Annotated in this window: 56 protein-coding genes and 4 pseudogenes (2 of these 60 cut by a window edge); 30 read left to right on the forward strand and 30 right to left on the reverse strand. The window is 62.3% G+C overall.

Annotation, left to right across the window (positions count from 1 at the left end; all coding sequences use genetic code 11):
- The 3 genes from B0G74_RS28645 to B0G74_RS28655 all read left to right on the forward strand — a co-directional run.
- Positions 1-788, forward strand: the 3' portion of a protein-coding gene (locus B0G74_RS28645) for a DMT family transporter (RefSeq protein ID WP_132378580.1). 55 nt of this gene lie to the left of the window's left edge; the window shows 788 of its 843 coding nt (coding positions 56-843); its start codon lies off the left edge, out of view; its stop codon occupies positions 786-788.
- A gap of 359 nt (positions 789-1,147) precedes the next feature.
- On the forward strand, positions 1,148-1,804 hold the full coding sequence (locus B0G74_RS28650) for a peroxiredoxin (protein ID WP_132378581.1): 657 nt from the start codon (positions 1,148-1,150) through the stop codon (positions 1,802-1,804).
- A 202-nt stretch (positions 1,805-2,006) separates the two neighbouring features.
- Positions 2,007-3,077, forward strand: a complete 1,071-nt coding sequence (locus tag B0G74_RS28655) for an MBL fold metallo-hydrolase (RefSeq protein WP_132379461.1) — start codon at positions 2,007-2,009, stop codon at positions 3,075-3,077.
- Between the two features lie 95 nt (positions 3,078-3,172).
- Here the strand turns inward: B0G74_RS28655 and B0G74_RS28660 are convergent, their stop codons facing one another.
- The 11 genes from B0G74_RS28660 to B0G74_RS28700 all read right to left on the reverse strand — a co-directional run bounded on the left by B0G74_RS28660 (position 3,173) and on the right by B0G74_RS28700 (position 14,093).
- Positions 3,173-4,189, reverse strand: coding sequence for an aldo/keto reductase (locus B0G74_RS28660; protein WP_132378582.1), 1,017 nt, complete (start codon positions 4,187-4,189; stop codon positions 3,173-3,175).
- On the reverse strand, positions 4,167-4,322 hold the full coding sequence (locus tag B0G74_RS45875) for a hypothetical protein (RefSeq protein ID WP_165923936.1): 156 nt from the start codon (positions 4,320-4,322) through the stop codon (positions 4,167-4,169). The genes B0G74_RS28660 and B0G74_RS45875 overlap by 23 nt, the downstream gene beginning before the upstream one ends.
- Positions 4,323-4,346: 24 nt before the next feature.
- On the reverse strand, positions 4,347-5,279 hold the full coding sequence (locus tag B0G74_RS28665) for an FAD-binding protein (protein ID WP_132378584.1): 933 nt from the start codon (positions 5,277-5,279) through the stop codon (positions 4,347-4,349).
- Positions 5,280-5,292: 13 nt separating this feature from the next.
- Entirely contained in the window at positions 5,293-6,042 is a 750-nt protein-coding gene (locus tag B0G74_RS28670; protein WP_132378585.1) for an electron transfer flavoprotein subunit beta/FixA family protein, read from the reverse strand.
- A 53-nt stretch (positions 6,043-6,095) separates the two neighbouring features.
- Positions 6,096-6,671: a hypothetical protein gene (locus B0G74_RS46805; RefSeq protein ID WP_243658374.1), complete on the reverse strand. Its 576-nt coding sequence runs from the start codon at positions 6,669-6,671 to the stop codon at positions 6,096-6,098.
- Positions 6,556-7,056 carry a hypothetical protein gene (locus tag B0G74_RS46810; protein ID WP_243658334.1) on the reverse strand — a complete coding sequence of 167 codons (501 nt, stop codon included), beginning with the start codon at positions 7,054-7,056 and terminating at the stop codon, positions 6,556-6,558. The genes B0G74_RS46805 and B0G74_RS46810 overlap by 116 nt, the downstream gene beginning before the upstream one ends.
- 7 nt (positions 7,057-7,063) lie before the next feature.
- Positions 7,064-8,563 carry a sugar ABC transporter ATP-binding protein gene (locus B0G74_RS28680; RefSeq protein ID WP_132378586.1) on the reverse strand — a complete coding sequence of 500 codons (1,500 nt, stop codon included), beginning with the start codon at positions 8,561-8,563 and terminating at the stop codon, positions 7,064-7,066.
- 19 nt (positions 8,564-8,582) lie between these two features.
- The gene (locus B0G74_RS28685; RefSeq protein WP_207915712.1) at positions 8,583-9,611 is read right to left on the reverse strand and encodes an ABC transporter permease; all 1,029 of its coding nucleotides are present in this window, start codon (positions 9,609-9,611) and stop codon (positions 8,583-8,585) included.
- Positions 9,608-10,687, reverse strand: a complete 1,080-nt coding sequence (locus tag B0G74_RS28690) for a sugar ABC transporter substrate-binding protein (RefSeq protein ID WP_132378588.1) — start codon at positions 10,685-10,687, stop codon at positions 9,608-9,610. Before B0G74_RS28690 ends, B0G74_RS28685 begins: the two co-directional genes overlap by 4 nt.
- Before the next feature lie 128 nt (positions 10,688-10,815).
- Positions 10,816-12,489: a GMC family oxidoreductase N-terminal domain-containing protein gene (locus tag B0G74_RS28695; protein WP_132378589.1), complete on the reverse strand. Its 1,674-nt coding sequence runs from the start codon at positions 12,487-12,489 to the stop codon at positions 10,816-10,818.
- A gap of 95 nt (positions 12,490-12,584) precedes the next feature.
- Positions 12,585-14,093 (reverse strand): aldehyde dehydrogenase family protein, encoded by a 1,509-nt coding sequence (locus B0G74_RS28700; RefSeq protein WP_132378591.1) that lies wholly within the window; start codon positions 14,091-14,093, stop codon positions 12,585-12,587.
- A gap of 213 nt (positions 14,094-14,306) precedes the next feature.
- On the opposite strand from B0G74_RS28700, the gene B0G74_RS28705 reads away from it, so the two are divergent.
- Entirely contained in the window at positions 14,307-14,990 is a 684-nt protein-coding gene (locus tag B0G74_RS28705) for a TetR/AcrR family transcriptional regulator (RefSeq protein ID WP_132378592.1), read from the forward strand.
- A gap of 55 nt (positions 14,991-15,045) precedes the next feature.
- Here B0G74_RS28705 and B0G74_RS28710 read toward each other — a convergent pair.
- Positions 15,046-16,594 (reverse strand): annotated as a pseudogene (locus tag B0G74_RS28710) (CoA-transferase).
- Positions 16,595-16,807: 213 nt separating this feature from the next.
- Between B0G74_RS28710 and B0G74_RS28715 the strand changes: the two are divergent.
- From B0G74_RS28715 to B0G74_RS28740, 6 genes are read left to right on the forward strand one after another with little or no spacing between them, the layout of a single operon-like run.
- Entirely contained in the window at positions 16,808-17,953 is a 1,146-nt protein-coding gene (locus tag B0G74_RS28715) for an acyl-CoA dehydrogenase family protein (RefSeq protein ID WP_132378594.1), read from the forward strand.
- Entirely contained in the window at positions 17,950-18,729 is a 780-nt protein-coding gene (locus B0G74_RS28720) for a 3-ketoacyl-ACP reductase (protein WP_132378595.1), read from the forward strand. The genes B0G74_RS28715 and B0G74_RS28720 overlap by 4 nt, the downstream gene beginning before the upstream one ends.
- Positions 18,730-18,736: 7 nt before the next feature.
- Positions 18,737-19,906: a dihydrodipicolinate synthase family protein gene (locus tag B0G74_RS28725; protein WP_132378596.1), complete on the forward strand. Its 1,170-nt coding sequence runs from the start codon at positions 18,737-18,739 to the stop codon at positions 19,904-19,906.
- 2 nt (positions 19,907-19,908) lie between these two features.
- A complete protein-coding gene (locus tag B0G74_RS28730) occupies positions 19,909-20,328 on the forward strand; it encodes a Dabb family protein (RefSeq protein WP_132378598.1) in 420 nt (139 codons plus the stop codon).
- A complete protein-coding gene (locus tag B0G74_RS28735; protein ID WP_132378599.1) occupies positions 20,243-21,094 on the forward strand; it encodes a sugar phosphate isomerase/epimerase family protein in 852 nt (283 codons plus the stop codon). The genes B0G74_RS28730 and B0G74_RS28735 overlap by 86 nt, the downstream gene beginning before the upstream one ends.
- 40 nt (positions 21,095-21,134) lie before the next feature.
- Positions 21,135-22,103, forward strand: a complete 969-nt coding sequence (locus B0G74_RS28740; RefSeq protein WP_132378600.1) for a Gfo/Idh/MocA family oxidoreductase — start codon at positions 21,135-21,137, stop codon at positions 22,101-22,103.
- A gap of 68 nt (positions 22,104-22,171) precedes the next feature.
- Here B0G74_RS28740 and B0G74_RS28745 read toward each other — a convergent pair whose 3' ends face one another.
- Entirely contained in the window at positions 22,172-22,591 is a 420-nt protein-coding gene (locus B0G74_RS28745) for a porin (RefSeq protein ID WP_132378602.1), read from the reverse strand.
- Here B0G74_RS28745 and B0G74_RS28750 point away from each other — a divergent pair.
- The gene (locus tag B0G74_RS28750; RefSeq protein ID WP_132378603.1) at positions 22,591-23,172 is read left to right on the forward strand and encodes a LysR family substrate-binding domain-containing protein; all 582 of its coding nucleotides are present in this window, start codon (positions 22,591-22,593) and stop codon (positions 23,170-23,172) included. The two genes, B0G74_RS28745 and B0G74_RS28750, sit on opposite strands and share 1 nt — an antisense overlap.
- Before the next feature lie 71 nt (positions 23,173-23,243).
- On the opposite strand, the gene B0G74_RS28755 is transcribed toward B0G74_RS28750, so the two are convergent.
- The 4 genes from B0G74_RS28755 to B0G74_RS28770 all read right to left on the reverse strand — a co-directional run bounded on the left by B0G74_RS28755 (position 23,244) and on the right by B0G74_RS28770 (position 28,232).
- A complete protein-coding gene (locus B0G74_RS28755; RefSeq protein WP_132378605.1) occupies positions 23,244-24,542 on the reverse strand; it encodes an L-fuconate dehydratase in 1,299 nt (432 codons plus the stop codon).
- A gap of 111 nt (positions 24,543-24,653) precedes the next feature.
- Positions 24,654-25,592, reverse strand: a complete 939-nt coding sequence (locus tag B0G74_RS28760; RefSeq protein WP_132378606.1) for an ABC transporter substrate-binding protein — start codon at positions 25,590-25,592, stop codon at positions 24,654-24,656.
- Between the two features lie 85 nt (positions 25,593-25,677).
- On the reverse strand, positions 25,678-26,703 hold the full coding sequence (locus B0G74_RS28765) for an ABC transporter permease (protein ID WP_132378608.1): 1,026 nt from the start codon (positions 26,701-26,703) through the stop codon (positions 25,678-25,680).
- A gap of 17 nt (positions 26,704-26,720) precedes the next feature.
- Positions 26,721-28,232: a sugar ABC transporter ATP-binding protein gene (locus tag B0G74_RS28770; protein ID WP_132378610.1), complete on the reverse strand. Its 1,512-nt coding sequence runs from the start codon at positions 28,230-28,232 to the stop codon at positions 26,721-26,723.
- Between B0G74_RS28770 and B0G74_RS45880 the strand changes: the two genes are divergently transcribed.
- Positions 28,231-28,368: a hypothetical protein gene (locus B0G74_RS45880; RefSeq protein WP_165923937.1), complete on the forward strand. Its 138-nt coding sequence runs from the start codon at positions 28,231-28,233 to the stop codon at positions 28,366-28,368. The genes B0G74_RS28770 and B0G74_RS45880 overlap by 2 nt on opposite strands.
- Positions 28,369-28,554: 186 nt before the next feature.
- On the opposite strand, the gene B0G74_RS28775 is transcribed toward B0G74_RS45880, so the two are convergent.
- Positions 28,555-28,761, reverse strand: coding sequence for a hypothetical protein (locus B0G74_RS28775; protein WP_106278507.1), 207 nt, complete (start codon positions 28,759-28,761; stop codon positions 28,555-28,557).
- A 234-nt stretch (positions 28,762-28,995) separates the two neighbouring features.
- Between B0G74_RS28775 and B0G74_RS45885 the strand changes: the two genes are divergently transcribed.
- The 4 genes from B0G74_RS45885 to B0G74_RS28790 all read left to right on the forward strand — a co-directional run bounded on the left by B0G74_RS45885 (position 28,996) and on the right by B0G74_RS28790 (position 32,087).
- Positions 28,996-29,160: a hypothetical protein gene (locus B0G74_RS45885; RefSeq protein ID WP_165923938.1), complete on the forward strand. Its 165-nt coding sequence runs from the start codon at positions 28,996-28,998 to the stop codon at positions 29,158-29,160.
- A gap of 473 nt (positions 29,161-29,633) precedes the next feature.
- Complete coding sequence (locus B0G74_RS28780) at positions 29,634-30,245, forward strand: WHG domain-containing protein (protein ID WP_243658335.1); 612 nt, start codon at positions 29,634-29,636, stop codon at positions 30,243-30,245.
- A gap of 108 nt (positions 30,246-30,353) precedes the next feature.
- On the forward strand, positions 30,354-31,691 hold the full coding sequence (locus B0G74_RS28785) for a HAMP domain-containing sensor histidine kinase (RefSeq protein WP_132378614.1): 1,338 nt from the start codon (positions 30,354-30,356) through the stop codon (positions 31,689-31,691).
- 210 nt (positions 31,692-31,901) lie between these two features.
- The gene (locus B0G74_RS28790; RefSeq protein WP_132378616.1) at positions 31,902-32,087 is read left to right on the forward strand and encodes a DUF3563 family protein; all 186 of its coding nucleotides are present in this window, start codon (positions 31,902-31,904) and stop codon (positions 32,085-32,087) included.
- Positions 32,088-32,331: 244 nt separating this feature from the next.
- On the opposite strand, the gene B0G74_RS28795 is transcribed toward B0G74_RS28790, so the two are convergent.
- The 4 genes and pseudogenes from B0G74_RS28795 to B0G74_RS28810 all read right to left on the reverse strand — a co-directional run bounded on the left by B0G74_RS28795 (position 32,332) and on the right by B0G74_RS28810 (position 34,309).
- Entirely contained in the window at positions 32,332-32,592 is a 261-nt protein-coding gene (locus B0G74_RS28795) for a hypothetical protein (RefSeq protein WP_132378618.1), read from the reverse strand.
- 217 nt (positions 32,593-32,809) lie between these two features.
- Positions 32,810-33,091, reverse strand: a pseudogene (locus B0G74_RS28800) (hypothetical protein); the annotation flags it as partial.
- A gap of 214 nt (positions 33,092-33,305) precedes the next feature.
- On the reverse strand, positions 33,306-33,929 hold the full coding sequence (locus B0G74_RS28805; protein WP_243658336.1) for a TIGR00730 family Rossman fold protein: 624 nt from the start codon (positions 33,927-33,929) through the stop codon (positions 33,306-33,308).
- Complete coding sequence (locus B0G74_RS28810; protein ID WP_132378620.1) at positions 33,905-34,309, reverse strand: NAD(P)H-dependent oxidoreductase; 405 nt, start codon at positions 34,307-34,309, stop codon at positions 33,905-33,907. The genes B0G74_RS28805 and B0G74_RS28810 overlap by 25 nt, the downstream gene beginning before the upstream one ends.
- A gap of 244 nt (positions 34,310-34,553) precedes the next feature.
- Between B0G74_RS28810 and B0G74_RS28815 the strand changes: the two genes are divergently transcribed.
- The 3 genes from B0G74_RS28815 to B0G74_RS28825 all read left to right on the forward strand — a co-directional run bounded on the left by B0G74_RS28815 (position 34,554) and on the right by B0G74_RS28825 (position 37,056).
- Positions 34,554-35,975 (forward strand): PLP-dependent aminotransferase family protein, encoded by a 1,422-nt coding sequence (locus B0G74_RS28815; protein ID WP_132378622.1) that lies wholly within the window; start codon positions 34,554-34,556, stop codon positions 35,973-35,975.
- A 126-nt stretch (positions 35,976-36,101) separates the two neighbouring features.
- The gene (locus tag B0G74_RS28820) at positions 36,102-36,557 is read left to right on the forward strand and encodes a carboxymuconolactone decarboxylase family protein (protein ID WP_132378624.1); all 456 of its coding nucleotides are present in this window, start codon (positions 36,102-36,104) and stop codon (positions 36,555-36,557) included.
- Between the two features lie 178 nt (positions 36,558-36,735).
- Positions 36,736-37,056, forward strand: a complete 321-nt coding sequence (locus tag B0G74_RS28825; RefSeq protein ID WP_132378626.1) for an SMR family transporter — start codon at positions 36,736-36,738, stop codon at positions 37,054-37,056.
- A gap of 25 nt (positions 37,057-37,081) precedes the next feature.
- Here the strand turns inward: B0G74_RS28825 and B0G74_RS28830 are convergent.
- The 6 genes and pseudogenes from B0G74_RS28830 to B0G74_RS28855 all read right to left on the reverse strand — a co-directional run.
- Positions 37,082-37,378: pseudogene (locus B0G74_RS28830) on the reverse strand (polyamine ABC transporter substrate-binding protein); the annotation flags it as partial.
- A 177-nt stretch (positions 37,379-37,555) separates the two neighbouring features.
- Positions 37,556-38,659 carry a nucleoside hydrolase gene (locus tag B0G74_RS28835; RefSeq protein WP_132378628.1) on the reverse strand — a complete coding sequence of 368 codons (1,104 nt, stop codon included), beginning with the start codon at positions 38,657-38,659 and terminating at the stop codon, positions 37,556-37,558.
- Positions 38,660-38,781: 122 nt separating this feature from the next.
- Positions 38,782-39,715 (reverse strand): annotated as a pseudogene (rbsK, locus tag B0G74_RS28840) (ribokinase).
- An 89-nt stretch (positions 39,716-39,804) separates the two neighbouring features.
- Entirely contained in the window at positions 39,805-40,806 is a 1,002-nt protein-coding gene (locus tag B0G74_RS28845) for an ABC transporter permease (RefSeq protein ID WP_132378630.1), read from the reverse strand.
- Between the two features lie 2 nt (positions 40,807-40,808).
- Complete coding sequence (locus B0G74_RS28850) at positions 40,809-42,422, reverse strand: sugar ABC transporter ATP-binding protein (protein WP_132378632.1); 1,614 nt, start codon at positions 42,420-42,422, stop codon at positions 40,809-40,811.
- Positions 42,423-42,494: 72 nt separating this feature from the next.
- Positions 42,495-43,460: a sugar ABC transporter substrate-binding protein gene (locus B0G74_RS28855; protein WP_132378634.1), complete on the reverse strand. Its 966-nt coding sequence runs from the start codon at positions 43,458-43,460 to the stop codon at positions 42,495-42,497.
- A 194-nt stretch (positions 43,461-43,654) separates the two neighbouring features.
- Here B0G74_RS28855 and B0G74_RS28860 point away from each other — a divergent pair, with 194 nt between their 5' ends.
- Complete coding sequence (locus B0G74_RS28860; RefSeq protein WP_132378636.1) at positions 43,655-44,527, forward strand: LysR family transcriptional regulator; 873 nt, start codon at positions 43,655-43,657, stop codon at positions 44,525-44,527.
- Between the two features lie 20 nt (positions 44,528-44,547).
- Here B0G74_RS28860 and B0G74_RS28865 read toward each other — a convergent pair whose 3' ends face one another.
- Positions 44,548-45,504, reverse strand: coding sequence for a nitrilase-related carbon-nitrogen hydrolase (locus B0G74_RS28865; RefSeq protein WP_165923950.1), 957 nt, complete (start codon positions 45,502-45,504; stop codon positions 44,548-44,550).
- Between the two features lie 92 nt (positions 45,505-45,596).
- Here B0G74_RS28865 and B0G74_RS28870 point away from each other — a divergent pair, with 92 nt between their 5' ends.
- The 3 genes from B0G74_RS28870 to B0G74_RS28880 all read left to right on the forward strand — a co-directional run bounded on the left by B0G74_RS28870 (position 45,597) and on the right by B0G74_RS28880 (position 48,199).
- Positions 45,597-46,496, forward strand: a complete 900-nt coding sequence (locus tag B0G74_RS28870; RefSeq protein WP_132378638.1) for a LysR substrate-binding domain-containing protein — start codon at positions 45,597-45,599, stop codon at positions 46,494-46,496.
- A gap of 245 nt (positions 46,497-46,741) precedes the next feature.
- Positions 46,742-47,782, forward strand: a complete 1,041-nt coding sequence (locus B0G74_RS28875) for a fatty acid desaturase (protein ID WP_132378640.1) — start codon at positions 46,742-46,744, stop codon at positions 47,780-47,782.
- A gap of 72 nt (positions 47,783-47,854) precedes the next feature.
- Positions 47,855-48,199, forward strand: coding sequence for a non-heme iron oxygenase ferredoxin subunit (locus tag B0G74_RS28880; protein ID WP_132378642.1), 345 nt, complete (start codon positions 47,855-47,857; stop codon positions 48,197-48,199).
- A 72-nt stretch (positions 48,200-48,271) separates the two neighbouring features.
- Here B0G74_RS28880 and B0G74_RS28885 read toward each other — a convergent pair whose 3' ends face one another.
- Positions 48,272-49,279 (reverse strand): LacI family DNA-binding transcriptional regulator, encoded by a 1,008-nt coding sequence (locus B0G74_RS28885; RefSeq protein WP_243658337.1) that lies wholly within the window; start codon positions 49,277-49,279, stop codon positions 48,272-48,274.
- Positions 49,280-49,667: 388 nt separating this feature from the next.
- Between B0G74_RS28885 and B0G74_RS28890 the strand changes: the two genes are divergently transcribed.
- The 7 genes from B0G74_RS28890 to B0G74_RS28920 form a co-directional block, all read left to right on the forward strand.
- Positions 49,668-50,492: an isocitrate lyase/phosphoenolpyruvate mutase family protein gene (locus B0G74_RS28890; RefSeq protein ID WP_132378646.1), complete on the forward strand. Its 825-nt coding sequence runs from the start codon at positions 49,668-49,670 to the stop codon at positions 50,490-50,492.
- Positions 50,493-50,689: 197 nt separating this feature from the next.
- On the forward strand, positions 50,690-51,409 hold the full coding sequence (locus B0G74_RS28895) for a hypothetical protein (RefSeq protein ID WP_132378648.1): 720 nt from the start codon (positions 50,690-50,692) through the stop codon (positions 51,407-51,409).
- A gap of 120 nt (positions 51,410-51,529) precedes the next feature.
- Positions 51,530-52,456, forward strand: coding sequence for a LysR family transcriptional regulator (locus tag B0G74_RS28900; protein ID WP_132378650.1), 927 nt, complete (start codon positions 51,530-51,532; stop codon positions 52,454-52,456).
- A gap of 130 nt (positions 52,457-52,586) precedes the next feature.
- A complete protein-coding gene (locus tag B0G74_RS28905; RefSeq protein ID WP_132378652.1) occupies positions 52,587-53,720 on the forward strand; it encodes an alkene reductase in 1,134 nt (377 codons plus the stop codon).
- Positions 53,721-53,942: 222 nt separating this feature from the next.
- Positions 53,943-54,365 carry a hypothetical protein gene (locus B0G74_RS28910; RefSeq protein ID WP_243658338.1) on the forward strand — a complete coding sequence of 141 codons (423 nt, stop codon included), beginning with the start codon at positions 53,943-53,945 and terminating at the stop codon, positions 54,363-54,365.
- Positions 54,366-54,439: 74 nt separating this feature from the next.
- Positions 54,440-54,823: a hypothetical protein gene (locus B0G74_RS28915; protein ID WP_132378656.1), complete on the forward strand. Its 384-nt coding sequence runs from the start codon at positions 54,440-54,442 to the stop codon at positions 54,821-54,823.
- A 152-nt stretch (positions 54,824-54,975) separates the two neighbouring features.
- Positions 54,976-56,015: the 5' portion of a patatin-like phospholipase family protein gene (locus B0G74_RS28920; RefSeq protein ID WP_132378658.1), read on the forward strand. The gene runs 124 nt beyond the window's last position; only the first 1,040 of its 1,164 coding nucleotides appear in the window; its start codon is at positions 54,976-54,978; the stop codon falls past the right edge of the window.

Genomic DNA, 56,015 nt, shown 5'->3' on the forward strand with positions numbered 1-56,015 from the left:
GGAACGCGATGCTGCACGGCAACCGCGACCGGTTCCTGTCCATGACGTGGATGAGCATCGCCATCGCGGCGGCCGCCACGCTCGTGGTCCTGTTCACGCCGTGGCCCGCCGACGCTGCCTGGCCGTACATCGCCGCATCGGGGCTCGTGCATATCGTCTACAACGTCAGCCTCGTGCGGGCTTATCGCCGCGGCGATCTGGCGCAGGCGTATCCGATCGCGCGCGGCTCGTCGCCATTGCTCGTCACGCTCGGCGCGGCGCTGTTCGCGCATGAGGCGATCGGCCCCTTGCACGCGCTCGGGATCGCGATGATATCGGGCGGCATCATCGCGCTCGCGCTGCAGGGCGGGCGCGTGTCGCGCGCGGGTGCGGTGGCCGCGCTGGTGACCGGTGCGTCGATCGCGCTCTATACCGTGATCGACGGCATCGGCGTGCGTTTATCCGGTGGCCAGGTGCTCGCCTACACCGCGTGGATGTTCCTCTTCTATTGGCTGATGCCGGTGCTGTTCGTCGCGATGCGCGGACTCGCGGCGCTGTGGACACCGCTGCGGACGGAACCCGTCGCCGTCGGCTCGTCGCTCGCCGGCGGGCTGGTGTCGATCGCGGCGTATGGGATCGTGATCTGGGCAATGCAGTCGGGCGCGATGGGCGCGGTATCGGCGTTGCGAGAGACCAGCGTGGTATTCGCAGTGCTGATCGGGCGCGTGATTCTGCGGGAAGCGGTCGATGGAAGGCGCTGGCTCGCGTGTGTGATCGTCGCGGGTGGGGCGGTTTGTCTGGGGCTTTGACCAGACAAGATCCCGATCCGCCCAAATCAGAGTGCAATTTCCCTTTCTTCGGAGTGCAAGCAAGCTTGCTGCCACGTCGGCGGATTCTCCCTACAGTCTGCCAACTGCGAAAGTCTTTTTTGTTCTACGCTATAGGTGGGGCCCGCAGCGCGTCCCGATGTCTGTCCCGCATCACGGCTATCAGGGAAAGCCTCCGACTCTGCTGCACCCCGTAGATGGTCCTCCAGCACGGTACGGTGCAACCGGCCGGAGGTGATCTCGAGCCAGTCCTATCGCCACTCAACACTCCGGCAGCCCGGCGGACCTCGCTCCGACCGCGGCACTCGAATCTTGGTGCACCCGACCTATGGAGACTAATGATGTCTATTCGATTAGGAGAAGACGCTCCCGATTTCACCGCGGAAACCACCGAAGGGACGATTCATTTTCACGAATGGATCGGCGACCATTGGGCGGTCCTGTTTTCGCACCCGAAGGATTTCACTCCCGTTTGCACCACGGAACTCGGCTACCTGGCGGGCCTCAAGCCAGAATTCGATAAGCGCAACACGAAGATTATCGGGCTCAGCGTCGACCCCGTCAGCGACCACACGGAGTGGATGAAGGATATCGCGGAGACGCAAGGCCACGAGGTCGGCTATCCGCTGATCGGCGATTCGGACCTGAAGGTCGCGAAGCTCTACGACATGATTCATCCCGAGGCGAGCGGCAGCGGCCCGCGCACCGCGGTCGACAATGCGACCGTACGCTCGGTGTTTCTCATTGGACCGGACAAGAAGGTCAAAGCCATGCTCGTCTATCCGATGAGCGCCGGCCGCAACTTCGACGAAGTGATGCGGCTGCTCGATGCGCTGCAACTCAACGCGAAACACACGGTGGCGACACCGGTGAACTGGAAACCGGGTGAGGACGTCATTATTCCAACATCCGTTTCCAACGATGCCGCAATGCAAAAATATCCGCAGGGTTTTAAAACCGTGAAGCCTTATCTGCGGTACGTTGCGCAACCGAAGTAAAGCGCTCATCGATGGGAGGGGCGAGTGCCGGGCAGTGCGAAGTCCGGCGCTCGATGTGAGTCCGGGTGCATCGATGCGCCCGGCCCTCTGAACGGGGCTGCGTCCAGTTCGACTGCCTGCGGGGCGGTTGGCGGCCGCACGGGCCGCCAACGGGCCGCCAACTTTAAGCGCTCGCAGGAGCGGGCCGCGGAGCGAAATCGTGTTGATCTTCCGGCAGCTATTCGATCAGCAATCGTCGACCTACACCTATCTTCTCGCCGATAGCACGACGCGCGAGGCGGTGCTGGTCGATCCGGTATTCGAACAGGTGCGCCGGGACGCCGCCCTGATCGAAGAACTCGGATTGCATCTGCTCTATACGATCGACACCCACGTCCACGCCGATCACGTGACCGGCGCATGGATGCTGAATCGCCGCATAGGCAGCAGGATTGCGATTTCGGCTGCGAGCGGCGCCGAAGGCGCGGACCGCTATCTGAGCCACGGCGACAAAGTCGAGTTCGGCGCGAGATACCTGACAATACGCGCGACACCGGGACATACGGATGGATGCATCACGCTCGTACTCGACAACGAGACCATGGCGTTCACCGGCGATTGTCTGTTGATCAGAGGCACTGGCCGCACGGATTTCCAGCGCGGTGACGCGCACACCATGTTTCGCGCGGTGCATGGCCAGATTTTCACGCTGCCCACCGCCTGCCTGCTTTACCCGGCCCACGACTATCGCGGTTTGACGGTGACGAGTGTGGGTGAGGAGCGGCGCTTCAATCCACGCCTGGGCGGTGAACTATGTGAAGACGATTTCACCGGATACATGACGAACCTGCACCTGCCGCATCCGAAGCAAATCGACGTAGCGGTGCCCGCGAACCTGAAATGCGGTCTCGCGGCGAGCGTCCCCGCGCAGATGACGGAACCCGATTGGGCGCCGCTGACATGCAGCTTTGCGGGCATCTGGGAAATCAATGCGCAGTGGCTGGAGGAAAATCTGCGTGCTGTCGAGATCGTCGATGTGCGGGAACCCGACGAGTTCAATGGACCGTTGGGGCGCATTCCCGCGGCCAGGCTCATTTCCTTGGGCGAGCTCTCCGGGCGGGCCGCTGAACTCACGAAAGAACGCCCGATCGTGACGGTCTGCCGGGCCGGCGGACGCTCGGCCCAAGCGACGGTCATGCTGCGGCAGGCCGGATTCGAGCGGGTTGCCAATCTTGCCGGCGGTATGCTGCGCTGGCGTGCGGAAGGGCGCGTCGTTGAAAACGGCAGTGTGTGACGTGTTTTCAATGCATGACTTCAATGCCGGCAACGCGGCAGGCCGATGGCCTGCCGGGTCGTCCGTGGCCGCCCGGTGACGGCGAGAAGGGCTGTCTATCGAGGCGTCGGCGCATCCTCGCGAATCAGTTCGCGACGCTTCAATTCAGCCCAGAATTCCGCTGGGATGTCGGCCCGGAAAGTTTGCAGGTTGTCTTCGAGTTGCGCGACGCTGCGCACGCCCGGGATATTCGTCGGAATAGCCGGGTGACCGAGCACGAATTGCAGGGACGCCGCTTTGAGTGGCACCGAGAAGTCGCGGCACACCTGTTCGATCTTGCGCACACGTTCGAGAATCGCTTCCGGCGCGGGTGCATAGTTGTATTTCGCGCCAGGCACGGCGCCCGTGGCGAGAATACCGCTGTTATAACCGCCGCCGAGAATCACCGACACCTGACGCTCCTCGCACAACGGCAGGAAGCCGTCGAGCGCGTCCTGCTCCAGCAACGTGTAGCGGCCGGCCAGCAACAGGCAGTCGAAGTCGTTGCGCCGAATCGCTTCGTGCGCGACCTGCCACTCGTTCACGCCCACGCCGACGGCCTTGACGACACCCTCATCGCGCAGCTTGAGCAGCGCCTTCGCCGCGCCGCTCATGGCGGCGTCGAACATCTGCGGCTGGCGCTCTCCGTGCGTGAACGCGTCGATGTCGTGAATCAAAGCGATATCGATATACTCCAGCGCCATGCGCTGCAGGCTGTCCTCGATCGAACGCATCACGCCGTCGTAGCTGTAGTCGAAACGCATGTCGAACGGCAAGCCGTCGACCCACGGCGTGAAGTCGATTTCAGCGCGCTTGCGCGGCTTGAGCAAGCGGCCCACTTTGGTCGACAGCACGAACTGATCGCGCGGATACCAACGCAGACCCTGCCCGCAGCGCGCTTCGCTCAAACCGTGGCCGTACATGGGCGCGGTGTCGAAGTAACGCACGCCGGCGTCCCACGCGGCTTTGATGAGCGCCGCCGAATCCTCTTCGCTGATCGGCCTGAAGATGTTGCCGATCGGTGCGGCGCCGAAACCCATCAGCGTCGTTTCGAGTCCCGAGCGCGGCCACTTACGCTTTGCTACCGGATCCATCGTTGTCTCCTGCCAAGGTGTTGAGCGGTTCGTTCCGGACCACTTCGACTTCGTCACGCAGATAGTTTAACGCTAGCGCGTGAGGCGTCGCCGCCAGGCCGACGCCGACGGTCGCGATCCGGGTCTTGCGCATCCTGATCTCCGCGTGTGAAACGCTTTAAACCGATGCGGTCAGTTCTGGGACTGTGTCGAACAGATCGCCGACGAGGCCGTAATCGGCGACGCTGAAGATCGGCGCTTCTTCGTCCTTGTTGATCGCGACGATCACTTTGCTGTCCTTCATCCCGGCCAGATGCTGGATCGCGCCCGAGATGCCGACTGCAATGTACAACTGCGGCGCGACGATCTTGCCGGTCTGCCCGACCTGATAGTCGTTCGGTACGAAGCCCGCGTCGACCGCTGCGCGCGATGCGCCCAGCGCTGCGTTCAGCTTGTCCGCCAGCGGTTCGAGCACCTTCGTGTAGTTCTCGCCGTTGCCGAGACCCCGGCCACCCGAGACGATGATCTTCGCCGACGTCAGTTCTGGACGATCCAGCTTCGTCACTTCACGGCTGACGAAGGACGAGATGCCGCTGTCGGCTGCCGCTTCGATTTTCTCGACTGATGCGCTGCCGCCTTCGGCTGCGACCGGGTCGAAACCGGTCGTGCGGACCGTGATGACCTTGATCGGATCAGCCGATTGCACCGTCGCGATTGCATTGCCGGCATAGATCGGACGCTCGAACGTATCAGCAGAATCCACTGCCGTGATGTCGCTGATCTGCGCAACGTCCAGCTTCGCTGCGATACGCGGCGTGATGTTCTTGCCGTAGGCGGTTGCCGGCGCGAGGATGTGCGTGTAGTCCTTCACGATATTCACCACCGTTGCTTCGATGTTTTCCGCGAGACCCGCTTCGAGTTGCGGCGCGTCGGCCAGCAGCACTTTGCTAACGCCGGCAATCTTCGCTGCCGCATCGGCCGCGGCTTGCGCGTTGTGCCCTGCCACCAGCACGTGGATATCGCCACCAATCTTCTGCGCCGCGGCAATCGTGTTCAGCGTCGCGGCCTTGATCGACGCGTTGTCGTGTTCTGCAATTACCAGATTCGTCATTTCGTCCGTCTCCTCACAGCACCTTGGCTTCGGTTTTCAGCTTCTCGACCAGCGTCTTCACGTCCGGCACCTTCACACCGGCGGAGCGCTTCGGCGGCTCGACAACCTTCAGCGTCTTCAGGCGCGGCGTGACGTCGACACCGAGGTCTTCCGGCTTGACGACTTCCAGCGGCTTCTTCTTCGCCTTCATGATATTCGGCAGCGTCACGTAGCGCGGCTCGTTCAGGCGCAAGTCCGTGGTGATGACTGCGGGGAGCTTTAAAGACAGCGTTTCAGCACCGCCGTCGACTTCACGCGAAACGGTCGCCTTGCCGTCAGCGACGACAACCTTCGACGCAAACGTCGCCTGCGGCAAACCAGCCAGCGCAGCCAGCATCTGGCCGGTCTGATTCGAATCGTCGTCGATCGCCTGCCTGCCGAGAATGACCAGCTGCGGCTGTTCCTTGTCGACCAGCGCCTTCAGCAGCTTCGCGACAGCCAACGGCTGCAGTTCCACTGAAGACTCGATCAGAATCGCGCGATCCGCGCCGATCGCGAGCGCCGTACGCAGCGTTTCCTGCGATTGCGCAACCCCACAAGAAACCACCACCACTTCACTAACAACACCTGCGTCCTTCAACCGCACCGCTTCCTCAACCGCAATCTCATCGAACGGATTCATCGACATCTTCACGTTCGCGATATCCACACCCGTGCCGTCCGACTTCACGCGAACCTTCACGTTGTAGTCCACCACTCTCTTAACCGCCACCAGAACTTTCATCTAAACCCACTCCATCACAGTCCAAAGACTTCCACACCGAACGCATGACGCGCTCACTTGATGATCAGCACCTTCGAGCGATCGAACGCCACCGTCACCGCGACGATCAGAATCACGCCGAACACGATCTGCTGCGCAAACACGCTGATCCCGACAAACGTCATGCCGACCCGCGCGACCGACACCAGCAGCGCGCCGATCAGCGTGCGGCCGATGCCACCCGCGCCGCCCGTCAACGCGGTCCCGCCGACGATGACAGCGGCGATCGCCGGCAGCAGGAACTGGTCGGCGAGCGTCGGTGATCCGCTGCCCAGCCGCCCTGCCATGATGACGCCCGCAAGCCCGGCAAACAGCGACGACGTCGCGAACACGAGGCAACGCGTCACCGGCACGCGCACGCCTGATGCGATCGCGGCCGGTTCGCCCGCGCCGATGGCATCGACGCGCCGCCCGAACACCGTCGAACGATGCAGGAACACGCAGAGCAGAAAGACCACCAGCGCGAGCATGATTTCATGCGGAATACCGAACGACGAACCCGTCGTCCAGCCGAGCGACGCGTTGCGCATCTCGTCGCTGATGCCGATCGAGCGCGTACCAGAAAGCGTCAGCGCTGCGGCCGACGCGATCCCGCCGACCGCCAGCGTCGCGATGAACGACGGAATGCGCAGCACGGTTTTGAATCACGCCGCTCAGAAGACCAATCCCGAACGACGCGGCCAGCGCCACCACCGCCGCCAACGCGCCATAACGAGGCAACAGCATCGCCACGATCACGCTGGAAAGCGAAGCCACCGCCTGTAGCGACAGATCGATACTGCCCAGTAACACGACGAAGGTCGTGCCGGCCGCCATGATGAACAGCGTCGAGCTGTCCGCAAGCAGGCCGAGTTGCGTGGACGGCGCGAGGAAAGTGGGTTGCGCGATCTCGATCAGCAGATACAGCGCGATGAGCGCGATGAACGGCGCGTTGTCGCCGAGCCGTGCCTTCAATGATGCATTCATTTGTGCCATGTTGCCCTCACACCATGTGTTCGACGACGTCGATCTGCGACGGCTTGTGGCCGACTTCGCACGCGAGAATCTTCTGTGCGCGGCCGTCGCGCATCACCATCACGCGATGACTCAGCCCGAGAATTTCTTCGAGCGTGTCGCCGGTCAGCACGACCGCTACACCTTCGGCCGTCAGTTCGCGAATCAGTTGATAGACCTCTTCTTTCGCGCCCACGTCGAGACCGCGCGTCGGATGATCCAGCACGAGAATCCGGCTGCCCGCAAAGCGCCATTTCGCCAGCACGACTTTCTGCTGATTGCCGCCCGACAGATTGCGGCACGACGCGGTGGGCCCAGGCGTCTTGATGTGCAAACGCTCGATCCATTCATTGGCGATCGCGCGCTCGCTTCGCTTGTTGACCACGCCGCTGCGGCTCACCGCGGCGAGGCGCGGCAGCGTCAGATTCTCGGCCACGCTCATCTGCGTGACGAGTCCCTCGACCTTGCGTTCGCGCGGCACGTAGCCGATGCCGAGCGAGACCGCATGCGTGGCCTGTGCCCGCAAGCGGGTTCCGCCGACCAGCACTTCGCCCGCGTCGAGCGACTCCAGCCCCGCAATTACGCGGCACAATTCCTCGCGCCCCGACCCGACCACGCCGGCCACCCCGAACACTTCGCCGCAATGCACGTCGAACGACACGCCTTTCAGCGTATGCCCGAGCGACGCGTTACGCACCGACAGCGCGACTTCGCCGCGGCACGGTTTCTGCAAATTCTCGCGGTAGTACTGGCCGTCCATCGTGCGGCCGACCATCAGTTCGTGCAGTTGTCCGACCGACGCATCCGCCGACGCCATGCCGGCCACCACCTTGCCGTCCTTCATCACATAGACGCGGTCGCTCAGCGACAACAGTTCGTCGAGCCGGTGCGAGACGAACACGAACGACGCGCGCGCCTTCAGTTCACGCACGAGGCGAAACAGGATCTCGATCTCCGCCGCTTCGAGCACCGACGTCGGCTCGTCGAGCAGAATGACCGGCATGCCGTCGGTGCGGCTCGCGAGCGACAGCGCCTTGGCGAGTTCGACCATCTGCCGCTGCCCGAAGGTCAGGTCTTCGCATAACGTCAGCGGATCGATATCCAGGTGCACGGTGGCCAGTTCGGCGACTGCAGCGCGCTTGAGCTTTGCCCAGTTGACCCGGCCGAGCGTGAGAAACGGCTCCTCGCGGCCGAGAAACAGATTTTCAGCCACCGTCAGATTCGGCAGGATCGACTGTTCCTGATAGACCATCGCGATGCCTTTCGAGGTGGCATCGCGCGGATTTTTGATAACGAGCGGTTTGCCGTCGCGCAGAATCTCACCGGAATCCTGACGGTAGCCACCCGTCAGCAATTTCATCAGCGTCGACTTGCCCGCACCGTTTTCGCCGATCAACCCGACGATCTCGTTCGGCCGGATTTCGATCGACACGTCGTTGAGCGCCAGCACGCCGGGGAAACGCTTGGTGACGTTCTTGAGTGTGAGCATCGTGGTGTCTCCCTATCCGTTACTTGACGATGCGGCGGCGCGAGCGATTCAACGCCAGCGTCACGGCAACGATGATCAGCACGCCCTGAATGCCCTGCTGCACATACGGCGGCACGCCGAGCAACACCATGCCGTTGGCGAGCACGACCACCACTAGCGTACCGATCAGCGTGTTGAGCGGACCGCCATTGCCGCCCGCGAGCGACGTGCCGCCCACCACGATCGCGGTGATCGCAACGAACAACTGGCCGTTGGCGATCATCGCGTGACCCTGCCCGTATTGCGCAACCGCGAGAATGCCGGTCACCCCGTAGAACGCACCGGCGAGCGCGAACACCGCGATGCGCACGCGCGAGATCCGTACCCCGCTCAGCCGCGCCAGGTCCTCGCCGCCGCCGATCGCGAGCGTATGGCGGCCGAGAATCGTATGGCGGTGCACGAACCACGCGAGCCCGAGCGCCAGCACGCCGATCCAGACCGACAGCGGCAGGCCGAAGTAGCGCGTGATCGAAATCGAACGCAACGCCGTGTCGCTCACGCGGATCGTATTGCCCGACAGCACCGCGGTGCCGATGCCGGTCGCCACGAAGCCGACCGCGAGCGTGGTGATGAACGACGGAATGCGCAGAAACACGTGCAGTACGCCGTTGGCCAGACCCAGCACCACGCCCGCCGCGACGCCGATGGCCAGCACCCACAGGCCGAAGTGATTGTCGTTGTACGAGTTCTCGACCAGCATCGACACGGCGATCGCCGCCACCGCGACAATCCCCTCCGCCGACAGATCGATGCTGCCGAGCTGGATCACGAACGTGCCGCCGAGCGCGATCGTCAGCGGGATCACGGCGGCAATCGCGATCCGCGACAGGTTCATCGGGTCGAAAAAGTCATGATTGAGCGCGCCAATGCACAGGCCCAGCGCCACCAGCACCAGCAACGGCGAGTAACGCCGCAGCAGTGCGCGCACGGCTGCGGGGCCGTGCGCGGACGCGGGAGATTGAGCGGCCTGCACGGCGTGCCGGGAAGAAGTCGCGGTGAGCTTGTTCATCGATACACCACTGGCCCGGCAACGCGGGCATAAAGGTTGTTCCATTCCGCCTTCGGTGAGGCGGCGCGCGCGATCACGTCCTGAACGTTGGTCTTCGTGACGAACGTCGCGGTGCAGAACGACTCACGGCGGTCCTTTGCGAGCGTCGCCAGGTCGACTTTCTTGTCCTTCGCCTGGAGCCCCATCGAGAGACCGATGCCGCCGAGCCAGTACGGGTCCCAATCGACCGATGCGATCAGCTCGCCGGTCTTGATCGCAACGAGTCCCGGCTGCGTGCCGTCCATGCCGGTCACCGGAATCTGGCCGGCCAGACCTTCGGCGCGCAACGCCTCGATCGCACCGAGCGCCATGTCGTCGTTCGCGGCCCACACGCCTTTGATCTTCGAATTGAAGCGCGTCATCCAGGCCTGCATGATCGGAAACGCCTTCTGCGAGTTCCAGTCGGCGACCTGAAAGTCGAGTAACTGGATGCCGGGGAACTTCTTCAAGGCTGCATCGAGACCGGCCTTGCGCTCGATCGCCGGCACGTTGCTGAAGATGCCGCCGAGCGCGACCACGCCGCCCTTGCCACCCATCGACTTGAAAAGCTGCGTGGCCGTTTCCTCGCCATACGCGACGCCGTCGTAAGAAAGATGCGCCACGTAGTTCGGATTGAAGTCCCACGGGTGCAGGTCCTTCGGCTTGTTCCAGATCGTCGTGACATACGCGCCAGCCTTCGAGCAGGCTTCGACGATCACGCGGGCGTCGGCGGAATCGTTCGGGTCGACGTTGAGCATGAGATTGCCGCCGGTCTTCTGCAGCAACGCGCGGATATCCGCGATGCCTTTCTCGGAACTGCCCTCGGTCGTGAGCGGCACATACGGCAAACCGACGCTCTTCGCGAAGCTTTGCGCGCCCTTGTTGAACGCCGTGTAGTACGGGTTGGTCAGCGAACGGAACGAGCAGGCGAGCGTGGTCTGCCCCGCGCCGAACGAGAGGCCCGACATGCCGCCACCCGCGACGGCGAATGCCGCGCCCGCGCCGAGCTTGATGAAGTCGCGGCGTGATACGCCTGCGCGTTGATCCTGTCTGTTCATGATGTCTCCTCCGAGCAAAAGAACCCTCTCTTCAGGGCCGTGTATAAATAACCGGATATTTACCCCAAGGAAGAGATACGCAATCATTCCGCGTACCCTTCCTCAGTCCTGCTTGCGCAACTCCGGCATCAAACCGCGGCCGCAGCGGACTCGCGCGTCGCGCGTCCGGAAGTGCCCGCGAGCGCGCCCGGCATGGGCACGGGTTGCGCTACCAGCCCGCGAATCAGATCGGCGGCCTTTTCCGCGATCATCAACGTGGGCGCATTCGTGTTCGAGCTGACGATGCGCGGCATCACCGACGAGTCCGCGACTCGCAAACCCTCGATGCCACGCACGCGCAATTGCGGATCGACAACCGACAACTCGTCCACGCCCATCTTGCAGGTGCCGACCGGGTGATAGCCCGTGCGTCCGTACTGCTGCGCGTAGGTTTCGTATTCGGCCTGCGTGCGCACCTTGCCACCCGGAAAATGCTCGCTCCGGACGTACTTGCGCAGCGCGTTCTGACTCATGATTTCGCGGCTCTGCCGAATGCCGTCGACGGCGACCTTCAGGTCGTACGGATCGCGAATATAGGCTGGATCGATCAGCGGCGCATCGGCGGGATCGGCGCTGTGCAACGTCACGCTGCCGCGGCTGCGCGGACGCAGGAAGTACGAGTTGAGCGTGCAACCCGAACCGGACGGCACCGGCGGCACACCGGCCTCGACCCCCGCACCGGGCAGGAAATGGAATTGCAGATCGGGAGTCGGCACACTGCTGTCCGAGTACCAGAACGCGCCGCCTTCGGCGATATTCGACGTCACCGGTCCCTTGTTGAACAGTTTGTACTCGAGTCCGGCGAGCAACATCATGTGCTTTTTCGCGTACTTGTCGAGACTATAGGGGCCGTTGAGTTCGTAGACGATGTCGATGTCGAAGTGGTCCTGCAGATTCTGTCCGACGCCGTTCAGCGCATGCACGGGCTTCACGCCGACGCGCTCCAGATCTTCTGCGCGGCCGATCCCGGAGAGCATCAACAGTTTCGGCGAGCCGATCGCACCGGCGGTCACGATCACCTCGCGTTCGGCGCGCGCAACCGTCACGTTCGCGCGCTCGCCGCGCGGCGCGAATTCGACACCGACCGCGCGGCCGTTCTCGATCACGACGCGCGACACGAGACAGTCCGTGCGAACCGTGAGATTGGGCCGCGAGCGCGCATCACGCAGATAGCCGACCGCGGCACTGCAGCGTTTGCCATTGCGCTGCGTGACCTGATACACGCCCACGCCTTCCTGCTGCGCGCCGTTGAAATCGCTGTTGTACGGCATGCCGGCTTCCTGGCCCGCGAGCACGAACGCCTTGGTCAGTTCGTTGACGCTGATGAGATCGGACACGCCGAGCGGGCCGCCCACGCCGTGATATTCGTTGCACAGGCGCTCGTTGTCTTCCATGCGGCGCAGGTACGGCAGCACGCCGTCGCGAAAGCCCCAGCCGGTGCAGCCGTCGCGTTCCCAGCCGTCGTAGTCGGCGGGCTGGCCGCGCGTGTAGACCATCGCATTGATCGAGCCGCCGCCGCCGAGCACGCGACCTTGTGCGAACGGTATCTGGCGGCGCTGCGTTTCCGCTGCCGCCGTCGTGCGATAACCCCAGGTCAGCGGACCGCCCGTCATCTTGAAGAAGCCGACGGGCATGTGGATATACGGATCGGTATCGGCGGGGCCGGCTTCGAGCAACAGCACACGGTTGCCGGCGTCCTCGCTCAGACGCGCCGCCAGCGCACAACCCGCCGCGCCGCCACCTACGATCACATAGTCATACATTGCTGTCTCCGATACGGTTTTCTACGGTCACACGCTGCGCGTGATCCGGATGTTGCGTGCGGCTCTTCACGGCCGCTCGATCAATTCAACGGGTGTTACGCGATCCAGCGCGGCCGCTTGCCGAGTTGGACATGCACCGACTTCAGCTCCGTGTATTCCTCCACGCCATAACGGCCCGTTTCGCGGCCGATGCCCGACTGCTTGACGCCGCCGATCGGCATTTCGGGGCCGCCGGTAATCGTGCAATTCACCCAGATACGGCCCGCCTGAACCTCGCGGAAGCTGCTGATCGCACCTTGCAGGTCGCGCGTCCAGATGCTGGCGGCGAGGCCATATGGCACGCCGTTCGCCAACTGGATCGCCTCTTCGAATGTATCGAACGGCGTGACCGACAACACCGGTCCGAAGATCTCTTCCTGCGCCAGTGCGCTTTGCGGTCGCACGTTGCGGAACAAGGTCGGTTGGATAAAGAAACGCTCACCGTCGCTGGTCGCCTCACCGCCGTGAACCAGTTGTGCGCCGTCACGCCGGCCCGCGTCGATGAAGCCGCGAATCTTCTCGAACTGACGTGCTTCCACGATCGCGCCGACATGGTTCGATGCATCGAGCGGATCGCCCACGCGCACTTTCTCAAAGACGGCCTTTACGCGCGCGACGAGTTCCTCTTCCACCGAACGATGCACGACGAGCCGGCTGCCCGATACGCAGCACTGTCCCGCGTTAAAGCAGATGCCGAAGGCAATGGCGTCGGCGGCATCGTCGAGATCGGCGTCCGAGAAAACGATTTGCGGATTCTTGCCGCCGAGTTCCAGCCCGACCTTCTTCATGTTGCCGCCGGCCGCGGTGAGTACGGAGCGGCCAACCGGCGTCGAGCCGGTGAACGACACCATGTCGACGTCCATATGCTCGGCGAGCGCCTGACCGACCACCGAGCCGAGCCCCGTCACCACGTTCACGACGCCGTCCGGCAAGCCGGCTTCGCTCAGCAGTGCGGCAAGCTTCAGCGTGGTGGTCGAGGTGAGTTCAGCCGGTTTGACGACAGCCGTGCAACCCGCGGCGAGCACGAACGGCAGACGCTCGGAAAGAATGAAGAACGGAAAATTCCATGGCGTGACGATGCCGACGACACCAATCGGTTGGCGCACCGTCAAGCCGAACAGATCAGCGCCCAGCGTGTCGTGCGAATCGCCGTGCACGATGCGTGCGAGACCGGCCGCATATTCCCAGATGCCTGCCGCCGCATTGATCTCGCCGCGCGATTGGCCGATCGGCTTGCCGCTTTCCAGCGTTTCCAGATACGCCAGCGTTTCGACGTTGTCGCGGATCAGACGTGCGGTTTTCAGCAGCACGGTGGCGCGCTGCTCGCCCGACAGGCGCGACCAGCGGCCGTCGTCGAACGCGCGGCGCGCGCTGGCGACCGCTGCGTTCAGATCGTCGACGGATGCGCGCACCGTGGCCGTGACCGGCACGCCGTGGCCCGGGCTCTTGCGCTCGACGAACTCGGCGGTGCTGCCCGCGTAGTCCTTGCCGTCGATAAACATCGGCGTGCGCAGCGGCTCCACCGGAAGACGAAGCGTTGCTGCGAGTTCATTCAGATTGCTCATTCCTGTCTCCAGAGTTTGCGTTCACGCGGGCGCTGAAACGCGCGCCGCGCGCGAGGTAAACCGGTTCGGCAAGACAATGCTTCTGGCATTTTTGGCGCCCATTCTGCACCATCCAGTTACTTCCTCGCAATGCCTTTTTGGTCTATAGTCGCTGACACGACACCAGATCGACCGACACCGTTCCCTCACACTTTTTTCCTGCGACCAGCCAACATGACTCTTGCGAGCACGCCCCCGGGCCGGGCATCGAAAACGGCCCAAGCCGGCGCCGCGCAACCGCCGCGGCAACGCGACCCCGAAGTCACCCGGGCACGCATTCTCGAAGCCGCCAAGAAGGAGTTCGCCAAACTCGGCCTCGCCGGCGCTCGCGTCGAAGCCATTGCCACGCGCGCCAAGGCCAACAAGCGGATGATCTATCACTACTTCGGCAGCAAGGAGGAGTTGTTCCAGGCTGTGCTCGAAGATGCTTACGCCGACATCCGCTCTGCCGAACTGAAGCTGAACCTCGACCACCTCTCGCCCGAAGACGCGATCGTCGCGCTCACCACGCACACGTGGAACTACTACCTGAAGAACCCTGAGTTCATGACGCTCGTGAACAGCGAGAATCTTCACAAGGCACGCCACGTGAAGAAGTCCGAACGGTTCAAGGAACTGCATCATGGTTTCATCTCGATGCTGCAACGCATAATCGATCGGGGCGTCGAAGCGGGCGTGTTTCGCGCGGGCGTCGATGCAAGGCAACTGCACATCACCATGGCGGCAGTCGGCTACTACTACCTGACCAATCGCTTCACGAGCGGTGTGATCTTCGACATCGACTTCATGAGCAAAGAGGCTTTGAAAAACCGTCTCGACTTCAATATCGAAACCGTTCTGCGCCTGCTGCGCCCCTGATCGCCGTGACGGCTGAAGCGCCCGGATACGGCGCTTCACGTCACCGCGAGCGGCGTCAGGCCACTCTGGCATGTGCTTCATTTGAGGGTGCTTCACGCGCTTCATTTTTTCCTCGCGCCAACAGTGCCTCGTCGACGAGCGGACGGAACGCCATACGCGCCAACACATCACGCTCGACATCGACACCTTCCGCCACTTCGATCAAACGCACGCCATTCTCTTCGAGACGGAACACGGCCCGCTCCGTCACGTACAACACTTCCTGCTTCGCGATACGCGCCTGCTCGCCGCTAAACGTAATGTGCTGCACGCGTTCGACGAGCTTCGGCACGCTGCCCGGCGCCACGATCTTCACGCCCGCGCCGGCCTGTTCGACCTGCAACCCCTTCGCTTCGAAACTGCCGCAAAACACGATCTTTCGCGCGCCCTGAGTGATGTCGATGAAACCACCCGGCCCCACCACCGTCGCACCAAGCTTCGACACGTTGATGTTGCCTTCGCCATCCATTTCGCCCATGCCGAGGAACGTGATGTCCACGCCGCCGCCGCTATAAAAATCGAACTGGTCGACGCTCGAGAGGATCGCCTCCGCGTTGCGCGCGGTGCCGAACATCGGCCCGTCGAGCATCGCGCCGTTGTGAATGCCCTGCTCGACCGAACCCCAGAACGTACCGAGCCGACCGTGTTGCGCGAGCACGCCGGGAATGCCGCCCGGAATGCCGAAACCGAAATTCGCCGACTGTCCCTCATGCAATTCCTGCGCGGCGCGCGCTGCGATGATGTAGCGGATGCCCGTGGGAATTTCGTAGAAACCGTCGTCGATCGGGCTCAGTGATTCGCCGCTCAGCGCCGGGTCGTAATCGGCGACCACGCATTGCACCTGCTCCCGCGTCTCGACGAGCGTATCGACGAGAATCCCCGGAATACGTACGAGACGCGCCGGCACATAGCCCTGCGTGGTGCGCTCCTTGACCTGCACGATCACGCGGCCACCGCTGTTATGAGCGGCAAGCGCCGCGGCGTATGTGTCGAGATCGGCAGGCTCGCGGCGCAGCGTGACGTTGCCGCACGCATCGGCTGACGAACCGCGCACGATCGCGAAGTCCACCTTGAACGGCTTGTAGCGCAGGTATTCGCGCCCATCCAGTTCGATCAGTTCGACCAGGTCTTCACTGGCGCGCGCGTTGATCTTGCCGCCATCGATACGCGGATCGACAAAAGTACGCAAGCCGACATGCGTGACCAGCCCCGGCCGCCCCGCGCCGATTTCGCGCAGCAGCGTGGAAATCGCACCGGCGGGAAAGCTATAGGCCTCGAACGCGTTGTCTTGTGCCATCTGCTGCATCGCCGGCGACCAGCCTCCAATGTCCGCCGATCACGCGCCGCACCATGCCGGCGTGTGCAAACCGTGAGAGCCCGCTGCTCTTGCCGTCGCCGATACCCAGCGCGTGAACCACCGTCAGGTCACGCGGATGTCCCGTCCGAAGAAAGCGCTGTTCGAGCGCCGCGAGCACGGCGTCCGGCTCGAGCAGACCGCCGCCGGAACCGGCCAGCGCAATGGTCGCACCGTCGAAAATTTGCCCGGCCGCCTTGGCGGCATCCATCCACTTATCCAAACCATCCTCCACTCAGATCGGCCTCAAACCTCGTTGACAGCAGCGATTCGTTGGTCTTAAATAACGAACCAGTTGGTTACTTGTTGCCAATGTTGGCACAGGGAATCACGTAATTCAAGTAGCGATGCGCGAGGCTCGGGTTTACCTGAACGAGCCCGATCAGACGCAAAAACAGGTACCGATCATTACGATGGAGACAGCATGAAACTCTCAGACACGCATCAGCAGATTCGCGAAACCACGCGCCGTTTCGCGCAGGAAGTGATTCGTCCGATCACGGAAGAACTGGATCGCGACGAGCGCTTTCCCGCCGAGATCTACGCGCAGATGGGCGAACTGGGCCTGTTCGGCATTACCGTTCCGGAGGCGTTCGGCGGCGCGGGGCTCGATGTCACGGCGTATGCGCTGGTGATGGAGGAACTGTCGCGCGGCTACGCGTCCGTGGCGGATCAGTGCGGCCTGCTCGAACTGGTCGGCACGCTGCTTTCGGTGCACGGCACCGACGCGCAGCGCGCGAAATACATGGAGCCGTTGCTGCGCGCGAAGCTGCGTCCCGCGTATTGCATCACTGAAGCCGACGCCGGCACCGACGTGTCGGGCATCCGCACGACAGCGGTCCGCACGCCCGAAGGCTGGGAGCTCAGCGGCGCGAAACTGTGGATTCACAACGCGCCGGTCGCGGACGTCGCGTTCGTGCTCGCGCGCACCGACCCTGCCGCGGGCCGGCGCGGCATGAGTATTTTCATCGTGGACTGCGCGCTCGCCGGTGTGTCGAAAGGCGCGAAGGAACACAAGATGGGCCAGCGCGCGTCGCAAGTCGGCGAACTGCATTTCGATCGCGTGAAGCTGCCGCAAGACGCGTTGCTCGGCCAGGAAGGCCGCGGCTTTCACATCATGATGAGCGTGCTCGACAAGGGCCGCGTGGGCATTGCGGCACTGGCGGTCGGCATCGCGCAGGCGGGCCTTGAAGCGGCGCTCGACTACGCTCAGACGCGCAAGCAGTTCGGCAGCCACATCGCCGAATTCCAGGGCATTCAGTGGATGCTGGCCGACATGGCGACCGACATTCACGCCGCGCGGCTGCTCGTGCACGATGCGGCGGAACGGCTCGAAGCGGGCGAACGCGCGAGCATCGCGTGTTCGATGGCGAAGTGTTTCGCGGGCGACACCGCCGTCAAGCACAGCGCGAACGCCGTGCAGATTTTCGGCGGCAGCGGCTACATTCGCGGCTATGAAGTCGAGCGTCTGTATCGCGACGCGAAGATCACGCAGATCTACGAAGGCACCAACCAGATTCAACGCACCATCGTCGCGCGCGATCTGATCGCCGACGGAGCCACGTTATGAGTGCGCGTCCCATTGCTCTTGTCACAGGCAGCCGGCGTGGCATCGGCCGGGCGATCGCCGTCGAACTCGGGCGCGCGGGTTTCGATGTGGCGTTGACCGATGCGGTGGCATCGCAAGAGCTCGACGGCGCCGTGCGCGAGGTCGAACAAACCGGCGCGCGCGCGATCGCGGTCATCTCCGATCTCGCCGACATCGACTCGCATCGCGCCACATTAAACGAGATCGAAGCAGCGCTCGACGGCCAGATCGATTGCCTCGTGAACAACGCGGGCGTCTCGGTGATGTCGCGCGGCGATCTGCTCGACGTGACGCCGGAAAGTTTCGACCGCTGTATCGCCGTGAATACGCGGGGCACGTTCTTCCTCACGCAGGCCTTCGCGAAACACTGCCTCGCGCGCTCCGGCGGCGCCGTCGCGCCACATCCGTCTGTGATCACGATCACGTCGTCGAACGCGATCGCGGCGTCGCCATTGCGCGGCGAATACTGCGTGTCCAAAGCCGGACTTTCAATGGCGAACACGTTGTTTTCGCTGCGCCTCGCCGAACACGGCATCAGCGTGTACGAGGTGCAGCCCGGCCTGATCGAAACCGAAATGACGGCGCCGTCCCGCGCGCGCTACGACACGCAGATCGAGCAAGGGCTCACCGCGATCAAGCGCTGGGGCACGCCGCAGGAAGTGGCGACCACCGTGCGCACGCTTGCAACGGGCGGCCTTCCCTATAGCGTCGGCCAGGCGATCCGTATCGACGGCGGCTTGCTCGTCACCAAATATTGAGTTGCATATGAACCTGACAATCAAACTTCCGGCCGCGTCCGGCACGATGGAAACGTATCGCGTGGAAGGTGTGCCGCTCGAAGTACGGCCGCCCGAACGCGAATTCAACCGCATCGCGTATTCCGCCGCCCACGTGGTGGCCGATCCGCTGCGCGCGGGCGAACTGAACGCCGCGCCCGCCATCGACTGGGATCGCACGATCGCTTACCGGCGCTATCTGTTGCAGCAAGGGCTCGGCATCGCGGAAGCGATGGACACCGCGCAACGCGGCATGGGCTTGCCGTGGAGCACGGCGCTCGAACTGATCACGCGCAGCATCGAAGGCACGCGCGACATTGCGGGCGCGGCGATCGCGTCGGGTTGCGGCACGGACCATATCGCGCCCGCTTCGGTCATGAACTGCGATCAGGTGATCCGCGCGTATGCAGAGCAGTTGGAGGCCGTGCAGCGCGTCGGCGGCCGGGTGATCCTGATGGCGAGCCGCGCGCTCGCGCGGGTCGCGCGTACGCCGGACGATTATCGGCGCGTGTATCGCGAAGTGCTCGCCATGTGCGATCAACCGGTGATCCTGCACTGGCTCGGCGATATGTTCGACCCCGAACTCGCGGGCTACTGGGGCGCAAATGAATTTGCCGGCGCAGCGCAGGTGTGTCTCGACATCATCGGGACAAGTGCTTCAAAAGTCGACGGCATCAAGATCTCGCTGCTCGATGAGCAGAAGGAAATCGCATTCCGTCAGCGCCTGCCGCACGGCGTGAAAATGTACACCGGCGACGACTTCAACTATCCCGCGCTGATCGCCGGCGACGGCACACATTTTTCGCACGCGTTGCTCGGCATTTTCGACGCGATTGCGCCAGCGGCCTCGCAGGCTTTGTCCGCACTCGCCGCCAACGATCACGCCAGCTTCAACGCGTTGCTCGCGCCGACCGTGCCGCTCTCGCGCCACATCTTTCGAGCGCCGACGCAGTACTACAAGACGGGCGTGGTGTTCCTCGCGTACCTGAACGGCTTCCAGGATCACTTCTTCATGCCGGGCGGCCACCACGGCATGCGTCCGCCCGCCTATCTCGCCGACGTCTTCCGTCTCGCCGATCAGGCCCGCTTGCTGCGCGATCCCGCGGATGCCGTTGCGCGCATTCGCCGCGTCATGGCGCCCCTCGGCTGCGGAGACTGACGATGAGCCGCCCAACCGGTGCTGTGCGGCACATGGTGTTCTGCCGGTTTCGCGCCGACGTCACGCCGGCGCGGCGGCTCGCGTTCTTCGAGCAGATCCGGCGGCTCACCGAAGTGCCCGGCATTGCCTTCACGAACTTTCAGTGCGGACCCAATGTGTCGCCGGAAGGCTACGGCATGAACTTCGCCGACGGCTTCATGATGGACTTCGAGAGCGGCGCGGCCTGCTTTGCGTATCTCGCACACCCGACCCATCAGGCGATCGGCGCGCGTCTGCTCGAAGCACTCGATGGCGGCGCGCAAGGCCTGCTCGTGTTCGATATCGATCTGGAAACTTATGAGAAACCTTCAGGGAAGACTCGACCTGTGCTCCATCAATACCGCCACGCTGGGGCATCGGGAGCCGCTCAGTCGCACGATTGACCGCATCGCCCGAGCCGGTTTCGGCGGGATTGCACCGTGGCGTCGCGAAGTCGACGAAGCCGACGTCGTGCAGATCGCGAGACAGATCAAGGCGCTCGATCTCACGGTAACGGGCTATTGCCGCTCGACTTACTTGCCGGCGACGACATCGGCGGAATTTGCGGCGAACGTCGAAGCCAACCGCGCTGCGTTGCGTGACGCGGCCACCCTCGGCGCGCGTTGCTTCGTGATGGTGGTCGGTGGACTGCCCGAAGGCAGCCGGGATCTGACGGGCGCGCGAAACCAGGTTACAGAGGGCATTGCGATGCTGCTGGAAACCGCTCGTGATTGTGGTGTGCCGCTTGCCCTCGAACCGCTGCATCCGGTGTACGTGGCCGACCGTGCCGTGCTCAACACCATCGCGCAGGCATTGGAAATTTGCGAGCGCGTGGATAATGATCGCAGCGGAATGATCGGCGTCGCCGTGGATGTCTATCACTGCTGGTGGGACCCCGCGCTGACGGCGTCAATCGAGGCAGCGGGCCGCGCCGGGCGACTTCTTGCGTATCACGTGTGTGACTGGCTGCGCGAAACGCGCGACGTGTTGCTCGATCGAGGCATGATGGGCGACGGCGTGATCGCCCTGCCCGCCGTTCGGCAAACCATTGAACGAGCCGGCTACGATGGCCTGATCGAAGTCGAAATTTTTTCCGCGCACGACTGGTGGCGGCGTGATCCGGAAGAAGTTCTGGCAATCTGTGCCGAACGTCTGCAGAGCGTCTGCTGACAGCGCAACGCGGAACCGCATCAACAATAAAGGAAAGACAATGACAGACAGAGTCCGTTGGGGCGTATTAGGCGCCGCAAAGATTGCGAACAACTTCGTGGTGCCGGCACTGCAGCGATCGCGCAATGGCCGGGTGACCACCGTGGCCAGCCGCGATCTCGCCCGCGCGCAGGCTTTCGCGACGAAGCATGATATCGCCCATGTATCGTCCAGCTATGAGGAAGTGATCGCGAGCCCGGACGTGGATGCGATCTATATTCCGCTGCCGACGGCAAGCCACTTCGAATGGTGCAAGAAGGCAATGCTCGGCGGCAAGCACGTGTTGTGCGAGAAGCCGATTGCCATGAGTGCGGCCGAGGTGCAGGAACTGATCGCGTTGCGCGATCAAACGGGCCTTGTATGCGGCGAAGCGTTCATGGTGGCGCATCATCCGCAGTGGACCTTTGTGCGCGACAGCCTTGCACAAGGCTTGATCGGCGAACTCAAGCTGGTTGAAGGCTCATTTACCTACTTCAATGACGACCCCGACGCGCTCAAGAACAACCTCGCACTCGGCGGCGGCGGCGTGCGAGACATTGGCGTATATCCGGTCGTCACTACGCGTCTTGCCACCGGCCTGGAACCGGATCGCGTCCAGAGCGAAGTCGTATTGGACCCGCGTTTCGGCACCGACCGGTTCGCCCGCTGCGTCGCGGATTTTCCGGGGTTCACGCTGAGCTTCTATTGCGGCACACAAATGGCGCGCCGCCAGCACATGATCTTTCATGGCACCAAAGGATGGCTGAGCGTCGATGCGCCGTTCAATCCGGGAAGCTATGGCCCTGCGCAAGTCCGCCATCGTTCAAATGAGACAGGCAATGAACACTTGCAGGAATTCAGCGACGTAGACCAGTATCAGGCGATGGTCGAGGACTTCTCGGACACGGTCATTGGCTGCAAAACCGGACTCGCATTTTCTCTCGAGAGTTCGCTTGCCAATCAGCGCGTCATCGATCAGATACTTCGCTGACGATTAGAACGTCAGGCGGCCAGATCGTCGGATGAACCGCCAATCACGCCGCCACATAAAACGAAACCCTAGAACAACGTGCGAATACCGACGCGCACCGCCGTCGACGATTGGCCGGTACTCACATACTCGCCGTTTGCAAACACCGGCGCCGTGCCACCGCCGAGAAACACCGGCGCCGCGCCGCCTGACGCACGCAGATACGTTGCACTCGTGTAGACGTCGGTGCGTTTGGACAACGCATAGTCGAGCAGCACCGTCACGTTCTGCCACTTCTGCCCTTCGAGTTTGCTGTACCAGTAGCCGCCCATCAGCGTGGTGGCGGGTGTTAGCTGGAATACTTCGTTGGCCTCGTAAGTGGTCATGGAGCCGCTGTCGTCGCGAACGCGGAAATGCACATCGGTGAACAGGAGACGAGTAAGGCTACGGCCGAAGCGGTAACTGCCGCCAATGCCGAAGCTGCTGACGCTATACGAACGCGTCTTCATTGTCGCCGCTTTTTCCGCGTCTGATTCACGCTTACCGCACGCAGCGGCCGAAGGTGAATATCTCGTTGCTCGAACTGTCGTCGTCGTTGCAGATCGAGGCGATCGAACAGCGTGAGCTGGATGTCGGTTTGCTGCGGTTGCCAGACAACGCGCCGCGGACCGAACTCGTCTTCACGCCGTTGATGGAAGAGCCGTTGCTTGTTGCCATGCATGCCGGGCACCGCCTGGCGAAGGCCACGTCGATCAAGATCAAGGATTTGCGCGGCGATCCGTTTATTGCGTATCCGCGCGCCGCGGGTGTGGCCGTGTCGCAGCAGATACTTGCGCTGTGCGCGAAACGCGGCTTCGAACCGCAGGTGGTGCAAGAAGCGCAGCAGGCTTCGACGTTGATCGGCCTGACGGCGACAGGGCTTGGCATCGCGTTGGTGCCGGCTACGTTGCAAACCATCGCGGTGCCCGGCGTCGTGTTCAGAATGCTCGATGAGACCGACACCACGACTACGTTATATATCGCGCACCGTTACGGCGATGCGAATGCGCGAGCCATGCAATTTGCGGAGCTTGCGCTGGGGTTACGGTAAGACGTCAATCAAGAGAATCAGCGCTGCACAATTCAGCGCAACGCTTTCGCAGACTCAAGTCGGGCCACACCTCACCCCTTCCACGCTGCCCCCTCAGGAAAGTCATACTCATCAAGCGACGCCGCATGCATCTCGATGCTGTAACCCGGACGCTGCGGCGGCATATAACGGCCATGGCGGATCACAACCGGATCGACGAAATGCTCATGCAAATGATCTACGTATTCGAGCACCCGGTTTTCCAGTGACGCCGACACGCAGATATAGTCGAACAGCGAAATGTGCTGGACGTACTCGCACAATCCGACACCGCCCGCATGCGGGCACACCGGCACGCCGGATTTCGCCGCCATCAGCAGGACGACGATCACTTCGTTCAGCCCACCCAGGCGGCAGCTATCGACCTGACAGAAGTCGATGGCCCGCGCCTGCAGCAACTGCTTGAACATCACCCGGTTATGACAGTGCTCGCCCGTCGCGACGCCGATCGGCCGAATCCGCTCGCGGATGGCCGCGTGACCGAGAATGTCGTCGGGACTCGTGGGCTCCTCGATCCACCACGGATCGAATTGCGCCAGGCGCCGCATGTTCGCGACCGCTTCGTCGACATCCCACACCTGGTTGGCGTCCATCATCAGCTTCAGATCCTCGCCGATTTCTTCGCGCAGGATGCGAGCACGGCGCATATCCTCTTCGAGATTGCCGCCCACCTTCTGTTTGAAGTGCGTCCAACCCTGCGCGACGCCTTCACGCGCGAGCCGGCGGATCTTGTCGTCGTCGTAACCGAGCCACCCCGCCGATGTCGTGTAGGCGGGATAGCCTTGTGCAAGCATCTCCTTTTCACGCTCGCCGCGCGTCGTCGCGTGACGATGCAGCATGGCAATGGCCTCCTCCGGCGTGATGGCATCCGTCACGTAGCGGAAGTCGAGGCAACGCACGAGCTCTTCGGGGCTCATGTCGACGAGCAGCTTCCACACGGGCTTGCCTTCCGCTTTGGCCCACAGATCCCAGGCCGCGTTGACGACAGCCGCCGTCGCCAGATGAATCGCGCCCTTGTCCGGGCCGATCCAGCGCAACTGGCTGTCCGACGTCAGCGCGCGCCAGAAAGCGCCCATGTTCGCGGCAATATCCTCGAGCCGTTTGCCGACGATCAGCGGAGCAAGCGCCTGTACCGCGGTCACGCAAATCTCATTGCCGCGTCCGATCGTGAAGGTAAGGCCGTGGCCAGTGAGCGCGTCGGGCGAATCGGTTTCGAGCGTGACGTAGGCGGCGGAATAATCCGGCGCGGCGTTCATTGCATCGGAGCCGTCCAATGAGCGCGAGGTGGGAAACCGAATGTCACGGACGGACAGCTTGGTGATCGTGGGCATCTGAACACTCTCCTCTGCGGCAGCCATCGACTTCGGTCCAAAAGCCAACAGGGCCATGGCATCGAACGACGCCGCGACCCATCCCCTCTCAACGCGTTCAGGCGGCGACGATCAATCGTAGAGCACGGCTGCGATCTTCGGATCGGTCATATTGGTCTTGTCGTACCAGTAGAAGCCCGTGTCGACTTTCTTGGGCAGCTTCTCGCCCTTGAGCGCCTTCACCGCGGAGTCGACCACGCACTTGCCGATGCCGACCGGGTTCTGCGTAATGGCGCCGGCCATCAAACCGGAATTGATGTCGTCCTTCTGCTCCTTGCCGGAGTCGAAGCCGATCAGCACCAGCTTTTTGCCGGATTCCTTGACTCCGATCGCGGCACCTGCGGCCGAGCCCTCATTCGCCCCGAAAATGCCCTTGAGATTGGGGGTGGCCTGGATCATCGTCTTGGCAATTTCCGCCGACTTCAAATGGTCGCCGCCGCCATATTGGACTGAGACGATCTTGATGTTCGGGTGCTTCGATTTCATTTCATTCAGGAAGCCATCGCGGCGATCGATGCCGGTGCGGCTCGTCTGATCGTGCACGATCACGCCGACTTCGCCGGCATTGCCGATCGCCTCGGCCATCTTGTCGGCGGCGAGGGCGGCCGCTGCCAAGTTATCCGTCGCACACGTCGTCAGCGGAATATCGCTGTCCACGCCGGAGTCGAAGGCGATCACGGGTATCTTGCCGGCCTGCGCGCGCTTTAACAGCGGAATGGCCGCCTTGCTATCGAGTGCGGCGATGCCGAGCGCCTGCGGCTTCTTGGCGAGCGCGGCCGAGAGCATGTCGATCTGCTTGTCGACCATGGCCTCGGTTTCCGGCCCCTCGAAGGTGATCCTGACGTTGTGCTCCTTGGCCGACTGTTCCGCGCCGGCTTTGACGGCCTGCCAGAACTGATGCTGGAAGCCCTTCGAAATGAGCGGGATGTAGGTGTCCGCATATGTCACGCTCGTCCCGCCAATGAGAGCGCCAACGCCGACCACGACACCGATTAGTTTTCTTTTCAACATGGTGTTTCTCCTCCTAAGATGGGCTATCAACTTCAGCCGTTGGGGAGCTTATGGCGCTCCATTCCTTATCCTGCCCCGCGTCGCGTCAGCTTTTCTTGCGCCGCAAAATATCGCCGTAGACCGCGAGAATGATGATGAGACCGGTCACCACGATCTGCCATTCCTGCGCGACGGACATGATGCGCAGACCGTTGGTCAGCACGCTCATGATGAACGCTCCGATGATCGTGCCGAGAATCGTGCCCGCGCCGCCGCTAAGAGAAGTCCCGCCGATGACCACGGCCGCGATCGCTTCGAGTTCGTAACCTTGGCCTAGCGCCGGCTGAGCCGAATTCAGGCGCGAGGCGATGAGCAGACCGGCCACGCCGCAAATCGCTCCGCTCAGACCGTAAATAGCGATCTTCCACCGATCGACATTCACGCCGGAGAGGCGCACTGCCTCTTCGTTGCTGCCGAGCGCAAACGTGTAGCGCCCAAGCGCCGTGCGATTGAGCGTGATCGAACTCACCACCGCCAGGAAAAACAGAATCAGGACCGCGTTCGGAACCGGCAGGCTCGGCAACAGGTCACCGATCAGCGAATCCTGCGAGATCATGTAGAAGTTTTCGGTGTCGGTGAAATAGATCGGCTTGTCGGCCGAGACGACCAGCGAAAGCCCTTTCAGCAGCATCATCATGCCGAGCGTGGCAATGAACGGCGGTATTTTCATTTTCGCCGTGAGGGTGCCCGAAACGGTCCCGCAGATCGCGCCCGTGCCAATCGCGGCAAGGACGCCGGTCCACATCGGCAAATGCCAATAGGTCAGAAACACGCCGCAAATCACCGCGGTAAAAGTCATCAACGTGCCGACCGACAAATCGATGCCTCCGGTAATGATGACGAACGTGCAGGCGATCGCCAGCACGCCGTTGACCGCCGTCGCCTGCAGAATCCCGAGCATGTTGTCCATCTGCATGAAAGCGGGAGACGCGAAGCTGAAAAACACCAACAGCAGGATCAGGCTCCCGAAGGCGAGCAGCTTTTGCAAAGCGGTCGGCGTGAAGACGCGGGCTCTAAGGCTCGAGGACCTCTTTTTATTGCCCAGCGCCGAAGTGTCCGATTGCAGTGTCATAAGAGACCTCTCGAGGCTCACGCCGCGTTTAGGGGTTCGCGCTGCGTGGCCAGTTGCATGATGCGCTCCTGGGTCGCTCCCGTCGCCGGAAGTTCGCCGGTGATGCGGCCCTCGCACATCACGACGATGCGGTCGCTCATGCGCAGGATTTCCGGCAGTTCCGACGAGATCATTACGATTGCCTTGCCCTGATCCGCGAGCGAGCGCAGAAGCTTGTAGATTTCACTTTTAGCGCCGACGTCGATGCCGCGCGTCGGCTCGTCGAAGAAGAGCACGTCGCAGTCGCGCTCGAGCCATTTCGCAATGACGATTTTCTGCTGATTGCCGCCCGAGAGCAGCCGCACCTCCTGCGTCGCGGAAGGCGTGCGAATGGCGAGCAGATTGATGAAATGCGCGGCGGTCCGGCGTATCTGCGTACGGCGCAGGAAAAAATTCAGCGACAGGAATTTGCGCAAGTTGGACATCACGATGTTCGATTCGACGCTCATTCCGGTCGCGAGGCCGAAGCGCTTGCGGTCTTCAGACAGATAGCCGATACCGCGCGCCACCGCATCGCTCGGATTCCTGATCGTCGCTTTCACGCCTTTCACGACGATCTCGCCCGATTCGATCGGATCGGCGCCGAACACGGCGCGGGCGACTTCGGTACGACCGGCGCCCATCAAGCCCGCAAAACCCAGTATCTCGCCCTTGCGCAGCGCAAAGCTCACGTCTCTGACCAGCGGGCCGGCGTTCAGATTGGTGACTTCGAGTGCGACCTCGCCCTGGTTGGCGATGTGTTGGGAAGGCGCGGCGTCGGTCAAGGTGCGCCCGACCATCATGCCGATGATCGCCTGCACGCTGGTGTCTTTCGCCTCGACCGTTGCCACATATTCACCGTCGCGCAACACGGTGACGCGATCGGCAATCTGCTTCAACTCATCCATCTTGTGCGAGATATAGACGATCCCCACGCCCCGGCTCTTCAGCTCGCGGATGATGCGGAACAGCTCGGCGATTTCGGCGTCGTTGAGCGCCGAGGTCGGTTCGTCCATGATCAGGACGCGCGAGTCGTAGGACAAAGCCTTGGCGATCTCGACCATCTGCTGCTTTGCGACAGTCAGCGTGCTGACCACCGCGCGCGGGTCGAGACTCACATGCATGCGGGCGAGAATGTCGTGCGCCTGCGCGTTGAGCTTGTCTTCGTCGAGGAACAGTCCGAGTCGCCCGCGTGGCTCGCGGCCGATGAACATGTTCTGCGCGACGGTCAGATGGTTCATCAGCTGGAGTTCCTGATGAATGATGCCGACGCCCACGGCCTGCGCCTCGCGCGGGCTCTGGAAATCGACCGGCTGGCCTTCATAGATGATTTCGCCGGTATCCCGCGTGTACACGCCGGCGAGGATTTTCATCAACGTCGATTTGCCGGCGCCGTTCTCGCCCATTAGCGCGTGGACTTCGCCCGTCATGAGCTCGAACTGGACTTCGTGAAGCGCCCTCACGCCGGGAAAGCGCTTGCTGAGCCGTTTGACGGAAATGAGCGGGGTCATGATGCGGATCGAACGACAAATCCGCGAGCGCCGCTGGCCTCATTGCGAGGAGCGGATCGAAAAAACGTGGAACCCCGCTGCGCCGGGCGCCGCCGGGTATCGCAGTGCAAAGACGGACGGTGCAAAGCGCGGTTGAAATCGCAACGAGAAGCCAGACGCATTGCTGGGCCCTCAAATCGATGTGCCACGATTTTACGACGCTGGACCTCGCCGGCTCAAGGTTAGGCATTCCCTAATAGGACGAGACTCCTGAATGCGTCGCTTGCCTGCTTCCCACTATTTGATTTGTCGCCGATTTCAGGCCGATGCGTTGGCCTTCATATCAGAACAGTTGAGCGCCGAGCTCGCGCAGGCTGTTCCACTTCACGGTGCTGACAAAAGTGCGACCCGTGGTGTCGAGCGATTCAATCATCGCTCGCTGGCCGCGCGCTTCGGCGACAACGCGCACGATGCGCGCCTGGTAGCGCAGCAGCGCGCCAATCGGCGGGCACAGCGCTTCCCGGCGGATCCGCGATCGTTTCTTTTCCATACCCAATCTATCTAGATGTCCAGCGAGTTGCAGGGCCGCCGACTATCCACGGCGTCTCTGCGCGTGATGCTACCAGGTTGGCCGGCAATGGTCCAGGCCGTCTAGCGGCGCTCGGCTTGGCCTCGCGTTGCACCGACCGTCGGCCGCGAAGCTTACGTTAGCCTGAAGCCGTGCTAATTCATCGCTAATTCAAGCCCGATACCCTCATCGTCATGGTAACGATGGGGATGACCCATGGCCGACGTGCTTGAATGGCTCATAGATATCTCGGTGGCGAGCGCGAGTGCCGCAGCCACCGGCTCGATCTTCCTGCTGCTGGTCGGCGTGGCCTGCGAGACGCGCCGGCACGTCGTCAAACATCGCGATGCCGGCAGGATGGAAAAGCGCAGCGCCTTGTGAAAATCGGTGCAATTGCAACGACCGCGGCAGTTCGAACGCCTGCGCGCCGACATCAATGAACGCGAACACAGGCATCGGGATCAGCGAGCCAGTCTTAACGACAATCCATTCTCATATATTTTTACAATGCAAAGATGACTTGACCGCATCGCCCCACCATACGATAATCTTACCGATGTAAAGATTTTACGCCCGAAGTGACCAGCACGGTGATTCGATCAACGGATACCGGCTGCACAGGCTGAACGGCATGTAGTCCGTGACGTATGGGTCGATATTTTCAGCACGAAGATTTTGACTTTCCCCTTTCAGTCGGCCAATATATCTTTTCACTGTAAAAATACTGCTCGCGACCAACAACCATGAAAGAAGCAACGTCACGCCGCAAAGCGTCCGCGTCTCCAAAAACTACTGCCCCAGCCGATCACTCGTCACGCGACAAGCCCTATCATCACGGCGCCCTGCCCCACGCGTTGCTGGAAGCGGCGGAGGTCGTACTACGGCGCGACGGCATTCGCGGTCTGACATTGCGCGCTATCGCGCGCGAGGCCGGCGTATCGCATACGGCGCCCCAGCATCATTTCGGCGACACGGCTGGGGTGCTGAGCGAACTTGCCGCCAGCGGACACCGGCGGCTCGCCGCTTCCATGGCGGAGCAGGCGGACGGTATCGAAGCGGGCCAGGCGCGGCGCAAAGCCATCGCCCGCGGCTACGTCAGCTTCGCGGTGGCCAATCCGGATTTGCTGCACCTCATGTCGCGCAACGAAATGCTCGACGCGGCGCGCCCTGCTCTTGCGCAGGCGCGGCAAGTGTCGGCGCGCGCCCTGGCCGGCGTATTCAGCGCGCCCGCCGAACGCACGGAGGAGGATAGATCCTCATTCGGCCGAACCACTGCGGCTCAGGCCATCGCCATGACTGCGGGCTGGGCCTACGTTCACGGGCTTGCTTTGCTTCTGATCGATGGACGCCTGAATGCGCTGGCCGCATCCGCCGACGGCATACGGAGCGCCGAGGATCTGGTGGAAGCCGCGATCGAGCACGTCCAGATCGTTCCCGCCGAGCCCGCGGGCAAAGGCCGAAAATGAACTCGAAGGCTCACGACGCGATGAAGCAACGCTCATGCTGAAGCCAATAACGGGAACGCGTGCTTCCTCTCGCGGCCTCGCCACTCGTTCCTTCTGACGTTCACATCCATGCTCAAATCGCTCCGCAACCAACTCGTTATCGCAATCGGCGCCGTGGTGAGCCTGTTCGCCATTCTGCAGGGCGTGAGCTCCTACCAGTTCTGCGTGGCAGGCATGAGCGCGGTGCTTGATCTGCGCATGGAACAGGTCGCATCGCGTTTGCGAGTCGGCTTCGGCGACGGCATCCCGACGGTTCCGGCTCGCGGGTCGCAAGACGCCCGCGATATTTTCATCGTCATCTGGAAAGAAGGCGAAACACAGCCCGTACGATCCACCGAGCCGTCGCTGCTCCTGCCGCGCGATGCGGCCACTGGTTTCACTTCGCCGGTGGTCAATGGCGAACGGTGGCGGATCTATACGGCTCGCGACGGCGCTCAGACTGTCCAGGTCGCGCAGCGCCTGTCAGTACGCCATGAGATCGAGGAGACCGCCGCGACCAAGACCCTATGGCCGATCGTCGTGTTGATTCCGCTCGTCTGGGCCGCGGTGATCTTTGTCGTGAGTCGTTCGTTGCGGGAGCTGAATCGGCTCGGCAACGAGGTCCGCGTTATCGACGTGAACCATCTGCAAGCGTTGCCGCTCACGGGTGTGCCCACCGAACTGCTGCCATTCATCCGCTCCATCAATCTGATGATCGAGCGGCTTGCCCGCTCCGTCGAGAGTGAGCGCAAATTCATTTCCGATGCGGCGCACGAGTTGCGAACACCGCTCACGGCTCTGCAATTGCAGGCTGATAATCTGCAACGCGACATCATGCCCAGCAATCAGGAACGGTTTCGCGCGCTTCAAGGCGGGATCACGCGCAGCAGCAATCTGATTTCGCAGTTGTTGCGGCTCGCGCGCGCGGACGCGCCGCCCGTCGGCCAATCTCTGACACGGGCGATGGTCAGCGTCGATGTCGCGGCCGCCGTCGTCAACGCCATTGCCGACGTGTTGCCGATCGCCATGCAGCGTGGCATCGATATCGGCGCGGACGAAATGGTCAGCGCCAACGTGCGCGCAATCGAACTCGACGTCGGCACCGTGATCAAGAACCTCGTCAGCAATGCGGTTCGCTATACGCCCGACGGCGGCACGATCGATTTGTCGACCCGCGTGCAGAACGGAATGGTGGATGTCGAAGTGACGGACACCGGTCCCGGCATCGACGAAACCCTGCTGCCCCGCGTGTTCGATCGTTTCTTTCGCGCCAATACGGACATTGAAGGCAGTGGGCTCGGGCTCTCGATTGTGAAGGCGATTGTCACGCGGTATGGCGGGACAGTGACGCTCCGCAATCGCAGCGACGGACAGTCCGGCATCGTTGCGACGGTCAGTTTTCCAATTGAACCGGCCGATGCTGCTTGATGGGCGGCGTACCCAGTTGCCGGAAACAACGTCGCGCGATCTTGCGGCTCTACCTGCTCGGCGCATAGCATCACCCGGCGTTCATCGCCATCGCTCACCGCTCATTTGCAACTCATTCTTCGCGCCTACGATGATCTTCATCGACGGGCAGCGCTTCATTTCAAGGCCATTCATTCATCACGCTCGTCGTACTAACGAACGGAGCAGGTCATGTTTGAAAAATTTGCCAAGAGCTTATGTTCACTCTTCTTCGACTCACGAGACCGTCAACGCGGCGCGTTTCTGGCCGAAGCGGTCGATTTCGCCGACCTCGAAAACCGCATGCGAATGCTCGAGATGAACCATCAACCGTTCGCGTTTTATTCGCGCGACGCGTCCCGAGTACGGGCCGATTGACCCGCCTCGACCGCGGCACGGAAATGAAATAGCTGAGCGTGAAACGCGGGTGGACTGCGATGTCGGTCCGTGCCCGCGCACATTGCCGGAAACCGGGAAGCCCAGTACGGTCGGCATTCGATATCGCCATAGGCCCGGTTAAACACCGAGTCCAGTTGACGGCTCGCAAGCGTTGAACCGGCGATTACCGCCCGACATGTGTCGAGCGTAATCGCCGGTTGCGTTTTACTGTCTGCGTCATTGTTTAGTGACGGAGGTAAATCGAGTTCAAGCCCACGTTCGAGTTCGGACGCAGCAGTTCGGCTGGCATTGCGCCGACGTGCGCGCCGTGGTTACCGATAGCCGGAGTGGTATGCGTCGACATCGGCGGTGAATCGACACCGACGACTTCGTAGGCCACCATCTCGACCTGCATTTCATCGACCTGGGTGACAGGTTGTGCGAACGCCGCAGTCGGCAAAGCGATCATGGCGGCGAGCAGTGTGGTGCAGAAAAACTTGTTCATGGTAGTGCTCCTTCGAAGTTGCAGCTTCATTCCGGGTATGGGATACGGCATGGGCTATTGCAACGTCGCTTGCCAGGTCGATCCCGGCGCCGTCCGCAAATTAACGGCGGCAGATCGATGCGGCGAAGTCACCGCGGCATCGATCTTTTCCACGACGATTGCCAACCACGAGAACATATTGCGCGCCCGGAATTAGCGCTGAATGAGGGAGCCCGGCTTACCCGCCCTGTCCTTCGGCCAGCCCCGCCCGCACCGCTTCGTGCTGCGCCGGACGTTCGAGATCGCGGGCTCGCATGCGCCCGCGCCGCTCCATCCATTGCGCGCATTCCCCGACGATGCCGCGTCTGAACAGCAAGACGCAGGCTACGAACATCACGCCGGTCAGCAAACTGACCGACTCGCCCAACCCCTGAAACCACGCGATCTGCGTCACGTCGGCCAGCCAACCGCCGAACGCAGCCAACCTGGATTCCAGCACGACGACGATTACTTCGGACGCTGAGTTCGCCCTTCCATTCCAACAACCCGCCGCGGTCGACTGAGTCGCCTTATCTATTCATCGACGGATTGAACATGGACGTTGGAGTTCGTACGTGAAACGCGTATGCGCACGAACCATGGGCGGTTCGCGTGGGCGCCGGCTGAAGATTGAAGATGTGTGCCGGCCAGGCGATGGCCGACCGCACAGTGCTCCTGGTCGGCCCTAATTGACGTTACAGCCACTTGGGCACGTCGACACGTGCATAGTTGTGAAGTTTTTCTATCAAGGCGCTTGCGTCTGCATCCACGGAAATCGAATGCCGATGCGCCGCCGGCAGGAATTTCGTGTCGACCATATGGTCGATAAATCCCAGAAATGCTGCGAAGAACCCGGCAGTGTTCAATAGACCCACAGGTTTGTCGATCTCCGAGAGTTGATTCATCGTCCACACCTCCATCAGTTCTTCAATGGTGCCGATGCCTCCTGGCAGGGCGACGAATGCATCAGCAAGCTCGACCATTCGTTCTTTCCGGCTACGCAAGGTCTGCACGATTTCATGGTGAGTCAGACCCGAATGCGAGTGCCCGCGCTGATGCAGGCTTTGGGTAATCACACCATGTACGTTGCCGCCTGCAGCCAGAGCAGCATCGGCGGCAACGCCCATCAGACCTTTTGTCGTTCCGCCATAGACGACGGTTATTCCCGCTTTTCCCGAAGCCCGACCGAGTGCTCGCGCACCGTCAGCGAATTCTTCGCTAGCGCCGTAGTTTGATCCACAAAACACGGCGACGCTTTTGATTGAACGTGTCGGCATATCGCGTGTGAACTCCCTTATAGTGACGGCAAAAGATTGCATTCAGATCCGAGGCAAAGCGAAACAAAGTGCGCTTGCAGCGCTTGATCGATCTTGCGCGTCGCCTCGGCGACGACCTTCGGTCCCGCGCCTGTTCCTTCGACGGAGAAAAAAGTCAGATCATGCAGCCCGGTGGTGCACAGAATGAGCTTTAGATAGGGAGTCAGAAAATCCAGTTGTCGCGCATGCTCCCCAGAAAACTTTCTGCCCGAGGACACAGCAACAAAACCCGGACGGTCGCGTAGTGTGCCTTGTTTTCCATCCTTGGTCATGTTGAAAGTTCGACGGGCTCGGACCAGGTGATCTATCCACGCTGTCAACGCAGAAGGAACGCTCAGGTTGTGCATGGGCGTTCCAATGACCACAATGTCTGAACTCCCCAGCTCCGTCGCTTCGAACTCTGGACGCCCCTATGCCTCCCACCAGGCGGTGCAACTCTGAAGCACGATACAGGCGACCATTCTACAAACCGCATGGCCGATCAAAAAGGTCCATGAATCGACATATCAACTGAGCCATAATTCCGCAGGCTCGCTCACCGTCGTTTTAGATTGCTTCGAGCGGTCACTCCGGTTCATCATGGCGTAATCCCCCTTTCCCCTGCTTCCGTAAAGCTAACCAGTCCATATGCCCGTCGCCAAGAGCAGCAGCATCTCGCCGTTGGATCCGACAGCGGCCGCCCCGTTTTATAGACAGATCTACGATCGGTTTCGCGCCGCGATCGCCAGCGGGGTGTTGAAACCGGGCGATCGAATACCTTCGGCGCGTGCGCTGACCAAGGAACTGGGTTTGGCAAGAGGCACTATTGAGGCTGCTTATTCTCTACTAGCGGCAGAGGGATATATCCAGCCGCGTGGTCAGGCTGGAACCATCGTGACGCCCGACCTCAAACCGCGAACGCCCGTTGCCAGTGCGAAGCCACGGGCCGACAGCAGCATGGCCGCGCCCAGTTTTCGTCCGGATTCGATCTGGCCGTTCCAGATGGGCTTGCCCGCTCTGGATGCGTTTCCTCGAAAAATCTGGGCACGCCTGGGTGCGCGATGCGTACGTGCCATGCAGCCATCGGACATGGTTCACCCGTCTGTATACGGCCTGCCGGAACTGCGTACCGAGATCGCGGCCTATCTTCAGGTTTCGCGTGGCATCAACTGCTCTCCTTCGCAGATATTCGTGACGTCGGGATATCGTCATACGATCGAGTTGATTGCTCATGCGCTGCTGAAGGCAGGAGACCGCGTTTGGCTTGAAAATCCTGGCTATCCGCCTACTCGCGAACTATTGGGGAATATGAATATCACAGCGGTCCCGGTGCCTGTAGACCGGGACGGCATGGTCGTCGCCGACGGACTCAAGCTGGCGCCACGGGCGCGCGCGGCGGTGGTCACGCCTGCACATCAGAGTCCGCTATCCGTGTCTTTATCGTTGCCCCGCCGTCAGGCATTGTTGGACTGGGCCACTCGGAATAACGCATGGATCGTCGAGGATGACTACGACGGCGAGTACCGGTATGTCAGCCGTCCTCTACCCGCTTTAAAAAGCCTGGACCGCGATGGACGAGTTCTCTATGCAGGCACGTTCAGCAAGGTACTTCTTCCGAGTATCCGGCTTGCCTATCTTGTCGTGCCGGAAACGCAGGTCGAGCGGTTCGAGCAAATCATTCAGGCTTTTGCGGGCGGTAGTCCGGAACTAACGCAGGCCATCGTCACTGCCTTTATCAAGGAAGGGCACTTCGCACGCCACATCCAGCGGATGCGGAAACTCTATGCCGAGCGTCGGGAGGCAACGGTTGCGGGCCTCGAAAGCGTGCTGGGGAAACACATGCGGATCGATTCGCAACCAGGGGGAATGCACTTGATCTTGCGATTGCAAGGTCGACGCTCGGATCGCCGGTTCGTTGCACGCATGCGGGAAGACGGCCTGTACGCGGAAGCGTTGACGGACTGGACCATGGGCACTGATGGAGCTTCGGCCTTACTTCTCAGCTTCACGAATATCGACACGCAGCGCACCGCCGAAAATCTCGGTAGACGTATTTTGACGCTGATTTAACGGTGGCGGCAACCGTCAAGACAGGCGCAATCATGGCCTAGTTGATAAGACGGTTTATGGTTCTTCTACCATAGGCCAAGATGGATCACGATAGAGTCTCTCAATCATCAAACAGAGGGATTCGTCATGAGCCATCGTATCGACTACGCTAAAGCCTCGCCGGAAGGTTATAAGGCCTTCGGAGGCGTGTACGTCACGCTTCAGAAGTCCGGCCTTTCACAAGAACTCGTCGATCTCGTGTATCTACGTGTTTCGCAAATCAATGGCTGCGCATTTTGCATCGATATGCACACCCGCGATCTGCTCAAGCTCGGCGTGACGGTCGACAAGCTCGTACTCGTGCCCGTGTGGCGCGATTCGGGTGAAGTCTTCAGTACCCGCGAACGGGTCGCGCTCGCCTGGGCGGAAACGGTAACGCGTGTGGCCGAAACCCACGTTCCCGACGCCGAGTATGAAGCCGCAGCCGCAGAATTCAGCGACAAGGAACTCGCGGATCTGACCTACGCGATCGGATTGATGAACGCCTTCAATCGTTTCGGGATCACGTTCCGTACGCCCCCGGCTGCTGCTTCCAAAGCTTGAGTTCCCCATTAGCGGACGCCTCACGCATGGCAGTGTCTATTCGGTGGCGTTCGCTTCTTCAAGGAGTGGCCGGGGTTGAAGCTTTCCGGCCCACATTTACATCAGTGGATCGAGCCGGATGTGGCTCCCGCTTCGGCGGCAGCCACACCTGGCGATTCAACGAACGGATCTGTCACCCATGTCATGGGCATTACTTAGTATCGCCGGTATTCTTGAGATCGCATTCGCCTTTGGCATGAAGTGGTCTGAAGGTTTCACGCGATTGACACCCGCACTGTTCACGGTCGCCACCGGCCTGTCGAGTGTCTTTCTTCTTTCAATCTCGCTCCGTACGCTGCCAGTGGGGACAGGCTACGCGGTCTGGACCGGCATCGGAGCGGCGGGTACCGCGATACTGGGCATGGTCGTGCTGGGCGACTCCGCTGCGCCGATGAGGGTGCTCTGCATTGTTCTTATTCTCGCAGGCGTTGTCGGACTCAAGTTGGTCTCGGGAAATTGAACGAGCATCCACCGGCCCCTCACACTCAATGAATATTTTTAAGTTGTGACCACAGCCGGTTTTCAAGCCGTAGAATTTCAATCGGCTTCGGCTTCATCAACGTCATCTTCTTGAACACGTCGTCCGGCGGATAGACCGACAGGTCCTGCGCAATGGCAGGCGTGACGAACTTGCGCGCGGGCACATTGGCCGTCGGGTAATAGACTTCATTGGTGATTGCCGCGTTCACCTTCGGGTCTTCGATGTAGTTGATCCACTTGAGCGCCGCCTCAGGGTGCGGTGCGTCCTTGGGAATCGCCATCATGTCGAACGCGCGCCATACCGATGGACCTGCAGCCGTCACATTGAACACAGCTTTGCCGCAGCACCGGAAGTCGAGAGACTAGCCAAGCGCCGAGAAACCCCTCGGTGGAACTCGTTCAGTCGAGCCCAACCGAGGACATGCCGCCTCAATATCGTTACTTCTCCACGGCAGCCACCCAACACTCACCGTCCCACGTCACGGCAACGTAATCGGCACCGGCCTTGTCAGCAAATCAACATAAAGACTAAAAAACCGATTGTTATCAAACAGAGTAACGTACGTGATCTTCTGCGGCGAAGCACCCGCCGCTGGCTGATCCGGATACACCTTCACATGCCCCTGATCTTCACCGCTCGCAGTGTCGATATCCAGATACGCACTTTTCGTCTGCGTAGCGTAAGTAGGATCAAGGAAATACGCAATCGTCAAAGTATCAAACAAATCCGTATTACTCGCGAACGCCCCCGCATTGGCAATCCCATACGCCCTCGTTACCGCGGTCTGCTTGCTCGGGTTATTGACGATCTGGTCATACACGCTTTGAGTCAGCGGCACCGTATTCGTCACGTCGAGCGGAATCACGGCCTGCGGAATCGACGTCTGCAACACGGTGCGCACAGCAAGCGGATCAAACCACCAGTTGAGTTCGCCCACGGCGTTCGCATTGCCCGGCACGGCCATCGCGCCGCCCATATAGACGATCCGCTTGATCAGCGGCACGATCTCCGGCGCCTTCATGATCGCCGTGGCAAGGTTGGTGGGCGGCCCGACCTCGAGAATGGTGACCTGGTTCGGATAACGTTTGATGGTCTGGATCATGAAATCCGCAGCGCTCTGCGACTGCGGTTTCGTCGACACGGCGAACCCATCCGGCGGCGCAACGAGCTGAGCCTGCGACGTCGGTTCGGGCCGGCTCCACGCGCCAAAATAGCCTTGCGGATTGGCGGCCTGCTGCGCGCGAATACTCGCCACATCGTATTGCAATGGATAGTCGGCGCCGCCGTACACACCCACGACGTTCTGCACACCCATGCGCTCCACTGCCTTGAGCGCATCCGATTCTTCCTGAAGCAGCCAGTCGTTGCCGGTAACCACGGTGAGGCCGAGCAGATTGACCTTGCCCTGCCCCATCAACTGCGTGGTCATGGCAAAAAGCTGGCCGTCGTCGCCCATCGTGTTGAAGTCTGAATCGATGATGACCTTCGGCGCATTGGCGAGGGGATCAGTGGTCGATATGCCGCCACCGCACGCAGCCAGTCCCAACGACATCATCAGTATGCCTATGCATTGTGATTTCATGTTTCGTCCATTCGAGAGCGTGATTAACAAGGGAACACCATCGTGAGATGGTGCCGATAAATCAACGTCGAGCCACTGAAAGTGGCAATACGGACCGCCTCATGTCACAACCGGCATCCGTGTCAGGCTGTGCTTTCGACTTCCGCGCGAGTCGGTATCGACGGCTGCGCGCCCGCACGCGTCACGGAAATCGCCGCCGCGCGTTGCGCGAGGCTGATCGCGCCTTCCAGCGGCTGCCGTGAGGCGAGTTGCGCGGCAAAGACGCCGATAAAAGTGTCGCCGGCCGCAGTCGTGTCGACCGCTTGCACTTGCGGTGCGGGGAAATGCATGCCCTCGCCGCCTTCCACCAATAGATAAGCGCCCTGCGCACCGAGCGTGACGATCACATTGCGCGCGCCGCCCTGTTGCAACTCCGTGGCTGCGCGCCGCGCGCCGCTTTGCGATTCGACCGGCAAGCCGGCCAGGATGGCGGCCTCAACCTCGTTCGGCACGAGGTAGTCGACCAGCGGCAGCCATTCCGCCGGCAACGGCCCCGTGGCCGGCGCCGGGTTCAACACAGTGATCTTGCCCAACCGACGAGCGAGCGCGAGCGTCGCGTGAACGGAATCCCACGGCGTCTCCAGTTGGCACACCACGACGTCGCAAGCCTTGATCGCCGCTTCATGGCGAGCCACGCTCTCCGGCGTGAGCTCGCCGTTGCTGCCGGCGACCACGACGATCGTGTTCTGCCCGTCGTCGGAACACCGTCACCATGGCAACGCCGGTCGGCTGGCTCGGATGCACTTCAACTCCGCTGCAGTCGATCCCTTCCGCTTCCAGATCCTTGACCCGCTGAGCGCCGTTCGCGTCTTTCCCGACACATCCGACCATGGCCACCCGCGCGCCGATGCGCGCGGCCGCGACAGCCTGGTTCCCGCCCTTGCCGCCGGCAACCTGCGAGAACTCATGTCCGCCAATCGTCTCGCCGGGGCGCGGCAAATGCGGCGCGCGAGCAACAAGATCTGTATTGATGCTGCCCACAACCAGCACCCGGCCCTGCTTCGTTTCTTTTGACACCTTCTTTCGCTCCTGTGTCGGCCGGAGTTAGCGCTTTAGCGCTTACTCGGGTCCCATGCAAAGCTCTAACCATTCACCGAATGGTCCAATTATGCGGCGCGACGCCGGCTTCGATAAGTATCCAGCACGACAGCCACGACAATCACGGCTCCCGTAATGATGCGCTTGGTCGGCTCGGTCGCGCCGATCTGCGCGAGCCCAGCGGCCAGCACCGAAATGATCAACACGCCGAAGAAGGTGCTCGTCACCGAACCGCGCCCGCCCATCAAACTCGTTCCGCCGATCACCACCGCCGCGATCACCTGCAATTCGATGCCCTGCCCGGCATTCGGGTCCGCGGCCTCGAGCCGCGAGATCTGAAACAGGGAAGCCAGGCCGGCCAGCAGGCCCATCATCGCGAACACGGCGATTTTGTAGGGCCGCGGATTGACGCCCGCGAGCCGCACCGCTTCCTCATTCGTGCCGATGCCGATCAGATAGCGGCCGAAAACCGTGCGCGTCAACACGAACTGCGCGGCGACCATCACCACAATGGCGATGATGAACGCCGGCGAGATGCCGAACGCGACCGGATTGGAGAGGAAATCGAAGGCGTCGCCGATATAAGCGGTGCGCGAGTTGGTCAGCTGATACGCGAGGCCACGCGCCGCTTCCAGCACGCCAAGCGACACGATGAACGACGGAATGCGCCACGCCACGGTAATCGCGCCGGTCACGCAGCCGGTCAGGGTCGCGCCCGCCATGCCGAGCAAGGCCGCGGGCAGCGCCGGCCAATGCCACTGCAAGGCCGCGACGCTCGTGAGCGCGGCGCCGAGCGCCAGCACCGAGCCGACCGACAGATCGATGCCGGCGATGATCAGCACAAAGGTCATGCCGATCGACATCACGACGAGGTCGGGGATCTGATTCGCGATCGTGCTGAACGTGTCGTAGGTCAGGAAGTGCGAGCTCAGCAGCGAGAACAGCACGATCATCCCGAGGAGTGCGCCGAGCAATCCAAGATAGTTCGAGAATCCGAGCCGCGTGCCGAGCGGCTCCGCGTTTTTGGGTGGTTCGTTCTTCAGCGTAGGCAAGCTGGTTTCTACGGTCATGCTCAATACTCCACTAATTTTCTTTCGTCGGGCGCCTTCGCGTCGGGTTCGATTGGCTCGTGCAGCATGTCATCGCGTTTCGCGTAGCCCGCGAATGCCGCTGCCAGCAGCGCGTCCTGAGTCCAATCGCCGCGCTCGAACAGGCCCGTCATGCGGCCCGCCGACATCACCGCGATCCGGTCGCAAATCGCCATCAATTCGCGCAGATCGCTCGATACCACCACCAGCGCCCGGCCTTCGCGAGCCAGCGCGCCCATCAATGCATAGATGTCGAACTTCGCGCCGACGTCGATCCCGCGCGTCGGTTCGTCGAACAGCAGCACCGTGCAATCGCGCGCGAGCCACCGGCCGATCACTACCTTCTGCTGGTTGCCGCCCGACAATTCCGACACCGGCTGCGACGGCCCGGCGCTGCGGATGCGCATGGCATCGATCTGCCGATGCGCCAGCGCCGCCTCGCGACGGCCATCCACCACGCCCTTGCTCGATACCGAACGCAAGTGGCCCAGCGAGATGTTGGCGGCAATCGGCTGGGTCAGCAGCAGTCCCTCGCCCTTGCGATCTTCGGTGATCAGCGCGATGCCGTGCTCGACTGCGTCCGCCGGCGACGTGATCGTCACGGGCACGGGTGCGCCGCCTTCACGCCCAACCGACACCGTGCCGACGTCCGCGCGGTCCGCGCCGTAAATCAGCCGCATCAGCTCCGTGCGCCCGGCGCCGATCAGCCCGCTGATGCCGAAAATCTCGCCGGCCTTGACCTCGAAGGACACGTCGCGCACCACCGGCTCGCGGGTCATGCCGCTGACCTTGAAGGCCACCTCGCCGATGCGCCGCTCGCCTAGATCGATCCTGTCGCCGATATCGCGGCCCACCATCAGAGTCACGAGACGGTCGGTGCTGAGATTGGCCATCTCGTCGACATGCACGAGCCGGCCGTCGCGCAACACGGCCGCGCGCCTCGCGATACGCTTCAATTCTTCCAGCCGGTGCGAGATGTACACCAGCGCCACGCCGCGCGCTTTCAACCGCTCGACTTGCTCGAACAGCAGGTCGACTTCGCGCGCGGTCAGCATCGCAGTGGGTTCGTCAAGAATCAGCACGCGGCAGTCGCCGATCAGATTGCGCGCGATCTCTACCATCTGTTGATGCCCGATACCCAGTGTGCCGACCAGCGTGTCGGGATCGATCGCGTCGAGGCCGACTTGCGCCATGGCGTGCCGCGCGTCCTCGCGCAGCTTGGCGCGGTCGATCCAGCCGAACATGCCGCGCTGCGGCAAACGGTTCAGAAACAGGTTCTCCGCCACGGAGAGAGTGGGCAGCAGATTCAGCTCCTGCATGACCATGCGCACGCCGAGCGCCTCGGCGTCCTTGCGGCTGGCCGGCGCGTAGGCCGCGCCGCCGAGGGTCATCGAGCCGGTAGTCGGCGTGACCAAGCCGCCGATGATCTTGGACAAGGTGCTCTTGCCCGCGCCGTTTTCGCCGGTCAACGCCAGCACTTCGCCCGCGCGCAATTCCAGCGAGACATCGGCGAGCACGGGCTCGGCATAGGTCTTGCCGATACCGTGCACGCGCAGCACGGGCGCGGCTTCAGCAAGAGATGAAATGGGAGTGGACATCAGAATGATCAGGCTGGACAGAAAACAGTCGGCGTGGCCCCTGGACCGAGCGGGCCACGCGTTGCACCCAACTTACTTGGTGACCAGATCGACCGGCGTTTCGACGACGCCGGACAATTCAGACTGTTTCTTGTGTTCGGAGATTGCCTTCAGAGCCGTGTCGATGCCGAACACCGCCTGCTTGGCGGCGTATTGATTGGCGGTGGCGAGCACGCGGCCGTCCTTGAGCATCGGCTTGATCGCGTTGATGTCGTCATAGCCGACCACCTGCACCTTGCCGGCCTTACCGGCCGCGCGCACGGCCGACACGGCGCCGATCGCCATGTTGTCGTTGCCGCACAGCAACGCCTTCACGTCCGGGTTCGCGTTGAGGATCTGGCTCGCCACGGCGTTGCCCTTGTCGATTTCCCACTCGCCCGATTGCAGTGCGACGACCTTCATGCCGCCCGACGCCATGGCCTGCTTGAAGCCCGCGGTGCGTTGCTGCGCGTTGGTCGTGGTCGTGACACCTTCGATAATGCCGACGTTGTCGCCCGACTTCAGGTGCTTGGCGAGGTAGTCGCCGACCTTCTGCGCGCCCTTGGCGTTATCCGGCCCGACGAACGGGATGTTCAGGTCTTTCGACTTGAGGACGTCGTTGTCCAGCTTGTTGTCGATATTGACCACGATGATGCCGGCATCGACCGCCTTCTTCAGGACCGGCACCAGCGCCTTGGAGTCAGCCGGCGCGATCACCAGCGCGTCGACCTTCGAGACGATCATCTGCTCGACGATACGGATCTGGTTCGCGGTGTCCGTCTCGTCCTTGATGCCGTTGGTGACCAGATCGAATTTCGCCGGATTCTGCTTCTGATAATCCTTGGCGCCCGTTTCCATGGTCAGGAAGAACTCGTTCGCCAGCGACTTCATGACAAGCGCGACTTTCGGTTTATGGGCGGCCTGAGCAAACGCCGCCGGCATCGGCAAAATCGACACGGCGAGGAAGGCTGCGCTGGCTGCAATGGCGCGACGGCGCGCCGGTAGGAAATGGCGAATCATTGATGTCTCCGTATCGCTCGTTCGGTCTACTGAGAGCCGTTGAGTCGTGTGATGGGTAGGAACGCCGCACTTGCCACCACTTGCTCAATCCCTCAGGTCTGGTCGCGTGATGCCGGGCAAGTATGGCCAGCTCCAATCCTATCCTCGCGAACTGCGTTATGCTATGCCAAATTTCAAAACCTATCGTTTCAAAAATGGAACACGTGGACTGGGACGACCTTCGGATTCTGGTGGCGATCGCCCGCGAGGGAACCATGCGATCGGCCGCCGCGGCGTGCGATCTGAGCGCGCCGACCCTGTCGCGCCGCCTTACCGAGCTTGAAAGACGGCTGGGCGAACCGCTCATCGACCGGGTGCCGTCGGGTTGTACCGTGACGGCGTTCGGCGCCAAGGTGCTGGCCTGGGCGGAGCAGATAGAAGACCTGGCGCACCAGATCGAACGCGCCGCGGACGTCAACGGCGGCGCACCCGCGCATGGCACGGTGCGGATCAACGCCGTCGAATGGCCGTCCTACATTCTGCTGAAGCTGCTCGGCTCGTTTCAGGACAGGCTGCCGGGGCTCGCGATCGAAGTGCTGACATCGCGGCGCCCCTATAGCCTTGCGCGGCGCGAGGCGGACATCGCATTGTGGTCCGAGTGCCCGGAAGAGGGTGACCTGTACGTTCGGCGGATCGGCAGGATCCGCTTCGGGCTGTTCGGCTCGCGCGATTACTATCTGCGCCACAAGGCGGCGATCGTGAAGAAGGAGTGGGACAAGCTCTCGTTCGTCGGTTATGACGACCGTCAACCGGACCATCCGGCGACGCAATGGCTGAAGGCGCTACCCGGCGCCCCGGCGCCGTCGCTTCGCAGCAGCTACGGCATGGGCGTGTTCGACGGCGTGCTGGGCGGCTCGGGGCTCGGCATACTCGCCCAGCTGGCCGGTGACACGACGAGCGATCTGGTCTGCGTGGAGAAGCACATCAAGGCGCTCGATCAGGATGTGTGGATGGTGCTGCATCCGGCTCTGCGCGACAGCGAACGGATCCGGACCGTGGCGAACCTGATTGCCGAGATTTTCCGCTAACGTCGCCTGACGAACGAACGCTAGCGTATGTGCCGGTTGCGGCTAACCTGCGCGAAGCTGAGCGCGATCGCGCCTCGCGAAGAAACGCTGCGTGGCTCGAAATCCGCCGCTTGATGGCCGGATCGGGTCAGCAAGCCGTAGAGTTCCGGGCGGCGGGTGGTCAGCCATTGCTGCCCTGCACTTGCGTCGATCAGGCCTCTGTCCAGATCGGCGGAAATGAGTTCGTCTCGCGCGCTGCTCTCGGCGAGCACGCGGCCGGATGGATCGATGATCATCCCTGCCCCGCTCGACTGTTCCGGGTCGTCGACCTCCACGCCTTCGCTGAAGACGACGAACATGCCGTTGTCTCCGGCTCGCGCCGGCAGCAAGCGGCGCAACGATTGCCCCATCGAAGCCGACCGCGTTCGGCGATCGTCGGTGCCGTTCACACCCCCGTCACCGCGATGCGGCGCAATAAGCAACGTCGCGCCCATGAGCGCCGTCATGCGCATGTTCTCAACCAGATAATTGTCGCCGCCAATGAGGATGCCGACGCGAACGCCCCACTCCGTATCGAAGACGGTGAACCGGTCGCCGCTGCTGATCCGCCGATGTCCGAACGCATGCAGTTTGCGATGGCAATGACGCACGCCGTCCGGCAGGCACACCACGTAGCTGTTGAACAATCGCCCATCGCTGGCACGCTCGATGATCCCGACACCAGTGGCCACGCCGGAGCGTTCGACCACATCGGCAACCGCGCGGATCGACGGCCCGTCGAGCGGTTCTGCAAGCGCATCGAGTTCGGCGCGATGAAGCTTCGCCATGTCTCCGCAGCCGCCAATACAACTCTCCGGAAATACCACCAGCCCGATGTCTTTCTCAGCGGCAAGCGCCAGGCAATCCGCAATGCGCGCGACGTTATGCGGGGCGTCACCGGGACGTGAAACGAGCGGCATAGCGGCAACGCGAAGCGATGGAACAGTGGAGGAGAACATCTTCACGACCGGAGGAACAGAACGACTCCATTGGACCGCTCCCCCTTCGATAAGTAAAATGAAAAATTCTACGCGTTCAATCACCTAGTGGAATGGAACTCAAACTACTGCGGGCGTTTCTGACAGTCGCCGAACTCCGCCACTTCGGGCACGCCGCCGAAGCGCTTTATGTCAGCCAGCCCGCTCTGAGCAAGCAGATCGTAGCGTTGGAAGCGAGCCTTGGCGCGCGGCTGTTCGAGCGCGGCCGGCACGGCGCGGAACTGACGGTCTTCGGCGAAGCATTTCTTGCCGACGCGGAAGCACTGGTGCGCGACGCGGACAATATCCTCGCGCGTGCGCGCGAAGCGAGCAGCGGTACGCGCGGTTATCTACGCGTCGGCCTCGGACTCTCGACCTTGACCGAGGCGCCGCAACTGATCGCCCAATTCCGCAAGCTCCATCCGAATGTCAGCGTCACGCTGAACGATCTTTCTTCTGCGGAGCAAACCCGGCGGCTTCTCGCCGGCAAGCTCGACGTCGGTTTCCTGCGCTTGCCGGCCGACGCCGGCCTTTCCACATTGCCGATCCTCGACGAGGCCTTGGCATTGGCGATACCGCAGCACGCGCGCTGGAAACGCGTTCCGTCGAACCTGCAGGAATTGAACGAGCCCGGGTTCATCGCGCTGTCGCGCGGACGCGGTCCTGGCCTCGCGGCGCAGATCGACCACTGGTGTGGTGAACATGGCTTCGTGCCCAAGGTGATCCAGCAAGCCGACGATATTCAATCGGTTCTCGCCGGCGTGGCGGCGGGCGTCGGCGCGGCGTTCCTGCCCTCGCGCGCGCAATACCTGTTACGCGACGCAAGGGTGCTGCCGTTGCGCGATGCCGCCGCCCGCTGGCGGGTCGGACTGGCGTGGCAGACCTCGCGCGACGATCCCGTGGTGGCGAATTTCGTCGCGTTCGTTAAAGCGGCGAAGAAGTCCCTGCGCGCAGGCGCCACTGCGGCGGCCTGACAGGTAACGCGTCGGCGAGCTTGCCCGCCTGGCAAAGCCTTCGCCGTCCATCGCACCGCGGCCGTTTCGAACTACAACACTGCCTTATCCGCCATGGCGCGCACGGCCATTGATGGAAAACCATCATTTTTCAGCGTGAACCCGCGCGTGCCTTCCTCTATCGTTGAACCAACGAAAAGCGCGCCTGGCCTTTCGCATTGACGGGAAGCCCGCAAATAGAGAACCGTCATCTGGAGACACCCCCCATGTCCACGACTCCCGGCGTCGGTAGCACAGCCGCACCTCGCGTCACCGACACAGCCTTCGAAGACGGCATCGGCCAGCAGTGGTATCAGCCCGTCATTGCGCGCGCCGCGCTCAAGGAATTGATGAAGCGCAGCGACGCCGAAGGCTGGCGCAACTTTGGACTATGGCTGGCCTTGCTGATCGCGTCGGGTGTCGTCGCGGCAATGACATGGGGAAGCTGGTGGGCGGTGCCGGCGTTCTTCGTCTACGGCACGATCTATTCGTCAAGCGACGCGCGCTGGCACGAACTCGCGCACGGCACGCCGTTCAAGAGCCGCCGCGCCAACGACTTCTTCTATCACTTGTCGTCGTTCATGACGATTCGCGAAGCCTACTGGTGGCGCTGGAGCCACGCGCGGCACCACACGCACACCTACTTCCAGGCGCGTGACCCCGAGATCCAGGTCGCACGGCCGACCAAAGTCTGGCCGATCGTCATCGACTTTCTCGGCCTGATGGGCTGCACGGTGGAAATCGGCAAGGTCGTACGGCATGCATTCGGCCGTGTCGACGCCGCGACCGACGCGTTTCTCCCTGCCACCGAGAAACCCAAGATGATCTGGTCCTGCCGCATCTACCTCGCGGTGGTGCTGGGCACGGTCGCGCTCGCGATCGCCATGCGCAGTTTCCTGCCGCTCATGTTCGTCTGGACGCCGCGCTTCTACGGCGGCTGGCTGCATCAATTGCTCGGCCTTACGCAACATGCGGGACTCGCCGTCAACGTGAAGGATCATCGGCTGAACACGCGCACGGTGCATATCAATCCGGTGTTCCGCTTTCTCTACCTCAACATGAATTACCACCTCGAACATCATCTGCTGCCGATGGTGCCGTTCCACGCGCTGCCGCGTCTGCACGAAGCGATCAAGGACCAGTTGCCGCCGGCCTATCCGAGTCTCTTTGCGGCGTATCGCGAGATGCTGCCCGCGCTGTGGAAACAGCGCTCCGATCCTGCGCACGTGATCGAACGGAAGATCCCGGTCGAGGACGCGCCCGCATGACCGGCGCGGCGCATTCCCCGCACAGTCGAACGCTTGAACGCCCCTGAATCCCGTTGAACAATGGAGACTTTCGTGACCGTCGAAACCGGCAACATCAAGTGGGTGGTGGCCTGCGCCACCGGCGATATCGATGAAGAAGACGTGATTCGCTTCGACCACGCCGGCGCGAGCTACGCGGTGTACCGGATCGATCAGGGCTTCTTCGCATCCGACGGCTGGTGCACGCACGAACACGCACATCTCGCCGACGGCTTCGTCGTGAATCGCGAGATCGAATGTCCGCTGCATCAGGGGCGTTTCGACATTCCCACCGGCGAGCCGAAAAGCCCGCCTGTGTGCGTGCATCTGCAAACTTATCCGGTGCGTGTGGAGAACGGCGAAGTGCTGCTGGGCGTTCCCGCCAAGGACGATTCATGACAAGCCATCCCGCGATGGTCATCGTCGGCGCCGGCCAGTACGGCACGCGAGCCACGCATGCACGATGCGAGGCTAGTCGCTGAGCGGCAGATTCTCGCGCAATAGCACGGTGACGGGAATCTGATGCGGCATGGCAACGCCCGGATCGCGATGATAGTGCCGCAGAACGATTTCGATGGAACGCATGGCTTCGCCGGCCGGATTCTGATCGAGCACGGCGTCGAGCGTGCCTTCTATCAGCAGCCGTCGCGAACTCTCGTTGAGTTCGTGACCGACGAACACCGTCGAGCGCGTGCGCTCGAGCGCCACGAGCGCCGCGCCGACGCCTTCGTTGCCGACGGAAATGTTGTAGATGCCGCGCAAGTCGGGATAGCGCCGGAAGGCGTCGCGAGTGAGCCGTTCGGTGATCACCGACTGCTCGCGGCTCTCCACGGTCTCTACGATGTCGCAGTTCGGAAAGCGCCGCCGCAGCACGGAACGAAAGCCGCTTTCGCGCTCTTCATGGCCGAGAAAATCATGCATGCCGGTCAGCACGAGCACCTTACCGCCCGCCTCGCCGATGAAGCGCCCGACCAGTTCGCCCGCGACACGTCCCGCGCAGCGGTTGTCCACGCCGACGTAGGCGAGCCGCCCCGTGCCCGGCAGATCGCTGGCGAGCGTCACGACCGGAATGGTGCGGCTGATCTGCCGCAGCGCCGCGGTAATGTCCGGATGCTCATACGCGACGATGACGAGCGCGTCGGCCTTCTGCGTGGCGCGGTGAATGGTGTCGACCACGCGCGCCGGATCGAGGCTGTCGAAGTAAGTGACCGCGCAGATCACGCGCTGCCCCTCGAACGTCTTTTGCGCCACTTCGAAGCCCTGCTTCAACGACACGTAGTAAGGCGACACCGGTTGCTGCAACAGGATCGCGATACGCAACCAGCGTACCGACACCGAGTCGAGCGCGCGGTCGATCTTCAGCTTGCGCGCCCATTCGAGCACGCTCATTTCCTTCGCGCGCGACACGCCGCCTCGCCCGTTCAGCACTCGGTCGACGGTCGCCTCGCTGACACCGGCGGCCTTCGCGATGTCGGTCATGCTCGTTTTGCGGCGTGTGGAGCTGGGCATTCGCGTCGGGCTGACAGAAAGAGGAAGCGACGATGACCGGATCATCGCATCCCGGCTGTGGCGCATCAAGCCATGCCGCCGGTTGCGTAAACATCGATCGGGGACGTCAACGAGCTGCCTCGTCAGTGCGCGTCGAAAGGCGCGCTCGCGAGGCTGGCGAGCAGCGACACCTCTCCGAACATACGTATGTCGCACACAAAAGAGTAAATTTCACGGATGATGAGACCCGCCGCAAGCGGCTCCGCCAGGCCGACGAACCGCTCACCGCGGACACCGAAACCGACTTCCCGGTCGTGGACCTCGAGGTCGCATAACCAGTACGGGCAGTTCAGGCTCGCCCGCTTTCAGGAGATACGCCATGTCCCGCACCGTCGCCGAGAAGCGCGCCGCGTTCAAAGCGCTGCACACGTCCGGTTGCTTCGTGCTGCCCAATCCGTGGGATGCCGGCAGCGCGCGCTATCTGCATACGCTCGGCTTCCAGGCGCTCGCCACGACCAGTTCCGGCTTTGCCTGGTCCACCGGACACGCCGACAACACATTGCCGCGCGAGGCGATCCTCGCGCATCTGCGTAAGATCGTCGAAGCAACCGACCTGCCCGTCAACGCGGACTTCGAGAACGGCTTCGGCAGCACGCCGAACGAGGTCGCGGAAAGCGTCAGGCTCGCCGTCGAAACCGGCGTGGCCGGCCTGTCGATCGAAGACTCCACGGGCGACGCCGCCGCGCCGCTCTTTCCTGTCGAGGTCGCCGTCGAACGGATCAGCGCTGCGCGCCGCGCCATCGACGAAAACGGCGGCGATACGCTGCTGGTCGGCCGGGCGGAGAACTTCTTCGCCGGCTCGCCCGATCTCGACGACGCGATCGCGCGCCTCAAGGCCTATGCCGCGGCCGGCGCCGATTGCCTGTACGCGCCGGGCATCCAGACGCGCGAGCAGATCGAGGCCGTGGTCGCCGCCGTGGCGCCGAAACCCGTCAATCTGCTGATCGGTTCGACGTCGGCGTTCACGCTGCAGGACGTGGCCGCGCTCGGCGTGCGGCGCATCAGTGTCGGCGGGGCGTTGGCCCGCGCCGCGTGGGGTGGCTTCATGCAGGCGGCACAGTCGCTTGCGCAGGGCCGCTTCGACGGCTTTGCCGGCGCGGCGCCGGGCTCGCAACTCAATGAGCTGTTCCAGAACCGTGCTTGAAGCGTGATGACGCGGCTTGCGGCTAACGCGCCTCATAGCGTCGGATAGCCGGCATAGCCGCGCCCGCGCGTGATTGACCGGAAAGACGGAACATTTGACGTACGGTGAATTCCGTATGTCAGATAGGATACTTTGGCTTCCAGAATATCCGAGCCAGCACCCTGCCGTTACCCGCGTCAACTCACGAGGTGGAACCCATGAACGATCTCCTGGCATTCGCTGTTGACGCACATGGTGGGATGGAACGCTGGGATAGCTTCACGCGACTCTCCGCCGAACTGTCCGTCGACGGCGCCATCTGGCATGTCAAGCAACAGCCTGGACTGCTCGTCGACAAGCGTATCGACCTCACGACGCATACTGAGAAGCTGACCATTACCCCGTTCACGGCGCCTAATCTGCGCAGCGTGTTTGTGCCTGAGCGCCTGACGCTGGAAACACTCGACGGCGCGGTCACCGAAACGCGCGAGCATCCGGAGGCCGCTTTTGCCGGTCAGACGCTCGAGACGCCGTGGGACAAATTTCACGTGGCGTACTTCGCCAGCGAAGCGCTCTGGACCTACCTGACTTCGCCTTTCCTCTACACCTATCCGGGTTTCGAAAGCGAGGAGATCGAGCCGTGGCATGAGAACGGCGAAACCTGGCGCCGTCTGAAGGTGACGTTTCCCGAACGCATCGCGAGTCACACGCGTACGCAGATTACCCATTTCGGCCCCGATGGACTGATGCGCCGCCATGACTACACCGTCGATATTCTCGGCGGCGCGACCGGTGCGAATTATGTCAGCGAATATCGCGAGTTCCAGGGTATCCAGATGCCGACGCGGCGCCGCATCTACGCCTATGACAGCGCGATGCAGAAGGTGCCGGAACCCTTGCTCGTCGCGCTCGACTTCGGCCATATCGAATTCCAGTAAACCGCTTGCGGCAGGACGCAAGCGCCCGCGGGCCATAAAAGGATCGGCGAACTCGATGTATGATCGGATCGCACCGCCCGCCGGTGCGGCTCGAGCGAGCCAATTCAACAGGGGTGGCCCTTGGACAAATTTCAGGCGATGCAGGCTTTTGTGCGCGTGGTGGAAACGGGAACGTTCACGAGAGCCTCCGAGACCCTGAACATCCCCAAGCCGACCGTCACCCGGCTGATTCAAACGCTCGAAGCGGAGTTGGACACCAAGCTGCTCAACCGCACCACCCGCAAGGTCAGCCCCACCACCGACGGCACTGCCTACTACGAGCGTGCCGTGCGGCTGCTCAACGAACTCCAGGAACTCGAAGGCGTGATGGCGCGCGCGAAGAGCAATCCTCGCGGCCGTCTGCGCGTCGATTTTCCGGTGCCGATAGGGCTCGGCCTCATCATCCCGGCGCTGCCCGATTTCGTCGCGCGCTACCCGGATATCAAGCTCGACTTCGGTGTCAGCGACCGGCCACTCGATCTCGTGGCGGAAAACATCGATTGCGTCGTGCGCACCGGCAAGGTCACCGACCAGTCGCTGGTCGCGCGACGGCTCGGCGAAGTGCGCCAGGTGCTTTGCGCGACCCCGGACTACTGGAAACGGCATGGCCGCCCCAAGCATCCCTCGGAACTGGAACATGGGCACGTGGTGATCCAGATGGTCGCGGCGCGAACCGGACGGGCGTTCCCGATCGCGGTCACGAGAAACGGCGAGAAAGTCGACCTGACGCCCGAGCGCACGCTGACCGCGAACGATTCGACGGCCTGTCTCGCGATGGGCCTGTCCGGTCTGGGCGTCGTGCATGCGCTGACGTTTCTCGGCCGGATGCATTTCGAAAGCGGCGCACTGGAACCGGCCTTTGCCGATTGGTGGGCCGACCCCATTCCCGTGTACGTCGTCTATCCGCCGAACCGGCATTTGAGCGCCAAGGTCCGCGTATTCGTCGACTGGCTGGTCGCCCTGTTCGCGGCCAGCGACACGGCGCACAAACCGGCGCTGCGCACGTAAAGCCAGCCACCCGAGATTGTTTCACCTGTGAAATAAAGTAGGACCTTCACGCCTATTTATTGCGAAATGGCGATCACCTACTCTGCGTCCATCTGCTCAACGCAGGCACTCCACAGAAAAGGTGATCGACATGTCTGAACTCTTCAATCCCATCAAGCTGGGTCCTTATCAATTGCAGCATCGCGTCGTGATGGCGCCGCTCACACGCATGCGTTCGGCGAAGGGCGACGTGCCCAATCCGTTGATGCGCGAATACTACGAGCAGCGCGCTTCGGCGGGCGGCTTCATCGTGTCGGAAGCGACTGTCGTGTCGGCGAACGGCAACGGCTACCTCGGCGCACCCGGAATCTACTCGGATGCGCAGATTCCCGGCTGGAAGACAATCACTGAGACCGTGCATGCAAAAGGCGGCCGCATTTTCCTGCAGTTGTTCCATGCGGGCCGCCAGTCGCATCGCGATATGCAACCGGATCGCGTGCTGCCTGTCGGCCCGTCTGAAATCGAATCGGAAGGACTCGCCTACACTGCCAGCGGCTGGGTGCCGAGCACGCCGAATCGCGCGCTCACCGAAGCCGAAGTCGTAGCGCTGGTCGAAGACTTTCGCTCGGCAGCACAGCGCGGTTTGGAAGCGGGATTCGACGGCGTCGAAATTCACGGTGCGAACGGCTATATCATCGACCAGTTTCTGCATGACGGCAGCAACCAGCGTAACGACGGGTACGGCGGTTCGATCGAGAACCGCGCGCGTTTCCTGCTCGAAGTCACGCAGGCTGCGATCTCCGTTTGGGGCAGCGATCGCGTGGCCGTGCGCATCGGGCCCAGCGGCTCGTTCGGCGACATGTCGGATAGCGATCCCGTCGCGCTCTTCACGCATGTCGTGAAAGAACTCGACAAGCTCGATCTCGCCTACCTCCATCTGATCGAACCGCGCATAGCGGGTAACGCAGCCGACGAAAGCCGGGATCAGAATCCGATCGCCGCGCGCCGGTTCCGCCAGTCGTATCGCGGCACGATCATCGCGGCCGGTGGATTCGACGCCGACTCGGCGCAAGCGATTCTTGCCGAACGCAGCGCCGACCTGGTGGCGTTCGGTCGTTACTTCATCTCCAATCCTGACTTGCCCGAACGTTTTCGCCACAAACTGCCGCTGAATGACTACGATCGCGACACGTTCTACGGCGGCACGGCTGTCGGCTACACCGACTACCCGTTCTACCGGGCGCCTGAAGCGAGCCGTGACGCGGCGCTGGAATTGGCCGCCTGATCACGGGTATGAGCACGGGCATGGGCACACGTCCGGCGCCCCTCGAACGCGCTCACGCGTGCGGCGCGAGACGCGCTTTCGCCCCAGATGCACGACGCCGCCAAAGTTCGCTGACGCACGTACGCTGTTCACGCAGCCATGAGAGACTGATGACTAGCGTGCGTTCAAGCCTGTCGACGCCCGCAGTTTGGGCCGCCAGTTATGGAACCTCGTCCTTTCAGAGTGCTTGCCGCACTCCTCGTCTCAAGCGTCGGCTTCTGCCCGGCGGCCTCGCATGCCTACGCGCTCGACGACCAGTTCGACTGCCAGGCGCGTCCCCACGCGTTCATCACGAAACTCATCGACGACAAGTACATCGAGTCCAATCCCATGCGGGTCGACAAGAACTCCGTCAACGCGTTTCGTCCCGTGCACGGCAGCGACATGACCGTCTTCGGCTTTCGCGTCTACGCCGTGCTCGGCTACGAGCCGGACGACGGGATGTTCAAGAAAGGCCGCGGCCAGGCCCTCGCGGGCCCGTTATACGGCGTCGTGCTGTCCGCGCCGAGCGAGTCGGTCGAAACGCGCGTGCGCGCGGCCGGAAGCACCGCCAAGGTGCACTCGGTCATTCCGTTGCTGCTGACCGCGGTGATCTGCACCGATTGACGAAGGGCGGCCGGGCGTCGCGGTGCTATGCTTTTCGCTCCTCATCGCCCACGTCGCCAAGGACTTCACGCCCGATGCCCTCATCCGTGCGCAACTCGCTCATCTGGATCTTCGACGCGTTCGAGCGCGATCCGACTTACATCAGCAAGCGGATGTTCGGCAGCGACGCCGCTTATATCGACGGACTCTTGTGCCTGATCGCCGCGGATCGCGACAAGCCGTGGAATGGCCTGCTGGTGTGCACGTCACACGAACGTCACGCCGCGCTGATCGAAGAAATACCGGCCTTGCGGGCGCATCCCGTGCTCGGCAAATGGCTCTACATACCGCAAGACGATCCGGCGTTTGAAACTGTCACCGAACGGTTGACGGCGCTGGTGCTCGCCCGCGATCCGCGCGTGGGCGTCGAGCCGAAGCCGCGAGAGCGCAGCAGAAAATCCAGGCTGCCGAAGGCGTAAAGCGTCGCGCCGCTCAAACGCTCGGCTCACCCGCGTGTTTGCGCCTGCCGCCCGGCTCCACGGTTTGACTAAATTCACCACTGCCGGTGATGGTGCGGATCCATACCGTGGCAAAATCAGCGGCACCGCAGCAGGTGTCCAGGAGGCTTGTCATGGGCAACGAAACGCACGTCGAACACGAGACCGGCGCAGCCGGCGGGCCGGACGCCCCACCGGACATTCCCGGCCAGATTGTCCTGGGCTTTCAGGGCGGCGGCGCCCTCGGCGCGTACCAGGCGGGCGTGTATCAGGCACTTCATGACGGCAAAGTCGAACCGCACTGGGTCATCGGCACGTCGATCGGCGCGATAAATGGCGCGATCATCGCCGGCAATCTGCCCGAGAACCGCATGGCGCGCTTGACCCAGTTCTGGAACGGCGTGGCGCGTCATGGCGTCGAGGCAGCAAGCTGGCTGCCGGGACTCGCAAACTGGCTGCGCGACCTTGCCACGGTCACTCAAGGCGTGCCGTCGTTTTTCACTCCACAGTTGCAATCCTGGGCGGGCATTCAGGCACGCGTCCGTTCCGATCAGGCAGCTTTCTATTCAACCGGACCGCTGCGCGAAACCTTGTCCTCGCTGGTCGATTTCGACTACCTGAATCAGAAGGCGACGCGGCTGACAGTCGGCACAGTCAATGTCCGCAGCGGACGCATGCGCTACTTCACCAATCGCGACGCGCTGCTCGACGTCGAACACGTGATGGCCTCCGCCGCTTTTCCGCCCGGCTTCCCAGCGGTGCAACTGGAAGGCGAATCGTACTGGGACGGCGGCATCTATTCGAATACGCCGCTCGAAGCCGTGCTCGACGACCGCCCGCGGCGCGACTCGGTGATTTTTTCGGTGCAGTTATGGCCTTCGAGCGGTCCGGAACCCGAATCGATCTTGCAGGTCATGAGCCGGCAGCGCGACATTCAGTATTCGAGCCGCGCGGAAAGTCATCTCGATCGACAGAAGCAGATTCACCGTTTGCGCCACGTGATTCGTGAACTCGGACAGCATCTGCCCGAAGAGGTACGCGACGATCCGCAGGTGCGCGACCTCCTCGGCTGGGGTTGCGGCACCACGATGCGAGTGCTGGAACTCGACGCACCGGCATTCGATAACGATGACCTGAACAGGGATATCGATTTTTCGTCGGCGGGCATCAAGCG

Origin of the sequence: Paraburkholderia sp. BL9I2N2, assembly GCF_004339745.1 — a bacterium.
Lineage (GTDB): Bacteria > Pseudomonadota > Gammaproteobacteria > Burkholderiales > Burkholderiaceae > Paraburkholderia.

Bases quoted from the DNA above. Each gene is read 5' to 3' on its own strand.
- B0G74_RS28685 (WP_207915712.1), bottom strand. From the start codon at position 9,611: ATGAACAAGCTCACCGCGACTTCTTCCCGGCACGCCGTGCAGGCCGCT.
- B0G74_RS28770 (WP_132378610.1), bottom strand. From the start codon at position 28,232: ATGACCCCGCTCATTTCCGTCAAACGGCTCAGCAAGCGCTTTCCCGGC.
- B0G74_RS28730 (WP_132378598.1), top strand. From the start codon at position 19,909: ATGAGCCGCCCAACCGGTGCTGTGCGGCACATGGTGTTCTGCCGGTTT.
- B0G74_RS28680 (WP_132378586.1), bottom strand. From the start codon at position 8,563: ATGCTCACACTCAAGAACGTCACCAAGCGTTTCCCCGGCGTGCTGGCG.
- B0G74_RS45885 (WP_165923938.1), top strand. From the start codon at position 28,996: ATGGCCGACGTGCTTGAATGGCTCATAGATATCTCGGTGGCGAGCGCG.
- B0G74_RS28875 (WP_132378640.1), top strand. From the start codon at position 46,742: ATGTCCACGACTCCCGGCGTCGGTAGCACAGCCGCACCTCGCGTCACC.
- B0G74_RS28670 (WP_132378585.1), bottom strand. From the start codon at position 6,042: ATGAAAGTTCTGGTGGCGGTTAAGAGAGTGGTGGACTACAACGTGAAG.
- B0G74_RS28695 (WP_132378589.1), bottom strand. From the start codon at position 12,489: ATGTATGACTATGTGATCGTAGGTGGCGGCGCGGCGGGTTGTGCGCTG.
- B0G74_RS28815 (WP_132378622.1), top strand. From the start codon at position 34,554: ATGCCCGTCGCCAAGAGCAGCAGCATCTCGCCGTTGGATCCGACAGCG.
- B0G74_RS28890 (WP_132378646.1), top strand. From the start codon at position 49,668: ATGTCCCGCACCGTCGCCGAGAAGCGCGCCGCGTTCAAAGCGCTGCAC.
- B0G74_RS28805 (WP_243658336.1), bottom strand. From the start codon at position 33,929: ATGCAATCTTTTGCCGTCACTATAAGGGAGTTCACACGCGATATGCCG.
- B0G74_RS28660 (WP_132378582.1), bottom strand. From the start codon at position 4,189: ATGGATCCGGTAGCAAAGCGTAAGTGGCCGCGCTCGGGACTCGAAACG.
- B0G74_RS28740 (WP_132378600.1), top strand. From the start codon at position 21,135: ATGACAGACAGAGTCCGTTGGGGCGTATTAGGCGCCGCAAAGATTGCG.
- B0G74_RS28860 (WP_132378636.1), top strand. From the start codon at position 43,655: ATGGAACACGTGGACTGGGACGACCTTCGGATTCTGGTGGCGATCGCC.
- B0G74_RS28895 (WP_132378648.1), top strand. From the start codon at position 50,690: ATGAACGATCTCCTGGCATTCGCTGTTGACGCACATGGTGGGATGGAA.
- B0G74_RS28885 (WP_243658337.1), bottom strand. From the start codon at position 49,279: ATGACCGACATCGCGAAGGCCGCCGGTGTCAGCGAGGCGACCGTCGAC.
- B0G74_RS28905 (WP_132378652.1), top strand. From the start codon at position 52,587: ATGTCTGAACTCTTCAATCCCATCAAGCTGGGTCCTTATCAATTGCAG.
- B0G74_RS28720 (WP_132378595.1), top strand. From the start codon at position 17,950: ATGAGTGCGCGTCCCATTGCTCTTGTCACAGGCAGCCGGCGTGGCATC.
- B0G74_RS28855 (WP_132378634.1), bottom strand. From the start codon at position 43,460: ATGATTCGCCATTTCCTACCGGCGCGCCGTCGCGCCATTGCAGCCAGC.
- B0G74_RS28790 (WP_132378616.1), top strand. From the start codon at position 31,902: ATGTTTGAAAAATTTGCCAAGAGCTTATGTTCACTCTTCTTCGACTCA.
- B0G74_RS28755 (WP_132378605.1), bottom strand. From the start codon at position 24,542: ATGCCCACGATCACCAAGCTGTCCGTCCGTGACATTCGGTTTCCCACC.
- B0G74_RS28700 (WP_132378591.1), bottom strand. From the start codon at position 14,093: ATGAGCAATCTGAATGAACTCGCAGCAACGCTTCGTCTTCCGGTGGAG.
- B0G74_RS28870 (WP_132378638.1), top strand. From the start codon at position 45,597: ATGGAACTCAAACTACTGCGGGCGTTTCTGACAGTCGCCGAACTCCGC.
- B0G74_RS28715 (WP_132378594.1), top strand. From the start codon at position 16,808: ATGAAACTCTCAGACACGCATCAGCAGATTCGCGAAACCACGCGCCGT.
- B0G74_RS28705 (WP_132378592.1), top strand. From the start codon at position 14,307: ATGACTCTTGCGAGCACGCCCCCGGGCCGGGCATCGAAAACGGCCCAA.
- B0G74_RS28915 (WP_132378656.1), top strand. From the start codon at position 54,440: ATGCCCTCATCCGTGCGCAACTCGCTCATCTGGATCTTCGACGCGTTC.
- B0G74_RS28795 (WP_132378618.1), bottom strand. From the start codon at position 32,592: ATGAACAAGTTTTTCTGCACCACACTGCTCGCCGCCATGATCGCTTTG.
- B0G74_RS28690 (WP_132378588.1), bottom strand. From the start codon at position 10,687: ATGAACAGACAGGATCAACGCGCAGGCGTATCACGCCGCGACTTCATC.
- B0G74_RS28785 (WP_132378614.1), top strand. From the start codon at position 30,354: ATGCTCAAATCGCTCCGCAACCAACTCGTTATCGCAATCGGCGCCGTG.
- B0G74_RS28735 (WP_132378599.1), top strand. From the start codon at position 20,243: ATGAGAAACCTTCAGGGAAGACTCGACCTGTGCTCCATCAATACCGCC.
- B0G74_RS28665 (WP_132378584.1), bottom strand. From the start codon at position 5,279: ATGACGAATCTGGTAATTGCAGAACACGACAACGCGTCGATCAAGGCC.
- B0G74_RS28835 (WP_132378628.1), bottom strand. From the start codon at position 38,659: ATGAAATCACAATGCATAGGCATACTGATGATGTCGTTGGGACTGGCT.
- B0G74_RS28650 (WP_132378581.1), top strand. From the start codon at position 1,148: ATGTCTATTCGATTAGGAGAAGACGCTCCCGATTTCACCGCGGAAACC.
- B0G74_RS46810 (WP_243658334.1), bottom strand. From the start codon at position 7,056: ATGGCACAAATGAATGCATCATTGAAGGCACGGCTCGGCGACAACGCG.
- B0G74_RS28745 (WP_132378602.1), bottom strand. From the start codon at position 22,591: ATGAAGACGCGTTCGTATAGCGTCAGCAGCTTCGGCATTGGCGGCAGT.
- B0G74_RS28765 (WP_132378608.1), bottom strand. From the start codon at position 26,703: ATGACACTGCAATCGGACACTTCGGCGCTGGGCAATAAAAAGAGGTCC.
- B0G74_RS28775 (WP_106278507.1), bottom strand. From the start codon at position 28,761: ATGGAAAAGAAACGATCGCGGATCCGCCGGGAAGCGCTGTGCCCGCCG.
- B0G74_RS28850 (WP_132378632.1), bottom strand. From the start codon at position 42,422: ATGTCCACTCCCATTTCATCTCTTGCTGAAGCCGCGCCCGTGCTGCGC.
- B0G74_RS28845 (WP_132378630.1), bottom strand. From the start codon at position 40,806: ATGACCGTAGAAACCAGCTTGCCTACGCTGAAGAACGAACCACCCAAA.
- B0G74_RS28725 (WP_132378596.1), top strand. From the start codon at position 18,737: ATGAACCTGACAATCAAACTTCCGGCCGCGTCCGGCACGATGGAAACG.
- B0G74_RS28760 (WP_132378606.1), bottom strand. From the start codon at position 25,592: ATGTTGAAAAGAAAACTAATCGGTGTCGTGGTCGGCGTTGGCGCTCTC.
- B0G74_RS28820 (WP_132378624.1), top strand. From the start codon at position 36,102: ATGAGCCATCGTATCGACTACGCTAAAGCCTCGCCGGAAGGTTATAAG.
- B0G74_RS45875 (WP_165923936.1), bottom strand. From the start codon at position 4,322: ATGCGCAAGACCCGGATCGCGACCGTCGGCGTCGGCCTGGCGGCGACG.
- B0G74_RS28865 (WP_165923950.1), bottom strand. From the start codon at position 45,504: ATGTTCTCCTCCACTGTTCCATCGCTTCGCGTTGCCGCTATGCCGCTC.
- B0G74_RS45880 (WP_165923937.1), top strand. From the start codon at position 28,231: ATGATGCGGATCGAACGACAAATCCGCGAGCGCCGCTGGCCTCATTGC.
- B0G74_RS28825 (WP_132378626.1), top strand. From the start codon at position 36,736: ATGTCATGGGCATTACTTAGTATCGCCGGTATTCTTGAGATCGCATTC.